Here is a 56,300-nt window from a genome sequence, read left to right as displayed (position 1 = left end):
CACGGGTACGGCGACAGTCCGCGCGGGCGGGGCCCGGTCCGGAACCGACGAGTCCTGCCCTGAACAGTCCGTACGTGACCCGCCGCAGGGCTGCCGTTTCCAGTTCGTCGCGCAGGTCGCCGCTGCGCAGCAGGGCGTCGGGCCCGAGCAGGGCCTCGACCACGGCGAGCGCACCGGCGGTGTCGCCGTGGTCCAGGCGTGCGCGGACGTCGGCGAGGCACTCCGGGTTGCGGTGCGCCTCGTCGATCGCGCGCAGGCAGGCGAGCGGGGTACCGGTCAGCGCGGCCAGCAGTTCCTCCCGGCGGATCTCGGCCGGGTCGTGGTCGAGCGGCACCAGCACCCCATCGACCAGGCCGATCCGGTGCCGGGCTCCCCGACACTCCACGATGCGCGGCTGTCCCGGCTGGTCCGGAGCCGTCGGCGCGGTCGCCGCCGGACGGTCGGGCACCAGTGCCGACGCCACCAGCGGATGCAGCCGATCGGCATCGATCAGCCCGGCGCGAAGCAGGTCCAGGTCGGGCAGCACCCACGTCGCCGCGTCGGGCAGCACCGGCCGCGTGGTATCCGAGCCCGTCGCCGACGAGGCGATCCGCGCCTCGGGCGGCCGGCCGTCCCCGCCTGGAATCACGTCGAGGACCAGCCGGTTCCGGGCACCCAGCCGCACGGCGACGCGGCCGCTGGTCCGCCCCTCGGCGCGGAGCAGGAGCGCCGCCTCGGCCGCCCACCGGTCCACCGCGCAACCACGCCCCCGCAGCGCCGCCCCGAACGGATCAGGGTCCACCGCAGGACGCCCGTCGGCGGGCAGCCGATCCGCCCCCGACCGGGTCCGCAGTTCGTCGGCTCTGCGCGCGTCCCAGAGGTGGCGGTGCAGATCGAGGCGGAACCGGCGGTCGGGTCGGGGATGCGGGTGAGGACAGGATCGGTCCCCGGAGCGGGATCCGTCCCACAGCGCCAGGCTGATCCGCTGACCGGCATCCGCCCACGCTGGTGCGGTCCGGGCCACGAGGTGCACGGTGCGGTCGCCGTCGTGTTCCGCCGGATCGTACCGGGCCAGCGGGACGGTCAGGCCAGGACGCAGCAGCCCGTCGGGAGCGATCCGCGGCAGGTGCCAGCGCAGCAGGTCGGGAGCCAGATGGCGCAGGTCGGCCCGGACCCGGGCCGCGAGTTCCCGGCCATGGGTGCGGGCAACGGAACGCAGACCGAAGTCGACATCGACGCTGGCGGCGGCACACGCCCCGGCCCAGTCCCCGACGTGCCGACGAGCAGTCGCAGATTCGATCATGTGAGGCGGCACGGCGAACTCGCGCACGCGCAGCCAGAAGGAAAGGCGAGAATCCGCATTCACGGCCCGGGAGTGCATCAGCACTCACCTTGCGCGAACGGGACCCCCAATCTACCGAGAGAGGTCATCATCGCGGGGAGCATACACGGTAGCGCCGCCTGAGCGAGGGACACTTTTGTCGGTCGTCATGGACGCACTCGGGCGACCAGGGTTCCTGCACATCAGCGGTCCGAACCATCCCGGTCGGCACGTTCACCGACGTAACCGCCGGGCGGACGAGGTCAGGCGCCCGCAGCGGATGACGGCGAGCCACCGTTGCCGTGGCTATCAGGCGCGGCGTGGCTTCCCCTCGCCGCCGACGACCCACCCTCTCCTCGCTGCCACAGCAACCGTCGAGCCTCTCTGGTGTCCAGCAGTCGCAGGCCCCGTTCCGCCCAGAAGCTGAAGGACTCGTCGTCGCTCAGCAGCTCCGTGGCCAGCACGTCGAACGCCCGGGGTGAACGCGCGTCGCCGATCAGTTCCAACAGCCAACACCGCACGCCGTGGTCGGTCTCGCGGCCGAACGCGTCGATGAGCTCGTCGACGTGTTGGCCCGCCACGTCCCGCACCAGCGCGAACCCGTCCTCCGCCGCCTGCGGATCACGGCTTCTCATCAGGTGCATGGCGCGGCCGAGGTTCCCGCTCGCCATCCGTATCTTTCGGGCACGCTCGCGCTCGTAGTCACCGCCCACCTGGACATCTAACCGCACGGCGGGCTGGAGCCGTCCACATCGTTCATGGTCCGTGATCCGCTCGCGGTGGCGTACGCGACCAGGACCCCGAGGCCGGGCGGAGTCGGCCCGGCCTCGGGGTGCCGTCGGGGGTGACGCTACGGACGGTCGGCGTCGTCGCAGGGCGCGCCGACCGCCAGACGCACCTCGGCCTGTCGCCCACCTGAACGGACGAGCAGCGGAACGCAGGCCGCCCGCGCGACCCAGGTCCCGCCGGCGAAGGTCAGCCACTGACCCTTGCCGGCGGCAGGCGCGCAGGCGCTCACGTGCACGGTCGCGGCGGGCGCAGCCGAGGGACCCCAAGCGATGCGGGCCCGGTCCTCCCAGCCAGGTGCGACCAGGAGGTCCACTTCTGCGCCTGCCCGCACCACCAATCCCCACTTGGCGAACCACCGCGCAGCGGGGTCTGCCTCCCCCGATTCCGCCACCTGGAGCACTCTCCCGGTCGGCACCGCCGCATCCCCCAGGACGATCCGGTACCCGTCGGGTGGCTGAGGCGAGACGGCGATGGAATCCGCACACGTCACCTGACCCGAGTCTCTGGACGTCGCGGGCGGCGCACCGGCGCCGGTGCTGGCCGAGGTGGCAGACGCCGATGCGGGCCACGGACCGTCACGCTGACCCACGTCCCGGGCAGGCGTGCATGCCGTTGCGGACAGGACCACCGCGACGATGACGGACGCCTGAGGAAGCCAACCATTGCGCCGCATGACTCCATCCTGTCAGCCGGCGCGGGGGCGATGGGCACAGGGATCTCGAACCCTCTTGGCGCGTGACTCGACTGCCGAAATCCTTTGCAGCTCCCCGCTGCTGGCCGGTAGCTTGCGCGCCGATGAGCAACGCAGACACGGTTACTGGGGTCTTGGACCGGATCACTGCCCACTACGTCTTTCCCGAACGAGCCGCCGAGATGGCAACGGTCGTGCGGCGGCATCTCGACGACGGTCGGTACGACGAGCTCTCAGGTCCGCAGTTGTGCACCACGCTCACCGACGATCTTCAATCGGTTTGCCCCGACCGTCACCTGCGTCTGATCTGGCACGAGCGGGCCCGGCCCGCCTGGGATCGGGCTGACGACGACGCCGGTGAGGTGGCGGCGCGGCGGGAGCGGTACCGACTCAATGCCGAGGGCATCCACAGGGTCGAGCGGCTCGCGGGTAACGTCGGGCTGATCGAGATGCGCGGCGTGGGCGATCCGGCCTGGACCGCGTCGGCGTACGCGGCGGCGATGCAGCTCGTCGCGCACACGCACGCGCTGATCTTGGATATGCGCCGCAACAGTGGCGGGACGCCGGATTCGGTGGCCCTGTTCTGCAGTTACTTCCTGTCTGACAAGCCGGTGCACCTCAACGACATCTACGACGGCACGACCCGGCGCACTCGCCAGTTCTGGACGCTGCCGCACCTTCCCGCTCCGCGTTACCTCGACCGGCCAGTCCTTGTGCTGACCAGTGCGCAGACGTTCTCCGCTGGTGAGGAGATCTGCTACAACCTGCAGGCGCAGGGTCGGGCGACGCTGATCGGCGAGACCACTCGCGGCGGGGCGCACCCGTCGGACACCTACCAGGTGAGTCCGCATGTCGACGTTCGCGTGCCGTGCGCCCGCTCGATAAATCCCGTGACCGGCACGAATTGGGAAGGCACTGGCGTGAAGCCGGACCAGTCGTGCGATGCGGAACACGCGTGGGACATCGCGTACCGGGAGGCGCTGCGTCACGTGCTAGCCGCCACGGCTGACGCCGACAGCGAGCACCAGGTGGCGGTACGGGTCGAAGCTGAGTGTGCACTGGCCGAGCTGCAGCTTCCCTGAGCTTCCCGCTTGATTCTCTGGCGGCTGTCCCAAGCCAAGGCGCTTGAGCAACTTCGTCAAGTCGGCGCCGAGGCAGGCGCTGCGCCGTACGCTGCCTGGGGTGAGACGGGCACTATACCTCGTCGCGCTGGCGACGACCCTGACCGTGGCGCTGACCGCATGCCGGGTCGGGTCCACGGCGCCGGCCGGTGAGCCGGCCCGCTCCGCCGCGGCGGCGACGGCGTCCCCGTCGCGGGCCGGGCCGGCCGAGGTCACGTTGGCCTTCGCGGGCGACGTGCACTTCGCCGGCCGTACGGCGGCCCTGCTGGACGATCCGGCGACCGCGTTCGGGTCGATCTCGTCGGCGCTGTCCGCCGCGGACCTGACGATGGTGAACCTGGAGACCGCGGTCACCACGCGCGGCACCCCGGAGCCGAAGCAGTTCCTCTTCCGGGCTCCGGCGAGTGCGTACGACGCGGTGAAGGCGGCCGGGGTCGACGTCGTGTCGATCGCGAACAACCACACGCTGGACTACGGACGGGTCGGACTGACCGACACCGTGGACGCGGCGAGGGCCGCCGGGATGCCGACCGTCGGGGCGGGCGCCGACGCGGCGGCGGCGTACGCGCCATGGACGACCCGGATCAGCGGCACGCGGATCGCCTTCCTCGCCTTCAGCCAGGTCGACGAACTGTGGTCGCAGTGGCGGGCCACCGACAGCCGTGCCGGTATCGCGATGACGAGGGACCTGACCCGGGCGGTCGCCGCGGTACGCGCCGCGCGCCAGCAGGCCGACGTGGTCGTCGTGTACGTCCACTGGGGCACGGAGGGGGACAGTTGCCCACCCGCCGACGCGCGCGAGTTCGCAGATGAGATGGCCCGGGCGGGCGCCTCCCTCGTCGTCGGCACCCACGCGCACCTGCTGCTCGGTGACGGCTGGATCGACCGGACCTTCGTCCAGTACGGGCTGGGCAACTTCCTGTGGTGGCGCGACGACGCGTACAGCAACGACACGGGGATCCTGCGGGTCACCCTGCGCGGCGCGGAGATCGTGAAGACGGAGCTGGTGCCGGCGCTGATCTCCCGCCGCACCGGCCAGCCCCAGCTCGCGCGCGGCGACGACGCGGCACGCATCCTCCAGGAGTACGCGGACCTGCGCGGCTGTACCGAACTCGCCGCGACCCCCACCAGATAGCGCGCCGGCAGGGCGGCACCAGCTCCTACTAGTCATGTATGTCGATGTCTGGTAGAAAACTTTCAAGGTCGGCCTTTCCCATCGCAAGGATCCCCACGCGAACGGAGAGAGCCATGTCGTCCACCCGCTCCCCCCTGCGCCGCCGCCTGCTCACCCTGCTGGTCGCTGTCGCGGCCACGATCGGGGCCGCGCTCGGGCTGGCCAGTCCGGCCTTCGCCATCAGCCACTCCAGCGCCACGTCGCAGCTGAGCGCCGCCGGCATCTCCTGGACCTCCAGCGGCAACTGCAGCGACCGCTACGTCTCGACCTGCACCTCGTTCGACGGCGTCCGGCAGGCCACCATCGACGGGATCATCACCTTCAAACGCGCCAGCGGCTGCGCCATCACGATCACCGCCGGCACCGAGGTCGGGCACACCAGCGGCACCTACAGCCACTGGAACAGCTACAAGTTGGACATCGCGCTGAGCACCTGCATCCAGAACTACATCTCGGCGCACTACACCTACGTCGGCTACATCTCCGGCTTCGGCTACCAGTACAGGGCGCCCTCCGGCAACCTCTACACCAAGGAGGGCAGCCACTGGGACATCCTCTTCTACACGTGCGGCTGCTGAGGCAGGACGCGGGCGCGGGCGCCGCCGCCGTCCCGGCGGCGGCGCCCACCCCTGCCACCGAGGCGACCCGCGGTCGTGAGCCACCAGCGTCCGACCGACCTCGGTCGACGGCCGGTGCGACGGGCTGCCGGCGCCACGGGTGCCGGCGCACCCAGATCGCCTGGTGGATGGCCCTCACCAGGGACACGCGCGAGCGTCGAGCAGCACGCAGGGCAGAATGGTCGGGTGACTGCCCCCACTCGCCCGCCGTCGGCCGTGTTGGACGCGGTGCTCGAACGGTTGACCTACGTCAACGAGGAGACCGGCTACACCGTCGCCCGGGTGTCCACCGGCCGCAGCAGCGACCTGCTCACCGTGGTCGGGGCGCTGCTGGGGGCCCAGCCCGGCGAGAGCCTGCGGCTGTCCGGCCGCTGGTCGTCGCACCCGCAGTACGGCCGGCAGTTCGAGGTCCACTCCTACACCACGGTCCTGCCGGCCACGATCCAGGGCATCCAGCGCTACCTCGGCTCCGGACTGGTCAAGGGCATCGGCCCGGTCTTCGCCGAGCGGATCGTCGCGCACTTCGGCCTCGACACCCTCCAGGTCATCGAGACCGAACCGGGCCGGCTGGTCGAGGTGCCCGGCCTGGGACCGAAACGCACCGCCAAGATAACCGCGGCGTGGGAGGAGCAGAAGGCGATCAAGGAGGTGATGGTCTTCCTCCAGGGCGTCGGCGTGTCCACCTCGCTGGCCGTACGGATCTTCAAGCAGTACGGCGACGCCGCCATCACCGTGGTGAAGAACGAGCCGTACCGGCTGGCGGCCGACGTGTGGGGTATCGGGTTCAAGACCGCCGACACCATCGCCCAGGCCGTGGGAATCCCGCACGACAGCCCCCAGCGGGTCAAGGCCGGCCTCCAGTACACCCTCTCCGAGGCCACCGACAACGGGCACTGCTACCTGCCCGACGATCAACTGGCCGTCGAGGCCACCAAGATCCTCAACGTGCCCGCCGACCTCGTCACCACCTGCCTCGACGAACTCGTCGGCGAGGAGGGGGTGGTCCGCGAGACCCTGCCCGGGCCGGACGGCGAGCCGACGGCGGCGGTGTACCTGGTGCCGTTGCACCGCGCCGAGCAGTCCCTGGCCGGGTCACTGCTGCGGCTGCTGCACCACCGCGCCGACCGGCTGCCCCACTTCACCGGCGTCGACTGGGGCAAAGCGCTGGCCTGGTTGAAGGCCCGCACCGGCACCGCCCTCGCCCCGGAGCAGGAACAGGCGGTCCGGCTCGCCCTCACCGCCAAGGTCGCCGTGCTGACCGGTGGACCCGGCTGCGGCAAGAGCTTCACCGTCCGCTCGGTCGTCGAACTCGCCACCGCGAAGAAGGCGAAGGTCACCCTCGTCGCGCCGACCGGCCGCGCCGCGAAGCGGCTGTCGGAGCTGACCGGCCATCCCGCCGCCACCGTGCACCGGCTGCTGCAGCTACGCCCCGGCGGAGACGCCTCCTACGACCGGGACAACCCCCTCGACGTCGACCTCCTCGTCGTCGACGAGGCGTCCATGCTCGACCTCGTCCTCGCCAACAAGCTCGTCAAGGCCGTCCCGCCCGGCGCGCACCTACTCCTCGTCGGCGACGTCGACCAACTCCCCTCCGTCGGCGCCGGCGAGGTCCTGCGGGACCTGCTCGCCGCCCCGGCCATCCCCCGGGTCCGGCTGACCCAGATCTTCCGGCAGGCCGCGGAGTCCGGGGTCGTCACCAACGCCCACCGCATCAACGCCGGCAAGCCACCCCTGCTCCAGGGGCTCGACGACTTCTTCCTGTTCGCCTGCGACGACACCGAGGCCACCGCCGCCCTGACCGTCGACGTCGCCTGCACCCGCGTCCCCGCCCGCTTCGGCCTCGACCCGCGCCGCGACGTGCAGGTCCTCACCCCCATGCACCGCGGCCCCGCCGGCGCCGCAGCCCTGAACGCGCTGCTCCAGCAACGCCTCACCCCCGCCCGCGACGGGCAACCCGAGCGCCGCGTGGGCGGGCGGGTGTTCCGCGTCGGCGACAAGGTCACCCAGATCCGCAACAACTACGACAAGGGCCAGGCCGGCGTCTTCAACGGCACCGTCGGCATCGTCACCGCCCTGACCACCGAGGAGCAGACCCTCACCGTACGCACCGACGAGGACGAGAGCATCGACTACGACTTCGACGAACTCGACGAACTGGCCCACGCGTACGCCATGACCATCCACCGCTCGCAGGGCTCCGAGTATCCCGCCGTCGTCATCCCCCTGACCACCAGCGCCTGGATGATGCTGCAACGCAACCTGCTCTACACCGCCGTCACCCGCGCCAAGCAGCTCGTCGTCCTCGTCGGCTCCCGCCGCGCCCTCGCCGCCGCCGTCCGCACCGTCGGCGCCGGGCGCCGCCACACCGCCCTCGACCACCGGCTCGCCTGACCTGCTCGATCCTCGCCGAGGACGTTCCGTGCGACGTCAGTCCGGCAGGACGTACGCGAGGCGGGCGAGCGCCGACTTGATCTCGGGCACCGTTCGCCCTCGGTCGTGGCGCTGGTACCGGTACACCTCGGGGGCGAGCGGCGCGAGCAGGACGTCGGCGAGGGCGTCTTCCTGCCAGCCGGCGTCGCGGATCAGGGACATAACGAACGTCCGCCAGAAGCCGTAGGCCCCGGTGGCGAAGCGGGTGGCACCCAGTTCGGCGCCGAGGGCCAGCGGCAGGTGTCGTTCGAGCAGATCGATCATGGAGTCGTAGAACGCCTCGAGGCGGCGGCGAGGCGACGCGCCCGGCCCGAGCGGCGGCGGGCCGGAGAGGATCTGCTGCTGCAACCGCTGCTCGTGCACGTCGAGGAGGGCGACAGCCACGGACGTGACGTCCGGGTAGCGGCGGTAGAGCGTCGCGCGGCCGACGCCGGCGGCGGTGGCCAGGTCCGTCATGGAGATCTGCGGGCCGCGCTCGGCGAACAGGCGTTCCGCGGCCACGAGGATGCGTCGCCGGTTGGCCGCGGCGTCGGCCCGTTCCGCGGGGGCCGGGGCCAGAAGGTGATCCGCCATACCGACAGCCTAACCGGACATCCCGTCCGGTTGCGACGGCCCCCGCACGCGCCGAGCCGGCTAAGTGGACACGGCGTCCGCTTAGCTGCTAGCGTCGAGACAACCGGACATCGTGTCCGTTTCCTCCGACGAGTAGGGACGAAGAGTCATGGGCCACCTGCTGCACCTGGACGCCAGCGCCCGTCGGGCATCACACTCCCGCACGTTGAGCAGGGCGTTCGCCGACGAGTGGCGGGCCGCCCACCCGACGGGGACCTACACCTACCGCGATCTCGCCGCCGACCCCGTGCCCGTCATCGGCGAGGGGTGGACCGAGATCTGCGACTACGCGCTGCGACACGCCATCATCGAACCCGGCCGCCTCGCCGAGGGGGTGCGGACCCCGGCCCAGCGGGAGGCATGGGCGGTGGTGGAGCCGTTGCTCACCGAGCTGGTCTCCGCCGACGTGCTGCTCATCGGCGCTCCCATGTACAACTTCTCGATCCCCGCGAGCCTCAAGCTGTGGATCGACCAGGTGACGTTCCCGCGCGCCACGCTGAACCTCAAGGTCGTCGTCACCGGCGCGCGAGGCGGCTCCTACGCCCCCGGCACCCCGCGCGAGCCCGTCGACCACCAGGAGCGTTACCTGCGGGACTTCTTCCTCGGCCACTTCCAGGTCGACGACGTCACCGTCATCAACGCCGAGTTCGTCAACTCCACCGTGGACCCGACGCTGGAGCGGTGGCGCGATTCCTACCACCGGTCGTACGCCGATGCCCGGCAGGCGGCGGTCGACGTGGCCCGCGCCGTCGCCGCCGAGGCCCTGGCGCCCGCGGGACCGCTGGCATGAGCTGGCTCGTCCTGGCGCTCGCCGGCCTGGTCGAGATCGCCTGGTCGCAGACCATCAAGCCGACGCAGAACTTCACCAGGCCGGCGCCGACCCTGCTCTGCGTCGCGCTCGGAGCCGCCGCCGTCTACCTGCTCTCCCGGGCGATGCAGGACCTGCCGGTCGGCACGGCCTACGCCGTGTTCACCGGCATCGGCGCGATCGGCGCGATCTCGCTGGGCATCGTCGTGCACAAGGATCCGGTCGGTGTCGGCCGCTTCACCGCCCTGGCCCTGATCATCGGCGGCATCGTGCTGGCCCGGGTCACCGACCCGGACTGAGCGCGCGGCGAGCAGGTTACTGCCCTCCTCCAACAGCCGAAAGGGGTCGCCGGGGTGCGGTGGGCGTGCCACGTGGGGCTGCCGGCGTAGCGGTTGTCGAACCGTCCGAAGGTGGCGCGGAGGGCGTCGACGGGCTCGGTGCCGGCGATCAGCCCGCGCGGGACCGTGGTGAACGACGACGTCGCGGGGACGCCTCCCGTCAGGAGGCGTCCCCGCGACACGTCGACGCCCCGGTGCGACCGGACAGAGCCGACGTCAGCACACGTCGAGGCGGAACAACTCGGCGGCGTTGCGCCAGGCGACCCGCTCGGCCAGCTCCGCGTCGAGGTCGGCGGCGAGCACCGCCCCGAAGGCCGCCGCGGGGTCGATGAGCGTGGCGTCGGTGCCGAAGAGCAGCCGCCGCGGGTCGACCGCCGCCGCCACGGCGGCGAACCGGCCCGCCTCGGTGTGCGAGAAGCACGGCTCCAGCCAGAGCCGGTCGACCGAGTTGGCCGCCTCGACGGCGTGCCGCCAGCCGTTCGCGCCCATGTGCCCGGCGATGGCGCGCAGCCCGGGGATGTCCGCGACGGCCTGGGCCAGGTCGAGCGGCGACGCGTCCCAGGTGTGCACGAGGGCGGGCAGGTCGTGCGCGGCGACGAGTTCCAGCGCCGCGCGGGCCTGCGGGGAGTCCGCCGGGGAGCCGGTGTAGTCGGTGTGGATCTTCACGCCGACGAACCGGCCGGTGGGGAGCAGTTCGCGCAGGTCCCGTTCGGCGTCGTCGAGGCGGCGCGGGTTGATCGTCAGGTAGCCGAGCAGGCGGTCGTTGGTCTCCAGCACCCGGGCCATCGCCCGGTTTCCGGCGGTGACGTCGTAGATGACCGCCTCGGTGGCGGAGACGACGGCGAGGTCGATGCCGTAGCGGTCCATCACCGCGAGGTTGGTGGCGACCGCCCCGACGTCCATGCTGAAGAACCAGGGTCCCCAGTGGGCGTGCACGTCGATGATCATTCCTGGCCCTCCAGGATCCGGCGGGCGTTGCCGCCCGCCACGGCGGCCACCTCGGCCGGCCCGAGGCCGCCGCGGGCCAGCCGCAGTCGCGGCACGACCGGCTCGTAGAACGGGGTGCGGGAGCCGTAGAGCAGCCGCCCGACGCCGACGTGGGCGACGACGGTCTCCAGCGCGTCGGGCGAGTTGAGCAGCCGGGTGGAGGTATGGAAGCCAGGCTCGTCGCGGGCCGCCACCACGAAGTCGCCCAGGTGGTAGAAGTGCGTGTCCAGGAAGACCACGGTCGCGCCGCGCAGCGGCCGCCAGAACCGGCGGACGTCCCCGCCGGTCAGGATGACCAGGCCGGCCTCGGCGGCCCGACGGGCGACGTGCCGCACGGACGGGAAGTCCGGCTCGACGCGCTGCTCGTCGGGGAAGAGCCGCACCGCCCGGAAGCCGCGCTCGGCGAGCCGGACGACCTCCCGCTCCGCGCCGAGCGGGTCGCGCAGGTCGAGCGCGCCGACCGGCAGCACGGTGGGGCCGGCCAGGGCGGCGGCCTCGTCGTTGCCGCTGGGCATGTCGAACAGCGCCGCCCGCAGGCTGGCCACGGCCGCCCGCGCGATGCCGTTCGCGCCGAGGGTGGCCGCGACGTCGCGGGGGTCGCCGGTGGGGCCCGGCCGGTCGGCGTACCGGCCGACGAGGACGTCGACGTCGAAGGTGACCGGGGGCAGGTCGGCCGCGACGAACGGGTTGCCGCTCACCGCTGCCTCGCCACCGCGAGCACGCGGTCCCGGTCGCCGTCCGGTAGCGCCGGAGCGTACGGGTCGACCGCGTGGGAGGCGGGGATCCGCCCCTCGTCGGCGGCGATCTGGAGCATGCGGTGCACGTACCCCTCCATCGGGTCGGTGAAGGTGACCTCGGCGAGCCGGTCGAGCCGGGCGGAGGCGGCGACGAAGTCGTCGTGCTTCCCGTCGGCGTACGCCCGCAGCACGGCGGCGGTGACCGGCACGGCGGCGGCGGCGAGGCCGACCAGGGCGGCCTGCGCGCCCCACATCAGCGACGGCCCGAACATCCGGTCCTCGCCGGTGACCGCCAGCCGGTCGGCCCGGTGCGCGGCGGCCAGGGCGGCCTGGCAGGCGATCGCGTCGTGCAGCCGGGCCACCTTCACCCCGGCGACGCCGGGGTGTTCCAGCAGGGCGGCCAGCCGCGACGCGGAGTACGGCCGGGTGTAGAGGTCGAAGGCGAGCATCGGCAGGCCGGCGGCGCGCCAGACGGCGTCGTGGTGGGCGACCGCGTCGCCGTCGACGGGGAAGACCAGGACGCCGGCGGCGCCGAGGTCGGCGGCCCGGGCGGCCTGCGCGGCGACCTCGTCGGTGTGCTCCCCCGGCCGCCCGCCGACGCCGACGACCACCGGCACCCCGGTGTCGACGGCGTGGCGCACGACCAGGTCGCGGGTAGCCGGGTCGAGGTGGGGGCCGCGGCCGGTGTGGGCGCACACGGCGAGGGCGTCCGCGCCGTCGACGACCAGGCCGCGCAGGTAGCGGTCGAGCACCGCGGCGTCGACCGCCCGGTCGGCGTCCATCGGCGTGGCGGTGGCGGCGACGAGTCGCCAGCGCAGCCGGTCGCGCAGCGCGGCGGCGGCCGGCGCGATCACGGGGTCACCGCCGCCCGGACCGCCCGGGCGATCTCGTCGACGTGCGCGTCGGTGTACCGCTCGTTCCAGTCGATCACCAGCAGGGTCTCCGCGATGAGCCGCTCGGCGACCGGGAACGCGCCGGGCCCGTAGGCCGGCAGCCGGTCGGCCGGCGGCACGGTCAGCGGGAAGCGGGAGGTGCCGTAGACGGGGGCCTCGGTCAGCGCCGGGGCGCAGTGCAGCGGCTGCTGGAGGTAGCCGGCGCGGGCGGGGATCCCGGCGGCGGCCAGTTTCCCGGCCACCTCGTGGTTGGTCAGCGGCGGGTCGAGCACGATGGGGAACAGCCACCAGGCGTGCGCGTCGAGGTCCGCCGGCAGGCGTACGCCGGGCAGGTCGGCCAGCGCGGCGGCCAGTCGGCGGGCGGTGCGCCGCCGGTCGGCCAGCACGCCGGGCAGCTTCGCCAGTTGGGCGCGGGCGACGGCGCCGGCCAGCTCGGTCATCCGGTAGTTCAGGCCGAGGCTCACGTGCCGGCGGGCCTCGTCGCGGGGCCAGCCCTTGTCGGCGAAGAGCCGCATCCGGCGGGCCAGCACAGCGTCGTCGGTCACGGTCAGGCCGCCGTCGCCGCAGGTGATGTGCTTCCACTGTTGGAGGCTGAAGCAGCCGATCGCGCCGGCGGTGCCGGCGAGGGTGCCGTCCGGGTAGCGGGTGAGCCACGCCTGGGCGCAGTCCTCGATCAGCGGCACGCCGGCGGCGTCGGCGACCTCGCGGAGGTCGGCGGCCGCGCCGAACAGGTGCACCCCGAGGATCGCCCGGGTGCGCGGCCCGATCGCGGCGGCGACCGCTGCCGGGTCGAGGTTTCCGGTGTACGGATCGACGTCGGCGAACACGGGCACGGCGTTCTGGGCGAGAATGGGCGCGACCGTGCCGAAGTCGCTGATCGGAGACGTGATGATCTCGTCGCCCGGGTCCGGCGCGACGGCGGCGACGGCCAGGTGCAGCGCAGCGGTCCCGGAACTGGCGGCCACGGCGTGCGACACTCCGTGGAGGTCGGCCATCTCGCGCTCCAGGGCGCGGACCTCCGTGCCCCAGACCGAGCTGAGCATGCCCGACTGGAGCACCCGGCTGACGGCGGCCTGCTCCTCCGCACCGATCGTCCGGCCGCCGGCGTCGGCCATGCTGGGGAACGACACGCACCCTCCCAGGGCTACAGTAATACCGGGCCTGACCGTAATCTTGTGCTGCGAACAACGCAACCCTGACAGGAGGCAGCGGTGACCATTGAGATCGGGGTCGTCGGTCCGCACGACCTGGTCGACGACGTGGCCGCCACCTGCGAGGAGCAGCCCGGCGTCACCGCCAGACGGCTGCACTACGACCACGAGTCGCAGGCACCGGCGATCGTCGAGGCGCACGCCGGCCAGGTCGAGGCGTGGCTGTTCACCGGCGTCGTGCCGTACACCCTCGCCCGGGAGGCGAACCTGCTGCACCGGCCGGCGGTCTTCGTCGACTACACGGGCGCGACCCTGCTCCAGGCCGCCGTGCGGCTGCTGCGCGACGGCCGCGACGTCACCCGCATGTCGATCGACACCGTCACCGGCGCCGACGTCGCCGGCACCTTCGGCGAGGCCGACCTGCCGGTGGACCGGGTCCGGTCGCTGCCCTACCGCAGCGGCCTGAGCTCCGACGACGTGGTCGCCTTCCACCGCCGGCAGCGCAAGGCCGGCGCGGACGTCGCCGTCACCTGCATCAGCTCGGTCTACGAGGTGCTGCGCCACGAGATGCCGGCGTTCCGCCTCGCCCCGTCGAACCACTCGGTGCGCGCCGCGCTGCGCCAACTCCTGCTGCACGTCGGCAGCCAGGCCCAGGAGGACGCCCAGATCGCGCTCGGGCTGGCCAACCTTTCCGACGGCGACGACGGGCTGCTCAAGGAGGTGGCCGGGCTCGGCGGCACCGTCGCGCGCTTCGCCCCCGACACGTATCTCATCGTCACCACCCGCGGGCCGCTGCACGACGCCACCGGCGGCTTCACGGCGCTGCCGATGCTGCGCCGCCTGGCCGACCGGCACGAGACCGTGCAGATCGGGTTCGGGCTGGGCCGCAGCGCGGCCGAGGCGGAGAACCTGGCACGCCGCGCGCTGAGCCGGGCCCGGCGGGTCGGCCCCACCACGGCCGTGCTGTCGCTGCGCGGCGAGACCGACATCGTGCTGGAGTCCACCACGCCGGCCCCACCGCCGGCGGAGGTGAACCTGGCGGTCATCGCCCAACGGGTCGGCCTGTCCGTGCCCACCCTGCTGCGGCTGCGCGAGGTGCGCACGACGGTCGGCGACGAGCCGCTGACCAGCCGGGAGGTCGCCGATCAACTGCGGGTGCAGCAGCGCACCGCGCGGCGCATGCTGCACCGCCTGGAGCTGGCCGGCCTGGCCGAGCGGACCGGCAACCTCGCCTCCGGCACCAGCGGCCGGCCGCTGACCCTCTACCGCCTGACCCTCTGACGGCCCGCCCGCCCCTGCCCGGGGCGGGCGGCCGCGAGGCCGGCTGCGGAGACGGTCCCCCGCCGCCGGCCTCGCTACCGCGTGGTCAGGACAGCCAGGTGTCGAGGTGCTCGGCGACGAAGTCGTCGTCGCGCAGGTGCGGGTACGCCCGGTGCACCCGGTCCAGCTCGACCATCTGCCCCGGCGACAGCTCCTCAGCCGGGTCCAGGCACCAGCGGCCGGCCAGCAGGCCCTGCCGGCGCAGCACCTCGTGGATGCCGGGGATGCAGCCGTGGTAGCCGTTGGCGGAGTCGAAGATGGCCGCGTTGGCGTCGGTCAGGTGGCCGTCGAGGGTGAGCAGCCGGCGCAGCGCGGCGTCGTCGCCGGAGCGGGCCCGGCGGGCCTCGTCGAGCAGGGTCACCGCGGTGTTCGCCCAGACCGCCCACTGGCCGAGCAGCCCGCCGACGAACTCGACCTCGACGGCCCGACCGTCGACGACGACCCGGTGCGGCGCCACGAGGTCGGCGAGGATGTGGTCGTCGTTGCCGGTGTAGAGCGCCAGGTCGTCGTTGCGGCCGGCCGCGACCACGCCGTGCAGCACGTCCAGCGTGCGGTAGCGGTCGAAGGGCGCCACCTTGATCCCGACCACCGACTCGAGGGCGGCCAGCCGGGCCCAGAAGCCCCGGGACAGCTCCCGCCCGCCGACGGCCGGCTGCAGGTAGAAGCCGATCACCGGCAGCACCTCGCCGACCGCGCGCGCCCGCGCGACGAGGGCGTCCTCGTCCAGCGGCGCGTACGGCGACAGCAGCACCATGTCGTAGCCGAGCGAGGCGGCCAGTTCCGCCTCCGCGACCGCCTGGGCGGTGTCGCCGCAGGCACCGGCGACCAGGATGGCGTCCGAGCCGGCCGCGGTCTCGGCGGCCAGCTCCAGCACGGGGGCGAGTAGCCCGACCTTCGGGTCGTGGATGGCGAACTGGGTGGTGTGCACGCCGACGGCGATGCCCCCCGCGCCGGAGGCCAGGTAGTAGCGGGTCAGCGCCCGCTGCCGGCGCTCGTCGAGCTTGCGGTCGGCGTCCAGGGCCAGCGGGTGCGCGGGGATGACGCAGCCGCGCTGGAACCGGGCCAGGGCCGAGGTCTGTCGGGTGCTCGATGCGGTCAACACGGTCTCTCCTAGAACTTGCCGTCGCGGGTCTGGAACCCGGTCGGCTTGCCGAGCAGGGGCTGGCCGTCGGCGACCCAGTCCGCCGTCAGGTCGATCAGCTCGGCAACCGGCACGTCGGGGTAGCCGAAGAGCCGGTGGCAGAGCTGGGCGTTGGACAGCAGCGCGGTCGGCGCCTCGGTGCCGGTGAAGACCGGCTCACGGCCCAGTCGGGCGGCGAGCGCGGTGGCGACCTGACGGACCGAGACCAGCTCCGGCCCGGTCAGGTTCAACACGAACGGCGGTGTCCGCGTGTGGAGCAGGGCGCGCAGCGTGACCTCGTTGGCGTAGCCCTGCCAGACGATGTTGGCGTGCCCCATGGTGAGGTCCACGGGCTCGCCGGCGTGCACCGTGCGCGCGATGTCGACGAGGACGCCGTAGCGCATCTCGACGGCGTAGTTGAGCCGGATCAGGGCCAGCGGGGTGTCGTCGCGCAGCGCGAAGTGGGTGAGGATGCGCTCGCGGCCCAGGCAGGACATGGCGTACTCGCCGACCGGCTGGACCGGGACCTCCTCGACGCAGCCGCCGGAGGTCACCGGGACCAGCGGGTAGACGTTGCCGGTGCTCAGCGCCACCAGGCGGGATCCGGCGAAGCGCTGCGCGACCCGCCCGGGCAGGTAGGTGTTGGTGGCCCAGGTGGCGTGTTCCCGGCCGGAGGTGCCGAACTTCGCACCGACCAGGAAGACCACGTTGGCCGCGTCGGGCAGCGCGGCCAGCGCCGCGTCGTCGGTGACGTCCGCCTCGACCACCACCGCGCCCTCGTCGCGCAGGGCGTCGGCCAGCCCCGCCTCCGAGAAGCGGGACACCGCGATGACCTTGGCGCCGGTGCCCGCCGCCGCCACGCCCCGCAGCGCCAGCCGGACGAGGCTCGGCCCCAACTTGCCGCCCGCCCCGAGGATCAGGATGTCCCCGTCGAGCTTGCGCAGATCGTCCACCAGGACGTCCCGCGGGCGGGAGAGCCGCTCCTCCAGGTCCGCCACCGTACGCATGCCACCACACCCCTTCCGAAGTAACGGTCATGACCGTAACCTCCGGCTGGAGGGGCGTCAAGGCACCCGACGCGTGGATCGGGTCGGCGATTGTCAGGCCACGGCGCGCGCCGAGGTGAGAACGTCCAGGACGGCGCGGGTCTGCGCCCACGGCACCGGGCTCGGGGCGCCCCGGACCATGCCGACGAACGCGTCGATGGTGGCCCGGTAGCCCAACTCGTCGGCCCCGCCGCGCAGCACCACCCGGCGCTCCCCCGCGGCGGTGTGCACGGTGACCTCGTACGCCTCGCCCTCGCTGACCCCGAGCACCTCCACCGTGCCGGGCACCCCGTCGTCCCACTGCACGGCCAGCAGCCCCGTGTCCTCCGAGCGCAGGCCCCGGTGCCGGCGCACCGTGCCGGCGGCCCCCACCAGCCGCACCGCCGGCCCGAGCAGCGCGACCAGCAGCTCCACCCCGTGCAGGCCCATCATGACCAGGGTGCCCCCGCCGACCGCCGGGTCGTCCTGCCACGGGTTGTAGCCGGTGGCCCAGAGCCCGACGTCGTGCCGGACCGTGGCGCGCACCGACAGCACCTCGTCGCGCGGCACGTCGAACGCGACGAACTCCGGCGCGAAGCGCAGCACCGAGGAGGAGAGCACCAGCTCCGGGGCCCGCGCCACGACCCGTTCCAACCGGTCGAGCTGCCCGACGGTCGCGGCGGCCGGCTTGTTGACGAAGCACGGCAGCTTGCGCTCCAGCACCTGCGCCAACGCCTCCGGCACGTCGGAGGTGGGGACGGTGAGGACCACGCCGTCCGGGTCGGTCGCCAGCAGCGCCGCCAGGTCCGGCGCGACCGCCGCGTCCGGCTGCTCGGCCCGGAACCGCGCCAACCGCTGCGGGTCGGGCTCCCACACCACGAGCTCCGCGTCGTCACGCAGGGTGCGGGCGTCGGTGTAGGGGTGACTGGTGGCCAGTCCGGCGAGGGCGATGCGCATGAGCGCAGAGGCTACTCATCCGGGCTGCCACCGCGCCAGGGCAGGTCAGGCGCGCTCAGCCCGTGCGATCGAGGTGCTCCGGTCGCACCTCGTGGCGCAACTGCTCCCCGCGTAGGAACCGGTCGATCTCGGCGACGACGATGTCGGCGGCCCGCCGCCGCGACCCGACCGTCCCGGCCGCCTCGTGCGGGGTCAGCAGCACGTTCGGCAGCCGCCGGAACGGATGGTCCACCGGCAGCGGCTCGGCGTCGAACACGTCCAGTGCGGCGTCGATCCGCCCGGAGCGCAGCACGGCCAGCAGCGCGGCCTCGTCGACCAGCGCCGAGCGGGCGGTGTTGACCAGCAGCGCGCCGTCGGGCATCAGGGCCAGCTCGCGCGCGCCGATCATCCCGACGGTCTCCGGCAGCACCGGCGCGTGCAGGGACACCACGAGGCTGCGGGCGAGCAGGTCGTCGAGCGTGACCCGCTCGACCCCGAGCGTCGCGGCGTCGCCGTCGGACAGGTACGGGTCGGCCACCAGCACCCGCGCCCCGAGCGCCCGCACCAGGCCGAGGTACGCCCGACCGGTGCGGGACGCCCCGACGACCCCGACCGCCGCCCCGCGCAGCTCCCGCCGGGGCGGCGCCGCCTTCGCGGTCGCCCAGTCGACCCCGGTCCGCAGCGCGTGGTCGAAGCGGTGCAGCTGGTGCAGCAGGGCGAGGGTCAGCGCGAGCGCCTGCTCCCCCACCGCGTACGCCATCGCCTCGCCGGCCTGGGTGACACGGACGCCCCGGGCGAAGCTGGCGGGGGTGACGAACGGTTTGACGCTGGCTCCGGTGTGCGCGAGCAGCCGCAGCCGGGGCGCGGCGGCGAGCACCGCCGCCGACAGCGGCGCGGTGCCCCAGCCGGTGACCACCACGTCGGCGTCGGTGAGCAGCCGGGCGAGCGTGGCCTCGGCGCCGACGTCGGCGCCATCGGCCGGCAGCCGCACCTCCCCCAGCCGGCCCAGCGCCGCCCAGGCGTCGGCGTCGAAGAACAGCTCGCGGACCTCCGGCGAGGTCGCCACCGCGATGACGCTCATCCCTTGATGCCCGTCGTGGCGACGCCCTCCTGGAAGTAGCGCTGTCCGATCAGGTACGCCATGAAGATCGGCACGAACGCCACGACCGAACCGGCGAGGAGCATGTTCAACGCCACGTTCTCCTGCTGGAGCGAGGCGATGCCGGTGGTGAGGGTACGCATGTCGAGGCTCTGCCCGACGATGAGCGGCCACAGGAAGTCGTTCCAGTGCCACAGGAAGACGAAGACGCCGAGCGTGGCGAGGATCGGCTTGATCAGCGGCAGCACGATCGAGACGTACACCCGCCACTCGGAGCAGCCGTCGAGGCGGGCCGCCTCGAACAGCGAGTCGGGCAGCGAGGCGATGAACTGTCGCATCAGGAACACCGCCTGGGCGTTGGCCAGGGTCGGCACGATCATGCCCCAGTACGTGTCCACGCCGTTCAGCTCGGAGATGATGATGAACGTCGGGATCATCGTGACGTGGTACGGCACCATCAGCATCGCCAGGAACGACCAGAACATGGTCTCCTTGCCGGGGAACCGCTTCTTGGCGAAGGCGTAGCCGGCCATCGAGGCGAACAGCAGCACGCCGACCACCGACACCACCGAGTAGATGACGGTGTTCCACATCCAACGCAGCACGCTCTTGGCGCCGACCACCTGGTCGTACGCCTCGGTGGAGAACGGCCACGGCAGCAGGCTGTCCGGGAAGGTGACCGGCCCGGTCGGCTTGAACGACAGCACGACCATCGCGTAGAAGGGGAAGAGCGTGACCGCCGCGCCGATCAGCAGCAGCGTGGTGCGGCCGACCACCCAGCCCCTGCCGGGCCGGCCGGGCCGGTACGGCCGGGCGCGCGTGGGCGACGCCGGCGGGGTGGGGACGGCGGTGGCTGCGGGCGTGATCGTGTCCGTCATTCTTCCCTCCCGAGGGTCAGCCGCTGGATCAGCGCCACGATGATCGTCAGCACGAACAGCGCGACCCCGACGGCGCTGGCGTAGCCCAGGTCGAAGTACTTGAAGCCCTGGTCGTAGAGCAGGTAGACCAGGCTGTAGCTGGACCGCACGGGGCCGCCGCCGGTCATCACGTAGATCAGGTCGAAGACCTGGAACGAGACGGTGGTCTCGATGATCGCGACGAAGAAGAGAGCGGGCCGCAGCTGGGGCAGCGTCACGTACCGGAAGCGCTGCCACGCCGACGCGCCGTCGGTCAGCGCCGCCTCCTCCAGCTCCGCCGGGATGTCCTGCATCCGGGCGAGCAGGATCAGCATGCCGTAGCCGAAGCGGGACCAGACCGAGACCAGCACCAGCGCGGGGACCACCAGCACGCTGTCGGCGAGCCAGGAGCCGGCCGGCAGGCCGATCGCGCCCATGGCCCGCGACCACGGCCCGTCCTCGGCGAAGACCCAGGCGAAGACCACGCCGGCGAGGACCAGGCTGGTCACCACCGGCAGGAAGAAGATGGACCGGAAGAGCTTCGCGCCGCGGAAGGCGCGGCGGGTCAGCAGCGCCATGCCGAGGGAGGCCAGCATCGACAGCGGTACGGACAGCGCGGTGAACAGGACCGTGACGCGCAGCGCCGTCCAGAACGTGGGATCCTCGACGAGCCGGCGGAAGTTCTCCAGCCCGGTGAAGCTGGTCTCGCCACCGATGGTGTAGTCGGTGAAGCCGAGGACCACCCCGGCGATCGCCGGCCCGAACCGGAAGACGACGAAGAGCAGCAGGAACGGCAGGACGAACAGCAGCGCCGTGCCGGCCTCGCGGGCGGAGGGGCGGCGCACGCGTATGCGCGGGCGGCGGGTCCCCGGTAGTGCAACCATCTGACAACCTTTCTCGGCGGCTCGCGGTGGGCCGGGTGCGCCCACCGCGAGCCGCGCCGGCACTATCCGAGCAGCGGAGTGGCGGCCTTCGCCGCGTCCTCGAGCGCCTGGTCCACGGACTTCTTGCCGAGCAGGGCGGCCTGGATCTCCGGGGAGAGGACGCCCTGAACGTCGCGGGCCTTCTCGTGCAGCGGGCCGACCGTGCTGGTGGCCACGTGCTTCTCCTGCTCCCCGAGGACGGGGTCGCTGGCATACAGCGGACCGCTGGACTTCCTGGGGGAGAAGAGGCTGGCACCGATGTCGTACTTCTTGGTGTTCTCGGCGTTGGTGGCGAAGGCCAGCCACTTGCCGGCCGCCTCCTTGTCCTTGGAGGTCTTCAGCATCGACAGCGAGCCGACGGTGCCGTAGCCGATCTGCTTGGTCTCGGTGAGGTGGGGGATGACCTGGATGTTCTCCTTGCCCCAGAACTTCTCGATCTCGGCGACCGGCGTGTACCAGCTGCAGGCGACCTTGTTCTGCGCGACGCGGGTCTGCTCGATCGGCGGAACGGCGGTGATCATGGACTTGTCGACGTAGCCGCCGTCGACGAGCTGCTTGAGGAAGTTCAGCGCCTTCCTCCCGGCGTCGCTGTTGAAGGCGACCGACTTGCCGTCCGGGCTGAACACGTCGCCCCCGGCCTGCCAGAGCAGCGGGTAGAAGGTCTGGTTCAGGGTCTGCTTGGCGTCGCCGGCGTACGAGATGATGTCGTAGCCCTTGGCCTTGAACTTCGGAGCCAGGGTGAGCAGGTCGTTCCAGCTCGTCGGATAGTTCGTCTCGCCGACGGCCGCGAAGACCTTCTTGTTGCAGATCGGGGTGGAGGCGCTGGTGAGGATCGGGGCGCCCATCATCTTGCCGTCGATGGTCACCGACTGCACCACGTTCGCGTGCAGGTCGCTCTTGGTCGCCTCGTCGAGGTACTTGTCGACGGGCTCGATGTTGCGGGCGTACTTGGGCAGCTGGTCGGGGATCAGGTAGACGACGTCCGGCCCCTTGTTGCCCGCGATCGCGGTGGCGAGCGCCTGGTCGCGGTTGGCCCAGGGGAAGATCTCGACCTTGACGTTGATGTCGGGGTTGGTCGCCTGGAACGCCTTGATGGTCTCGTCCCAGTGCGCGCGGTGCTTCGCCTCGTCGAAGATCGCCGGATATGTCCACATTGTCACGGTCGCCTTGCCGGAGTCACCGGAGCCGGAACCGCCACAGCCCGTAGCCGCGAGCGCGGCGACGGTCGCCACCGCCACGGCCGACAGGCTCTTCCGAACACGCATCTCGCATCCTTCCGGGGGAGTCAGGTTCGCAGTACATTAACTTACGGTCCGGGCCGATACTAGAGCCCGTATGTACCGAGGTCACATCGTTACTGTTCGTGCGAATACCTGGACAGATCGATCCAGAACCGTAATAGCGAAGGACTCCGATGACCGTCACCCTCGCCGTCGTCGGCGCCGGCAACCGCGGCAGCACGTACGCCGGATACGCACTGCGCCACCCCGAGCGGGCCCGCGTCGTCGCGGTCGCCGACCCGCGTCCCGCCCACCGCACCGCGCTCGCCGACGTCCACGGCGTCGCGGCGTCCGCGTCGTTCGAATCATGGCAGGACCTCGCCGCGCAACCCCGACTGGCCGACGCCGTCGTCCTCGCCACCCCGGACCGGGAGCACGCCGAACCGGCCGTCCGCCTCGCCGACCTCGGCTACCACATCCTGCTCGAGAAGCCGATCGCACCCAGCGAGGCCGAGTGCCAGGCCGTCGCCGCGGCGGCCGAGCGGACCGGCGTGCTGCTCGCCGTCTGCCACGTGCTGCGCTACACCCGCTACACCGACGCGGTCAAGCGGTACGTCGACAGCGGAGCGCTGGGCCGGATCGTCGGCGTGGAGCACCTGGAGCCGGTCGGCTGGTGGCACTTCGCGCACTCCTACGTCCGCGGCAACTGGCGCCGCGCCGAAGACTCCTCCAGCAGCCTGCTCGCCAAGTGCTGCCACGACCTGGACTGGCTGCGCTACGTCGTCGACGACACCCCGACGCGGGTCAGCAGCGTCGGCGCGCTGCACCACTTCCACCCCGGCAACCGGCCGCGCGGCGCCGCCGACCGCTGCCTCGACTGCCGGGTCGAGTCGACCTGCCCGTACTCGGCCGCCCGCTTCTACCGCGCCTGCCTCGCCGACCCCGACCGGCACCAGTGGCCGCTGTCCGTGGTGACCCGCGACCTGACCGAGGCGGGAGTGGACGCCGCGCTGCGCGACGGACCGTACGGCCGGTGCGTCTACGGCGGCGGGAACGACGTCGCCGACCACCAGAGCGTCACCGTCTCGTTCGCCGGCGGCGCCACCGCCACCCTCACCATGAGCGCCTTCACCCCCGGCGGGCACCGGCGCACCCGGATCATGGGCAGCCACGGCTACCTGGAGGGCGACGGCGAACAGGTCGCCGTCACCGACTTCGTCACCGGCGAGACCGTCACCACCGACACCCGCGGCGGCGGGGCGGACGCCGGCTCCGGCCACGGCGGCGGCGACATGGCGCTGATGGCGGCCTTCGTGGAGGCGGTGGCCACCGGCGACCGGTCCCGGATGCGCTCGGGGCCGCGGGAGTCCCTGGACAGCCACCGGATGGCGTTCGCCGCCGAGCGCAGCCGGCTCGCCGGCGGCGTCCCGGTGCCGCTCGCCTCGTCCTGACCGGGGAGGCACCCGCCGTCGGGGGTGACAGAGCCGCTACGAAGTCGTCCGGACGCCGTCGACGGTGCGGGGAAGGCCGAGCGGGTTCGCCTCGCGCAGTTCGGGTGGGAGCAGCGGGTCCGGGGTGCCCTGGTAGCAGACCGGGCGTAGCCACCGCTCGATCGCGCTGGCGCCCACCGACGTCGAGCCGCTGGTGGCGGCGGGGTAGGGGCCGCCATGATGCATGGCAGGGGCGACCGTCACCCCGGTCGGCCAGCCGTCCACGACGACCCGCCCCGCGATCTCACTCAGCCGGGCGACCAGTTCCGCCGCCGCGTCGTCCCGTTCGTCGGCGGCGAGGTGCACGGCCGCGGTGAGGTTGCCCGGCAGGGCTCCGAGCACGGCGTCCCGCTCGGTGGGCGAGCCGTAGCGAACCAGCACGGTGACCGGCCCGAAGCATTCCTCCAGCAATTCCCGGTACGGCCCGCCCTCGGCCAGCCGTGACGCCGCGACGGTCAGCACGCCCGGCCGGACGGCCAGCGGAGCCGCGTCATCGCCGGCCTCCTCCGCCTTGAGCGGTTCCGTCACCCCGGGAAGTGCGGCGCGGGAGCGTACTCCGGCGAGGAACGCGGCCCGCATGCGCGAGTCGAGCAGCGGCCCGGACGGCACCGTCGCCGTGACGACCGCCTGGATGACGGCGTCGCCCGCTGGCCCGTCGGGAACCAGCACGAGACCCGGCTTGACGCAGAACTGGCCCAAACCCTGGGTGTACGAGGCAGCCAGCCCCGCTCCGATCTCGGCCGCTCTGGTCTCGGCCGCCCGCGCGGTCACCACGACCGGGTTGACGCTGCCCAGCTCGCCATGGAACGGCACCGGCCGTGACCGGGAAGACGCGATGTCGAACAACGCCCGGCCGCCGCGCACCGAGCCGGTGAACCCGACGGCCGCGGTCAGTGGATGGCGCACGAGTTCCGGCCCCGCGTCGAAGCCGTGGACCAGGCGGACGACGTCCGCCGGCAGCCCGACCTCGGCCGCCGCCGAGCGGAGGATCCGGGCACACAGGACGGAGGTGGCCGGATGGTCCGGGTGTGCCTTGACCACGACCGGGCATCCCGCGGCCAGGGCACTCGCGGTGTCGCCGCCCGGCACGCTGAACGCCAGCGGGAAGTTGCTCGCGGCGAAGACCGCGACCACGCCCAGCGGCACCTTGAAACGCCGCAGGTCCGGGCGGGGCGCGGGTTCCGCCGACGGGTCGGCATGGTCGATGATCACATCCAGGTAGGCGCCGGCTTCGACGACGTCCGCGAACGCGCGCAGCTGATAGCACGTGCGGGCGAGTTCGCCGGTGAGGCGTACCCGGCCGAGCGCGGACTCCGCGTCGGCGGTCGCGACGATGTCCGCACCGTCCTTCTCCAGGAGTGCGGCGGCCGCACGGAGCAGGTCGACCCGCACGGCGCGGTCCCGCAGCGCCGCGCCGGCCACGGCAGCAGCCCGCACCGCCTCGTCCACGTCCTGCGCCGTCGACTCGGTCGCGACGCTGCCGCGCGGCTCTCCGGTATGCGGGTCGATGCTCAGCACGTCAGTCACTGTCTCGTCCTTTCTCGTGCGGGTTTTCGGTCGCCTCGACAGGCGCTGGGGCATCGGCCAGGCAGGCCAGCTCACCCAGGGGCACCGGCACGGCGAGGCTGCGGGTGGCCAGGCTGCGCAGGTCCGCCGGCGAGGTCTCGCGCCTGCTCAGACAGGCCGCGATGCCGGCGGTGGCGAAGCCGCACACCCGCCCCTGGCACCAGCCCATCCCCGGCCGTGCGAGCATCTTCAGCGTGCGGGCGTCGGCTGCGCCGAGTTCGTCGTGCGCCCGGCGCAGGTCACCGTACGCGACCTCCTCGCAGCGGCAGACCACGGTGGTCTCCGACAGCCACCGTGGCCACGCCCGGGGTATCGGATAGGTGCGGTGCATGGCGGCGGCGAACCGGCGCCCCCGCCGGACGGCGCGGCGCAGCCGGTTCAGCGCGGCCGGATCGGCCGGACGGCCCAGTGCGGCGGCGAGGGCGAGCCCACTGAGCCGTCCCTCGTGGACGGCCAGGGCCGCACCGCCCACGCCGGTCGCCTCGCCGGCCACGTACAACCCCTCGACGCTGCTGCGCTGGCAGTCGTCGACGGTCACCACGAGAGAACCGTCGACGTCCTTGACCGTCTCCGCGCCCACCATGAGTGGCAGTTCCAGCGAAGGGGTGAAGCCCCAGCCGAGTGCCACGACGTCGGCGGCCACCACCTCGTCCGGCCCGGCCGGGCGGCCGTCGCGGTCCACCCTGCCGATCCGAACCGCCTCGACCCGGTCGGTGCCGAGGATCTCCCGGATCGCCGTCCTCGTCCGGTACGGGATGCGGTGCCGGGCCAGGAGCGCCGCGTACCGCAGCGCCTCGACTCCCTTGCCGGGCGCGGAGAGCGGGCCGGCCGGGTCGCGCAGCCAACCGAGCGTCGCGTTGGCCTCGACGACGGCCGCGACGGTCACCCCGGCCCGCGCGAGGCCGGTGGCCACGGGAAGGAGGAACGGGCCGGTGCCAGCGACGACGGCCCGCCGTCCCACCGCCGTCCGGTGCCCCTTGAGCAGGGCCTGCACTCCCCCTGCGGTCATCACGCCGGGCAGGTCCCAGCCGGGCAGCGGCAGCTGCCGGTCGTATCCTCCGGGGCACAGGATCAGTGCCCGCGCGACCAGGCTGCGGTCCACCACCCCGGTCGTGGCCGTGGTGGCCGTCATCCGGACGGTGAACGCCCCGGCGTCGCCGGTGATCAGCCAGACCTGATGGCCGGAAAGGTAGCGGATCCGGCCAGTGCCGCGGAGGGTGTACACGCGGTCCCGCAGCCGGGTGAAGACCGGCCAGCCATGATGTCCGACGGGATCGTCGGGGCGCGGACGGTTCTCGTCGTAGTGGCGCCAGTACTGGCCGCCGGGCTGTCCGGCGGCGTCGATCAGGGCGACCGCGAGCCCGGCCTCGGCAGCTGCGACGGCGGCAGCCAGGCCGGCCGGGCCCGCGCCGACCACGGCGACGTCATGCGGCACGGGTGTCCCTCCGGTCGCCCGCGCCGTCGGGGGACGCACCGGTCCGGCCGTCGTCGCCGAGGCGCATGCCCTCGGCGGCGGTCACCAGGCAGGCGCGCTGGTCGGGCACGCCGTCGACGGTGATGAGGCAGTCGAAGCAGACGCCGATGCCGCAGAACAGTCCCCGGGGCCGACCGCCCTTACGGGTGGTGCGCCAGTCGGTGATTCCGGCGGCGAGCAGCGCGGCGGCGACGCTCTGGCCGGGCTGCGCCGCGACGGCGGCACCGCGGAAGGTCATCTGGTGAGTCATCGGGGCGCCTCCTCGGTGTCCGCGAACCGGTCGGGGGCGAACGGCGCGAGGTCCAGATCCGGCCGCTCCCCCACGAGCGCCTGGGCGATCAGCCGGCCGGTGCCGGCGGACAGGCCGATCCCGGCGCCTTCGTGACCGCAGGCGTGCCAGAGGCCGGGCGCGCGGGGGTCGGGACCGATGACGGGCAGGTGATCCGGGCAGTAGGGGCGGAAGCCGAGGTAGGTCCGCATGGCGCGGACCTGCCGAAGCATCGGGAACAGGGCGATCGCCTTGGCCGCGAGCGTGCCGATCGCGGTGGCCGACACGGTCCGGTCGAAGCCGACGCGCTCGCGTGACGCGCCGATGAGGATGGTGCCGCTGGCGGTCCCCTCGACGACGGGCGAGGTCTGCAGGGCGGCGTCCGAGCTGCCCACGTCGCCGACATACTCGGAGGCGTACACCTTGTGCCGGATCGTCCGGTCAGGCATCGGCTGGGTGACCAGGACGAAGCCTCGCCGGGGCAGCACGGGGACGCGTACCCCGGCGAGGGCGGCGACGCCGCCGGCCCACGTGCCGGCGGCGTTGAGCACCGCCCCGGCGGGGATGTCACCCCCGGTGGTCCGCACGCCCGCCACCCCGGCGCCCTGGCGCAGGAATCCCGTCACGTCGGTTCCTGTCCGCACCTGCGCCCCGCGCTGACGGGCCAGCCGCAACAGGTGCGCCGCGACCAGCATCGGTTGAACCTGGGCGTCCTGCGGGTAGAAGGCGCCCCCGGCGAGTTCCGGGGAGAGATGTGGTTCGTAGTCGCGCAACTCGGCCCGCGTGACGTCACGGACCTCGACGCCGCACCGGCGCTGGCGGACGGCGAACTCGCGCAGCGCCGCGGCGCTCTGCTCCGACGCCGCGACGACCAGGCCGCCCTTGGCCTCGAACTCCCACAGGTCGGCGTGTTCCGCGAGGTCCTCGCGCCAGAGCCGCTGGGAGTACAACGCCAGGTCGAGTTCGGGGCCGGCCTCCTTGTCGGACACCAGCACGTTGCCCTCTCCGGCGCTGGAGGTGCCACCAGCGATCGCGCCGCGATCGACGACGACCACCCGCATCCCCGCCAGTGATGCGAAGTACGCGCTGGCTGCGCCCACGACGCCGGCCCCGACGACCACAAGGTCCGCACTCATGCCGCCGCCTCGCGGCGCTCGGCGCCGCCATGGGGTGTACGGGCGCTGTGCTGGTGATTCGCTCGCTCACGTTCGCTCATGGCGCGTCCTTGGCACCGCTCGCCCACAGACCCCGTACGTGCCCGATGTGCCGCTGCATGAGCAGTTCGGCCCCGACCGGGTCGCGGGCTTCGACGAAGTCCAGGAGCTCGTGGTGCTCGGCGGCCGAGCGGCCCAGCCTGCCGCTCCGCAGCAGCGGGGTCAGGCCGAGCAGCCGGGTCTGCGAGCGCAGGTCGGCGACGACGTCGACCAGGAACCGGTTGCGGCTGTAGCCGAGCAGGGTCAGGTGGAAGACATGGTCGGCCTCGATGTAGCCGACCAGGTCGCCCCGCTCCGCCGCGTCGACGATGGCCTGCGCGAGCGCCCGCAGCTCGGGGAGGTCTTCCTTCGGGATCACCGTCACGGCGTCCCGCACGGTCGGCGGCTCGATGAGCAGCCGCACGGCGGCCAGGTTGTCGAGATCCTCCTCGGAGATCTCGGTGATCCGGAAGCCCTTGTTCGGATGGGGGATGACCAGGCCGGCCTTCACCAGGTCGAGCATGGCCTCCCGTACCGGGGTGGGCGAGACGCCGAGCTGCGCGCCGAGCGCGGGAGCCGAGTAGACCACGCCGGGCTTCAGCTCGCCGGAGATGATCGCGGCGCGCAGGGCGTCCCTGGTCCGGTCGCGGAGGTTCTCCCTGCGGCCGACGCCGGGCAGGTCCGGGACGGGGGCCGGGCTCACAGCAGGAACCCCGCGGGGAACGGGTCGGTGGGGTCGAGGTGGAACTGCGAGGTCGCGGTGATCCACGCCCGGCCGGTGATCGACGGCCGCACGGCGGGCAGCGATCCGACCGTGGTCTGGTCGAGCAGCCGCCCGGTGAACCGGGTGCCGATGAACGACTCGTTGACGAACTCGTCACCGATGCCCAGTTCGCCGCGGGCGTGCAGCTGGGCCATCCGGGCGCTCGTGCCCGTGCCGCAGGGGGAACGGTCGAACCAGCCGGGATGGATGGCCATGGCGTGTCGGGACAATGTGGCGGTCGAGCCGGGGGCCGTCAGATAGACGTGGTGGCAGCCGTTGATGTCGTCGCGCTCGGGGTGGATCGGCCGGTCCTGCTCGTTCACCGCCTGCATGACCGCCATTCCGGCGGTCAGCAGGTCGCCGGCGCGGGACCGGTCGAACGGCAGCCCCAGGTCCGCCAGATCGACGATCGCGTAGAAGTTTCCGCCGAAGGCCATGTCGTACCTGACCTCACCGAAACCGGGCACCGCCGCCGTACGGTCCAGCGCGTAGGAGAACGACGGGACGTTCTGGAGGGTGACCGATTCCGCCGCGCCGTCACGCACCGCCACGGAGGCGACGACCAGCCCGGCGGGGGTGTCGAGCCGGACCGTGGTCACCGGCTCGACGACGGGCACCATCCCGGTCTCGACGAGCACGGTCGCGACTCCGATCGTGCCGTGGCCGCACATCGGCAGCAGCCCGGTGACCTCGATGAAGAGCACGCCGTAGTCGGCGTCGGGACGGGTCGGCGGCTGGAGGATCGCGCCGCTCATCGCGGAGTGGCCGCGTGGCTCGTACATCAGCAGCGTACGGATGTCGTCGCTGTGCTCCATGAACCACAGCCTGCGTTCGGCCATCGTCGCGCCGGGGATCGTGCCGACGCCGCCGACGACGACGCGGGTGGGCATGCCCTCGGTGTGCGAGTCGACGGCGTGGAACGTGCGGCGGGACCTCACTTGTAGCCCTTGGCCAGGACGGCTTCGGTGTCGGCGGTGATCCGGGCCGCGACCTCGGCCGGGAGCGGCAGCCGGGGCGGACGGCAGATCCCGCCCTTGCGGCCGGAGAGATCCATCGACAACTTGATCGACTGGACGAACTCGGTCTTGGAGTCCCAACGCAGCAACGGGTGCAGGTCGCGGTAGATCGGCAGCGCCTTGGCGATGTCGGCGGGGTCGCCCGAGGTGGCCAGCCGGTAGAGCTCGACGGTGCTTTCCGGGATCGCGTTCGGATAGCCGGCGATCCAGCCGACGGCGCCGGCGACGCCCAGCTCGAGCAGCACGTCGTCGGCGCCGACCAGGACGTCCAGGCCGGGTGCCAGCTCAGCGATCTCGTACGCCCGGCGGACGTCGCCGGTGAACTCCTTCACGCCGACGATCAGGCCCTCGTGGAACAGCTCGGCGAGCAGTGCGGGAGCCAGGTCGACCTTGGTGTCGATCGGGTTGTTGTAGGCGACGACCGGCAGCCCGACCCGGGCGACCTCGCGGTAGTGCGCGACGACGGCCCCGCGGTCGGCGCGGTACGCGTTCGGCGGCAGCAGCAGGACGGAGCTGGCCCCGGCCTCGGCGGCCTGCTCGGCCCAGCGGCGGGCCTCGATCGCGCCGTAGGCGGCGACGCCGGGCATCACGCCGAATCCCGTGGGGGAGGCCTGGACGGCCACCTCGACGACGCGCGCCCGCTCCTCCGGGGTCAGCGTCTGGTACTCGCCGAGCGAGCCGTTGGGCGTCACCCCGTCGCAGCCGCCGGCGGCGAGGAACCGGACGTGCTCGGCGAAGGCGTCGTAGTCGACGGAGAGGTCGTCATGGAAGGGCAGTGCCGTCGCGACGTGAACGCCGCGCCACGGCTTGGCGGGGGTGGTCATGGTCGGGTCTCCTCGGGTCGTAGCGCGAAGCGGGCTGGTGCGATGTCAACAGGTCTGGGCTGCCATCCACTTCTCCAGGCCGCTGGCGTCCAGCGGCAGCGCGCGGGACAGCACCTCCGCGCCGTCCGGCGTGACCAGGAGGTCGTCCTCGATGCGCACACCGATTCCGCGCAACTCCGGAGGCACGGTCAGGTCGTGCGCGTGGAAGTACAGGCCGGGCTCGACCGTCAGCACCATGCCGGGTGCCATGACCGCGCCCTGGTATGCCTCCGGTGCGGCCCGGCCGCAGTCGTGCACGTCCAGCCCCAGGTGATGGCCGATGCCGCACACCAGATAGCGCCGGTGATGCTGACCGCTGTCAGAGAGCGCCTCGTCCACGGAAACCGGCAACAGTCCCCAGTCCGCCAGTCCCCGCGCGATCACCTCCATCGCCGCATGGTGGAAGTCGGTGAACCGGCGGCCGGGGCCGACCGCCGCCATCCCGGCCCGGTGGGCCTGTTCCACCAGGTCGTGGACCTGCCGCTGGACGGGAGAGAACCGCCCGGAGGCGGGGAACGTGCGGGTGACGTCGGCGGTGTAACAACTCTTGACCTCGACGCCCATGTCGAGCAGGAGCAACTCGTCCGGCAGCACCGGGCCGTCGCAGCGCACCCAGTGCAGCGTGGGCGCGTGCCGGCCGCTGCCGACGATCGTGGCGTAGCCGGGGCCGTTGCCGTACGCCCGGGCGTACCGGTCGAAGGTGCCCTGCAGCCACCGCTCCCCTGGCCCGGCGATCGCGGTGGGGATCTCGCGGACGACCGCGGCGAAACCCTCGACGGTACGGTCCACGGCCTCGCGAAGCTGCCCGATCTCCCACTCGTCCTTGTACATGCGCAGTTCGGCGAGGGTCCGGTCCAACTCCTCGTCCCGGGTCACGTCCTCCGTGAGCTCCGCGAGCGGCCGGACCTCGACACCCAGCGCCCGCGCCCAGTCGGCCAGTCCCGGAGTGGCCCCGACCCACAGCTCGCCGTGACGGGCGTCGCTGTAGAAGCCGGAGTCGCCGGGACCGGCGGGTGGCGGCAGGTAGAGCGTGGCGTCGCCGTCGCGCAGCACCACCACTGCGTTCTCGACAGCGCAGCCGGTCACCCAGGCGAAGGCGCTGTCCGGGCGGAAGTCGTAGGTCGTGTCGTTGCTGCGCACGGGCGCCTCCCCCGCGGCCAGCACGAGGGTCCGCCCGGGGAGCGCCTCCGCCAGCCGGGCCCGGTGGGCGGCGGCGGCTTCGGCGGCGCCGGGGACGACCGACGGAGTACGGTCCGGCTCGCCCCATCCCGTGTTCATGTACTTCGTGAATGCCGCGATCTCCGACAGCTTCGGTGGCTTGCCGTCACGCATCGGCGACTCCTCCTCCAAGATTCCTGATCAGCTCGGTCAGCCGGGCGAAGACCCGTTCGTCGCCGATGCCGTCGTGTTCGTACTCGTTGGTGACCCAGGTCTGCACGTTGCCGACCCGCGACGCGGTGTCCAGTTGCAGGCCGGCATCCACGTACATGTCGTCGTAGTAGACGGCGGCGGCCACCGGGATCTCGTTGGCGGCCAGCCGGTCGAGGTCGTAGAGCTGCGGCCACTCCTCCCTGGCGGCCAGAAGCTCGACGGCGCCGCGGAACGGGCGCAGCTCGGCGATCTCCTCGAACATCCAGGGAAAGATCATTTCGCCGGTGAACAGCAGCGGCCTGGCGTCCTCCGTGAACTGCGGGTGTCGCGCCCGTTCGGCCTGCGCCGCCCAGCCGGTGGCGGCGGCACCGTGTCCGTAGATGCTCTCCTGCAGGGCCGCGAACAGCGGGTTGTCGCTGAAGGAGGTCCGGGCCAGCACCTGGTGCAGGAACGTCGCCGACAGCTCGTCTCCCGAGAGCGCCTCGTCGAGCAGCCAGTGCAGGCGCTCGTGTCCGGGCTTCATGCCGAGGTCGACGCCGAGCGACTGCAGCCGCCGCACGGTGAGCACGTCGCCGTCGGGCAGCCGCACATCGCCCTCGGACAGGCGGTCGGCGATCCGGCCGACCTGCGCCACCTGGTGCGGATAACGCCGGTAGAACTGCCTGTTCTTCGCCTCGACGCGAGGATAGGTGCGCCGGTAGACCTCGGCCGCCGACGGGTCGAGACCGGGCAGGCCACCGGTGACGTGGCAGGCGCTCAACCCTTCCGGGGCCCTCGAGAGGTACGTCATCGTGAGGAAGCCGCCGTACGACTGCCCGAGGGTGGACCAACGCCGGCCGCCGAAGACGTTCTTCCGCAGGTGCTCGTGGTCGGCGACGATCGAGTCGGCTCGGAAACACGCGAGAAAGCCAGCAGCCTCCTCGGCCGTCGCGAACCCGCTCATCCGGCGACCGTCGACGCGGCTGCTACGGCCGGTGCCACGCTGGTCGACCACGACGACACGGTGGTCGCGCAGCGCCTGGCCCAGCCAGCCGGACCGGTCAACCGGGCGCGGGCCCTTCCCGCCGGGTCCGCCTTGCAGGTAGACCAGGCACGGCAGGTCCTCACCGGCTCGCACCGGATCGACGATCTCACGCGCGAAGATCTGGATGGTGCCGCGCGTCGAGTCGGACCAGTCCAGCGGCACGTCGACCACGTGCTCGCGGACGCGCATGCCAGGGATCGTGTAGCTCGCGGTAATGGTCATCGAGCCCGGTTCTCCTGCCGGATCCGCTCGACACCTCGGTCGGGACGCCATCAGCCTTCTCCAGTAGTGTGTGACATTGCACTGATCGTAAACGCACCCGAGGGAGCCGCGAAAGGGGGTGTCGAGCCGGTCGACGTCCGGCCCCGCCGATCCGTCGGCTACTCGGAGGCCGTCACCCTGTTGGGCAGGCAGGTCCCGGCCGCGCGCCGTACGGGTCGTCCGCACCCGCCCGCCTGCCCGTTGGATCGACGTGGACGGTCGCCCCGGATGCCGCGCCCGGCCGTTTGTCGCGCCGACGCCGGGGTAGACGGCGCTACCCGTCGGAGAGGGAGGCCGGAAGGTGGACAACAGCGAGTTCATCGACTCGGTGGCGAAACGCCTGCGCACGTCACCCGAGCAGGCCACCGCCATCACGCGCGCCACGCTGACGACCCTGGCGGAGCGGATCGACGGGGGTGAGGCGCGGGACCTCTCCGCCCGGCTCCCCGACGAGCTGCGGGCCTACGCGTTCGCGCCCAGGGACAAGGCCCAGCGCTTCGGGGTCGACGCGTTCGTCCAGCAGGTCAGCGGGCGTGCCGAGGTCGACGGGACGACGGCGAAGGCCGGCATGCGGGCGGTGTTCGACACCCTCCGCGAGGCCATCCCGCCCGGCGACTACGACGACGTCGTCACCCATCTCCCCGCCGAGTTCTGGGAACTCACCGACTCGGCGGGGCGATACGACGGCGGGCGCAAGGGCTGACATAGCTCCAGCCCTCTCGTGGAGCCTTGAACTGAGGTCCGACACAGAACCCGGGCTGAGGTCACCGACCAAGGCCCGGGCCACCTCTGCGGTTCACCGCGCACCACGGAGCAGCCGCTCACCGGCAGATCCGCGCACTGTCGTGCGGCAGCACCAGCAGTCTTGGCCCTTACGCGCCGTTACCTGGCTCTCGGCGAGGCCGGCCCGTGGTGGGCCGGCTCTGGCCGTCCCGGTGGAGCCCATCTCGTCCGTCACAGCCACCCGGCCGGCTCTCAGATCACGCCCTGCGCTCTCGGGAACCGCCCGGCCCGAAGCAACTGGCCCGGCAACTGCCGACCCAGCACGTCGGTGATCCAGGCGGAGACCGACAGCAGGGCGTCGAGGTCGACGCCGGTGTCCACACCCTCGCGTTCGAGCAGGTAGACGAGATCCTCCGTGGCGATGTTGCCGGTCGCGTCGGGCGCGAACGGGCAGCCACCGATGCCCGCGACGGAGCTGTCGAGCACCGACACTCCCGCTTCCAGACCGGCGTACGCGTTGGCGTATCCGGTGTTTCGGGTGTTGTGCAGGTGCAGCCCCAGCGGAATGCCGAAACCGGCCGCGCCGCCCAGCAGGTGGGTCACCTGCCTGGGCACCCCCACACCGATCGTGTCGGCGAAGACGAGTTCGTCGACCCCGGTGGCGGCGACGCGCTCGGCGATGGACAGCACTCGGCCGGGATCGACCTCTCCCTCGAAGGGGCAGCCGAAGGAAGCCGCCAGGGTGACGCTGGCCCGCCGGCCGTCGGCGTGCGCCGCGGTGACGATGGCGCCGGCCTCGGCGAGCGACTGCTCGACGCTGCGCCCCTGGTTCCGCTGGTTGAAGGTCTCCGTGACACAGAAGGCGACCCGCGCCTCCACCAGCGGAGTCGCCGCGAGTCGGGCGTAGCCGCGCTCGTTGAGCACGAGGCCGGCGAATGTGACACCGGACGCGGACTCGACCCCGGCGCAGACCTCCTCCGCCGCACTCATCCGGGGTACGCGGGCCGGATTGACGAAGCTGGTCACCTCCACGGCGGTCAGTCCGGTGCCGGCCAGCCGGTTGACGAACTCCGCACGCTGCCGCGGGCTGAGATGCTCTGGTTCGTTCTGCAGGCCGTCGCGGGGGCCGACTTCGCAGATTCTGACCGTCATGTCCGTCCTCGTGTCCGCCGGCCAATCAAAAGATGTATGCAAGATAGGCCGCCGAGTTCCGCCGGACAAGCCCAGATTGCCTGACAACCCGCTAGAGGATCACGGCGCGTTGTGCGAGATTGTATGCAGTAACCATCGTGATCTCTTTACGGGACCGTGTCCCCGTGGTTTCATTCACGTACCGACCCACCCGACCGCAGGAACTCGCCGGCCCCCGCCGGCCAGCGGGAGTGGTCACCCAACGACCCGCCCTCACCTAGGCCATCGATACGGACAGGGGAGAAATAACGTGCTTTACGGCGACATCCTGCGGCGCAACGCGACCCGGTATCCGCACCACACCGCTCTGCTCATGGTCGACGACTCGGGATCGCGGACGTACGCCGAACTGCACGAGCGCGCGATGCGCCTGGCCAACGCCCTGACGGGCATCGCCTCGCACGGTGACCGGGTCGGGATCCTGTCCGAGAACAGCCTTGAGTACGTCGAGGCCTACTACGGCGTGCCGTCGGCGGGCATGGCCCTGACCATGCTCAACTACCGCCTGCACCCGAAGGAATGGGTGTGGATCCTCAACAACGCCGGCGCGAAGGTGCTCCTCGTCGCCCAGCCCTTCCTCGCGGCGATCGCCGACCACCGCGCCGAACTCGCCACGGTCGAGCACATCGTCGTCATCGGCGAGCCGGTGCCGGGCTTCCGCAGCTACGAGGACCTGCTCGGCGCCGCGTCGGCGAGCACCCCGGACGTCCCGGTCAGCGAGGACGACGTGGCCTGGCTGCTGTACACCAGCGGCACGACGGGGTTCCCGAAGGGCGCCCAGCTGACCCACCGCAACCTGAACGTCGCGCTGGTCCAGTCGGCGCTCGCGTACGAGCCCACGCCCCGGACCACGTTCCTCAACGCCATGCCGCTGTGCCACGTGGCCGGCTACCTCGTGCCCGTACACCAGTTCCACGGCGGCTCGGTGCTGATGATGTCCGGCTGGGACCCGGAGCGCTGGATGCGGATCGTGCAGGACCACCGGGTCACCAGCGGCGGGTTCGCCCCCACCATGATGTCGATGCTGCTGGCCCACCCGAAGATCGACGACTACGACCTCAGCAGCCTGGAGTGGATGGGGTACGGCGCGTCCAAGATCCCGCCGGAGGTGCTCCGGCAGACCATCGAACGGTTCGGGCCCGTGGTCTACGCCGGCATGGGCATGACCGAACTCGGCGGGAACATGCTGACCCTCGACAAGCAGGCGCACATCCGCGCCGCCAACGGCGAGGAGCACCTGCTCGACGCCATCGGCAAGCCGATGTCGCTGGTGGACGTGCGGGTGGTGCGCCCCGACGGCGAGGACTGCGACCTCGGCGAGATCGGCGAGATCGTGGTGCGCGGCGACCAGGTCACTACCGGCTACTGGGGCGACCCGAAGGCGACCGAGGCGGCCTTCGACGGTGGCTGGTTCCACACCGGTGACCTCGCCCGCAGGGACGAGGAGGGCTTCCTCTACATCGTCGACCGGCTGAAGGACATGATCATCTCCGGCGGCGAGAACGTGTACTCCAGCGAGGTCGAGAACGCCCTCTACGAGCACCCCGCCGTGGCGGAGGCCGCGGTGATCGGCCTGCCCGACCCGGTGTGGGGAGAGAAGGTGGCTGCCGTGGTGGTGCCGAAGGACGGGCACGAGATCACGGCCGAGGACGTCGTGGCCCAGTCCAGGAGCCGGCTGGCGTCCTACAAGCAGCCGCGCGCGGTCTACTTCGTCGACGCGCTGCCGAAGACCGTCAGCGGGAAGATCCGCAAGAACGAACTCCGCGACCGGTTCGTCGCCGGAGAGTGACCGTCGCCGCGGAAGCGGCCGACGCCGGACCAACGCCGACCGGAAGGGCAGCCGAGCCATGGACGAGCACGTCGCATCCACCGCCGTCACCACCGTCGCCACCGGGTTGAGGTTCCCCGAGGGCCCGGTCGCCCTGCCCGGCGGCGACGTCCTGGTCGTCGAGATCCACCGTGGCACCCTGACCCGGGTCACCCCGGACGGCACGACGTCCGTCGTCGCCGAACTGGGCGGCGGGCCCAACGGCGCCGCCGTCGGTCCGGACGGCCGGGTGTACGTCGCCAACAACGGCGGCCTGCACGCCTTCGAGGTGGGCGGGTTCGTGTTCGCCGGAGGCATTCCCGCCGACTACAACTCGGGCAGCATCCAGGCCGTCGACCTGGCCACGGGCGAGGTGCGGACGCTCTACACCGAGGCCGACGGCGTGGCGCTGCGCGGACCCAACGACCTCGTCTTCGACGCCGAGGGCGGTTTCTACTTCACCGACCACGGCAAGAGCGACGGGGTCACCGGCGACCGTGGGCGGCTGTTCTACGCCACGCCGGACGGCCGGTCGATCCGGATGCTCGCCGGCGGCATGGAGGGGCCGAACGGCATCGGCCTCTCCCCCGACGGCACGCGGCTCTACGTCAGCGAGACCTACACCGCGCGGGTCTGGTGGTGGGACGTGACGGCCCCGGGTGAGATCCGGGGCGGGAGGTCCCTGGGCGGCTCCGGCGGCGGCAACTTCCTCCACACCGCGCCGACGTACACCAACTTCGACTCGCTGGGCGTGGAGGCCGGCGGCAACGTCTGCGTGGCGTCGATGGTCACGCCGGGCATCTCGGTGATCGACCCGGACGGCGGTCTGGTGGACTTCGTGCCGATCGACGTCGGCGACCCGGGGATCACCAACATCACCTGGGGCGGCCCCGACCTGCGGACGGCCTACGTCACCGCCTCCAGCACCGGCCGCCTGCTGGCGGTCGACTGGCCGCGGCCCGGGCTGCGACCCCACTTCGCCTCCGCCGCCCCGCGGTGACGAGGACCGCCGTCGCACCGACCGGCTGGCGCGGGATGGTCATGCTGGAGGAGTGATTCGCTTCGTCCTGAACGTGTTGTGGCTCGTCTTCGGCGGTGGGATCGTGCTGGCGATCGGCTACGGCATCGCCGCGCTGGTCTGCTTCGTCCTGGTCATCACCATCCCGTTCGGTGTCGCGTCGCTGCGTCTCGCCGCCTATTCGCTGTGGCCCTTCGGCCGCACCGTGGTGCCCAAGCCGGGTGCGGGCGTCGCCTCCGGACTGGCGAACGTCCTGTGGGTGGTGCTGGCGGGATGGTGGCTGGCCCTGTCCCACATCGTCGCCGGCGTCGCGCTCTGCGTCACGGTCATCGGCATTCCGTTCGGCATCGCCAACTTCAAGCTCGTGCCGGCGGCGTTCTGGCCCCTCGGGCGGGAGGTCGTCGACGCCCCGTGACCGCGGGTTTCAGCCGACGTACGGGCGCTCGCGCCTGAGTTCCTCCCGGGCGATGGAGCGGCGGTGGACGGCGTCGGGACCGTCGACGATGCGCAGCACCCGCGCCCACGCGTAGAAGTAGGCGAGCGGGGTGTCGTCGCTGACCCCGGCGCCGCCGAACACCTCGATCGCCCGGTCGATGACGGCGGTCGCCATCGCCGGCGCGGCGACCTTGATCGCGGCGATCTCCGTGCGGGCGCCCTTGGCGCCGTACCGGTCGATCAGCCACGCCGTCTTGTAGACCAGCAGCCGCGCCTGGTCGATGTCGATCCGCGACTGCGCGATCAGCTCGCGTACCACGCCCTGGTCGGCGAGGTGCCGGCCGAACGCGACCCGCGACTTGGCGCGCTCCACCATCAGTCCCAGCGCCCGCTCGGCCATCCCGATCGCCCGCATCGCGTGGTGGATCCGACCCGGTCCGAGCCGGGCCTGGGCGATCGCGAACCCGTCACCCTCGCGGCCCAACAGGTTCGCCGCGGGCACGCGTACGTCCCGGAACACCAGCTCCGAGTGGCCGTGCTGGTCCTGGTACCCGAAGATCGGCAGGTGCCGCACGATCTCCAGCCCGGGGGTGTCCCGCGGCACCAGGATCATCGACTGCTGCCGGTGCGCCTCGGCGTCCGGGTCGGTCTTGCCCATCACGATGAACACCTGGCACCGCTCGTCGGCGACCCCGGTGATCCACCACTTGCGCCCGTTGACGACGTACTCGTCGCCGTCCCGGACGATCGCCGTGGTGATGTTGGTGGCGTCGGAGGACGCCACGTCCGGCTCGGTCATCGCGTACGCCGAGCGGATCGTCCCGGCCAGCAGCGGCTCCAGCCACCGCGTCTTCTGCTCCCCGGTGGCGAACCGGTGCAGCGTCTCCATGTTCCCCGTGTCGGGGGCCTGGCAGTTGATCGCCTCCGGCGCGATCACCGGCGACCAGCCGGAGACCTCCGCGACAGCCGCGTACTCCAGGTTGGTCAGCCCCGACAGCTCGGGCAGGAACAGGTTCCACAGGCCGCGCCTCCGCGCGGAGGCCTTCAGGTCCTCCATCACCGGCGGGTACGCGTGCGCCCCGTGCGCGGCCAGGTGGGCGGCCCAGCTCCGCTCGGCGGGCAGGACCTCCTCCCGCATGAAGTCCCACATCCGTCCGACGGTCTCCTCCGCCTTCGGCGAGAGCGCGAAATCCACCTGGGTCAGCCTTTCTGGTCGAGTGTGGTCAGGCCCGCTTCGGCGATCCGCCGAACCTCGTCGTCGAGGTCGCCGAACGTCTGTCCGGCCATCGCCCCGGACGCCACCCGGGCGGCGACACCCTGGGCGATGATCGCGAACTTGAAGTGGGCGAACGCCTCGTAGAACGCGAGGTCGTCCAGGCCCGCCCCGGTCCGCCGGGCGTAGCGCTCGGCGAGGTGGGCGCGGCGGGGAAAATCGTCGTGGCGGGTCACCGCCGGGGTCAGCAGCGGCGCGGGTTCGCCGGGCTCGCGCCAGTAGAACAGCAGCATCCCCAGATCCGTCATCGGATCGCCCAGCGTCGACAGCTCCCAGTCGAGCACCGCCCGCACCCGCGCCGGGTCCCGGCGGTCCAGCAGGCAGTTGTCCAGCCGGAAGTCGCCGTGCACGATCGCCGACCGCCCGGCGGCGGGCAGCGCGTCGGTGAGCCGTGCCCCCAGCTCGTCGAGCGCCCACACCTCGTGGGTCTTCGACGCGTCCCACTGGCCGCGCCAGCGCCGCAACTGCCGCGCCACGAACCCGGTCGGCCGGCCGTAGTCGCCCAGGCCGACCGATTCCGGCTCCACCAGGTGGAGGTCGGCCAGAACGTCGACCAGCGCGTCGGCCAGCGCGACCTTCGCGCCCGGGCCCCGGGCGTAGGCCGCGGGAAGCTCGTCGCGGACCACGTGGCCGTCGACCTTCTCCATCACGTAGCACGGCACGCCGAGCAGGTCCCCGGTCCGGTCAACGAGGATCACCCGGGGCACCGGCACCGGCGTCCCCGCGAGGGCCTGCTGCACCCGCGCCTCACGGCCCATGTCGTGGGCGCTCGGCAGCAGCTCACCCGTCGGCGGGCGGCGCAGCACCACCGCACCCGCGGCGCTGACCAGCTCGAACGTCAGGTTCGACTTGCCACCCGCGATCAGCGTGACGTCCAGCTCCCGCCACCGGTCGTCCTCCAGAGCCGCGGCCAGCGCCCGTCCCACCCGTTCCGGGCGCACCAGCTCCCGCAGGTCCGGCTCAGCCGACGACGCGTTCACCCACCGCTCCTCTCCGTTCGTGTCCGGCGGGCCGGGTTCGGCCCGGGCCCGCCCGGGCTCATGCCTGCCGGACGACCCCGGCGTCGACGAGCGCGTCGACGGCCGCCCGGTCCAGGCCCGCCTCGCCGAGCACCTCACGGGTGTGTTCGCCGCACCGGGGCGCCGGCCCCGGCCATGCCCCGGGGGTCTGCGAGAACCGGGGTGCCGGGGCGGGATGCGTCAGGCCGTCGTGCTCGACGAAGACGGACCTGGCGGCCATGTGCTCGTGGCCGGGCGCCTCCGCGGGGCTGAGGACCTCCGCGACGCAGGCGTCGGAGCCCGCGAAGGTCTCCATCCACCGCGGCCGGGTCCGCTCGGCGAAGCGCCGGGCGAAGGTCGCGCGGACCCGTGGCCACGCGGCCTTGTCGTCCTGGGGTACGCCGGCCAGTTCCTCGGCGAGACCGAGGCCATCCAGCAACTGGGCGTAGAACTGCGGCTCGATGGCGCCCACCGAGATCCACCGGTCGTCCGCGGTGCGGTAGACGCCGTAGTAGGGCGCCGCCCCGTCGAAGAGGTTGCCGCCGCGCGGCTCGGTCCACTCGCCGTGGGCCCGCATCGAGTGCAGCATCGCCGTGAACAGGGCGGTGCCGTCCACGATCGCCGCGTCCACGACCTGGCCCTGCCCCGTCCGCCGGGCGTGCAGCAGGGCGGCGACGACACCGAAGGCCATCAGCATGCCTCCGCCGCCGAAGTCGCCCAGCATGTTGAGCGGGGCGGTCGGGGCGCCGTCCGCGCCCACGATCGGCTCGAGCGCCCCGGTCACCGCGATGTAGTTGATGTCGTGGCCCGCCCGCCGGGCGTACGGCCCCTGCTGTCCCCATCCGGTCATCCGGCCGTACACCAGCCTGGGGTTGCGCTCGAGCGCGCGGTCCGGGCCGATCCCGAGGCGCTCGGCCACGCCGGGACGGAAGCCCTCCAGGAGGACGTCGGCGTTCGCGACGAGGTTCAGCACGACGTCCGCGGCGGCAGGATGTTTCAGGTCCACCGCCAGCGACCGCCGACCCCGGTCGAGCACCTGGTGGCTGGACCCGTGCGGCGCGGCGACGCCGACGTGGCCGGCCCGGTCCACCCGCACCACGTCGGCGCCCATGTCGGCCAGCATCATGCCGGCGAACGGGCCCGGGCCGATGCCGCCGAGCTCGATCACCCTGATCCCGGCCAACGGTCCCCGGCCGCGGCTGCTCACCGGCCCGCCCAGACCGGCGGCCGCTTCTCGGCGAAGGCGGTGGGACCCTCGACCGCGTCGCGGCTGGCGAAGACGACGTCGGTGGCCTCGTCGTTGACCGCCCACACCTCCCGCCGCGACCAGTCCGGGTCCCAGTCCGATCCGGCGGCGGCGACGGCGTGCATCACCCGCTTGGTGTGCTGCACCGACAGCGGCGCGTTGGCGGCGATCCGCTCGGCCAGCGCCATCGCCTCCTCCAGCGCCGCGCCGGGCCGGGCGACCACGTTGACCAGGCCCCACTCGGCCGCCTGGCGCACGTCGACGGGGTCGCCGGTGAGCGCCATCTGCAACGCGCGCTTGAACGGGATCTGCCGTTGGAGCCGCACCACCCCGCCCGCGGCGGCGATGAGCCCCCGCCTGACCTCGGGCAGGCCCATCCTGGCGTCCTCGGCGGCGACCACCAGGTCGCAGGCCAGCGCGATCTCGGTGCCGCCACCCATGGCGAACCCGTTGACGGCCGCGACCAACGGCTTGTCGATCCAGTGTCGGACGAGGCCCGCGAAGCCCCACTCGGGGTGCTCCGGCGCGGCGACCGAGCGGCCGGCCGCCAGCTCCTTGAGGTCGGCGCCGGCGCAGAAGGCCCGCCCGTTGCCGGTCACCACCACGACGCGCACCTCGGGGTCGGTGGCCGCCCGTTCCAGCGCCTCCCCGACGGCGGTCGACAGCGCGGCGTTGACGGCGTTGAGGGCCTGCGGCCGGTTGAGTCGGATCACGGCGACGTGGCCGGACCGCTCGTACAGTGCGGCCGGTGCGGTGCCGTCGGGCATCGGGTCGCTCGTGGTCGTCATCGGGACTCCAGCACGTCGCGGGCGATGATGTGCTTCATGATCTCGGTGGTGCCGCCGTAGATGGTGGTGACGCGGGTGTCGGCGTAGGCCCGCGCGATGGGGTACTCCCGCATGTAGCCGTAGCCGCCGAACAACTGGACGCAGCGGTCGACGGTGCGCTTGTGCATCTCCGTCGACCACCACTTCGCCTTGGCGGCGTCCACCGCGCCCAGCTCGCCGCGGTCGAACCGCCGCACGGCGTCGTCCACGTACGCCTGCGTCACCTCCAGCTCGGTCAGCATCTCGGCGACGGCGAAGCGGGTGTTCTGGAACGACGCGATCGGCGTGCCGAACGCCTGCCGCTGCTGGACGTGGTCGAGGGTCCAGCCGAGGGCCGCCCGGGCTCCGGCGCAGGCGGCCACGGCGATGCCCAGTCGTTCGAGCGGCAGGTGGCTCATCAGGTAGGGCAGCCCCCGCCCGACCTCGCCGAGCACGTTGCCGGCCGGGACGACGACGTCGTCGAAGAACAGCTCGGCGGTGTCCTGGGAACTGAGGCCGATCTTGTCGAGCTTGCGGCCGCGGGTGAACCCGGGCATCCCCCGTTCGACGACCAGCAGGCTGAACGCCCGGCTCCGGGCCCCGGGATCGGGGTCGGTCCTGGCGACGACGATCACGAGGTCGCTGTGGATGCCGTTGGTGATGAACGTCTTGGCGCCGTTGAGCACCCAGTTGTCGCCGTCGCGCCGCGCCGTCGTCCGGATGCCCTGCAGATCCGAGCCGGTGCCCGGTTCGGTCATGGCGATGGCACCGATCTTCCCGCCCGCGCAGAGGTCGGGGACCCACCGCTCGGCCTGCTCCGGGGTGGCCAGGTCGAAGACGTACGGCAGCACGATGTCCGCGTGGCAGGAGAAGCCCGAGCCGAGGGATGTGGCGTTGACCCGGGCGAACTCCTCGATCATCGCGCAGCGGAAACCGAAGTCGGAGAGGGCCCCACCGCCGCCGTGCTCCTCGGGCGCGTTGATGCCCAGCAGCCCCTGCCGGCCGGCTTCGCGCCACGGTTCACGCGGGATGATGCCGGCCTCGTCCCAGGCCTCGACGTGCGCCGTGACGTGCCGGTCGAGGAACTGGGCGACGCTCGCGCGGAACGCCTCGTGGTCGTCGGTGAAGAACGGGCGCCGGGCCCACAGATCCTTGCCCATGGTCTGCCTCCCCCGGCTCAGAGTCGCTCGATGACGGTGGCGTTGGCCATGCCGCCGCCCTCGCACATGGTCTGCAGCCCGTAACGGCCGCCGGTGGCCTCGAGGTGGTTCAGCAGGGTGCCCGCCAGGCGGGTGCCGGAGGCGCCGAGCGGGTGGCCCAGCGCGATCGCGCCGCCGCGCGGGTTGAGCTTGTCGAGGTCACCGCCCAACTCGGCGAGCCAGGCCAGCGGCACCGGCGCGAAGGCTTCGTTCACCTCGTAGGCGTCGATGTCGTCGATACCCAGCCCGGCCCGGTCGAGCACCCGACGCGTGGCCGGGATCGGCGCGGTGAGCATGAGCATCGGGTCGTCGCCGGCGACCGCGAACGCGTGGAAGCGGGCCCGCGCCCGCAGGCCGAGCCTCTCGGCGACGTCCTCGCCCATGATCAGCGCCGCCGAGGCGCCGTCGGTCAGGGGCGAGGAGTTCCCCGCCGTGATCCGCCAGTCCAGGTGCGGGAACCGCTCGCGCATGTCGGGGGCGCCGAAGGACGGCCGCAGCCCGGCCAGCCCCTCGGCGCTCGTCGTCGGGCGGATCGTCTCGTCCGCGGCGAACCAGCGGTCGCCGTCGTCGTCGAGGCGTACCGGCACGATCTCGTGGTCGAAGCCGCCCGCGGCGGCGGTCTCGGCCGCGAGGCGGTGGGACCGGGCGGCGTACTCGTCGAGCCGCTCCCGCGAGAGCCCCCACTTCTCGGAGATGAGTTCGGCCGAGACGCCCTGGTTGACCAACCCCTGCGGGTAGCGCCGGGCGATCGAGGGCCCCTGCGCGTCCTGGCCCATCGCGGCGACGCCCATCGGAACGCGGCTCATCGACTCCACGCCGCCGGCGACGACGACGTCGTAGGCGCCGGCCATCACTCCCTGGGCGGCGAAGTGCAGCGCCTGCTGGCTGGAGCCGCACTGCCGGTCGATCGTCGTGGCCGGCACCGACTCCGGCCAGCCCGCGGCGAGCACGGCGTTACGGCCGACGTTGAGCGCCTGCTGGCCGGCCTGCCCGACGCAGCCGGTGATGACGTCCTCGACCCGTCCCGGGTCCAGGTCGTTGCGCTCCACCAGCGCGCAAAGCACGGTGGCGAACAGGTCGACCGGGTGCACCCCGGACAGCGCTCCCCCGGGCTTGCCCTTGCCGGAGGGCGTCCGGACGATGTCGACGATGACCGCGTTACGCATGGTTGCTTCCTTCTGTCGGGGGCTGCTGGTCAGCGCGGGGCCATCCGGATGGCGCCGTCGAGGCGGATGGTCTCGCCGTTCACCATCGGGTTGGCCACGATCGCCGCGACCAGCTGGGCGTACTCCGCGGGGCGGCCGAGCCGGCCGGGGTGCGGGACCTGCGCGCCCAGCGAGTCGCGGACCTCCTGCGGCAGCTGGCCGAGCAGCGGGGTCTCGAAGAGGCCCGGCGCGACGGTCACGACGCGGATCTTCAGTGCCGCGAGGTCGCGGGCGATCGGCAGCGTCATGCCGACCACGCCACCCTTCGAGGCCGAGTACGCGGCCTGCCCGACCTGACCGTCGAACGCGGCGACCGACGCCGTGTTGACGATGACCCCGCGCTCCTCGCCGGTGAGCTCGTTCTCCGCCATCGCCGCCGCGGCGAGGCGCAGCACGTTGAAGGTGCCGAGCAGGTTGACGCGGACCACCCGCTCGAAGTCGGCGAGCGGGAAGGGGCCGTTCTTGCCCACGGTCTTGACCGCGTTGCCGATCCCCGCGCAGTTGACCAGCACGGCCAGGGCGCCCTCGTCGTTGGCGAGCGAGACGGCCGAGCGCACCGCCTCCTCGTCGGTCACGTCGGCGCCGACGAACCGGACGGCGTCCCCCAGCCCGTCGAGCCGGCTGCGGTCGGCGGTGGGCAGGTCCAGTGCCACCACCCGGGCACCGGCCGCGACCAGCGTCTCCACCGTCGCCAGGCCGAGCCCGGAGGCACCTCCGGTCACCAACGCCTGCTTGCCCCGGACATCCATGCCTGACCTCCCACACCTAGCGGCACTTAGTGAGCGATCGCTAAAGTAGCCCCTGGACGGTGCGGAAGCCAAGCCCCCTCCCGCCGCCCGGACCCGCCGGACAGCCGCACCGGACGGGTACTGAGCGAACGTTTGCTAGGCGCTCACGGGACGCTCTACGCTTCCCCGGCGACCCGGTGCCGAGGCCGGACGGAGACGAGGACGACGTTGACCGACGACGCATTCGACTGGCGGAGCTACCCCCCGCTCGAGCTGTCGCCGCTCCTGTCGGTCGCGCTGGCCGAGATCGTCGAACACGGCTACGACGGGACGTCGGTCCGCAAGATCGCCGTCCGCGCCGGCGTCACCGTGCCGGCGCTCTACTACCACTTCGAGAACAAGCAGGCCATGCTGCGGGAGCTGCTCGACCACGCGATGCGGATCGTGCTGGCGCACGCCCGGGCGGCCCTCGAGGAGGCCGGCGAGGACTGCGTGGCCCGGCTGAGTGCCCTGGTGGAGGCGATCGTCCTCTACATGGCCCAACACCGCGACCTGGCGTTCCTCGACTCCGAGCGCCGGAGTCTCACCCCCGAGAACCGGGCGCACTACGTGGCCCGACGCGACGAGCTCGAGGGCGAGCTGCGCGACACGATCCTCGGCGGGGTGGAGCAGGGCGTCTTCCGCACCCCGTATCCCGACGAGTGCAGTCGGGCGATCCTGTCCATGTGCCAGGGCGTCGCCGGCTGGTACCGGCCGGGCGGCCCGGTCGACGCGCCGACCATGGCCCGCAGGTACGCCGACCTCGCGCTGGCAACCGTGCAACACCAGGCACAGGAAGGGGCCACCCGATGACCGGTCCGCTCGACGCGTTCCGACTCGACGGCCGGGTCGTGGTGATCACCGGCGCGAGCTCCGGGCTGGGGGTGGGCTTCGCCCGGGCCGTCGCGAACGTCGGCGGCACCCTGGTCCTCGCCGCCCGACGCGAGGACCGGCTGCACGACGTGGCGGGCGAACTCCGCGCACGGGGCGCGACGGTGCTCGCCCGGGCGACCGACGTGACGGTGCCCGAGGAGTGCCAGGCACTGGTGGACGCGGCGGTGGCCGAACACGGCCGCGTCGACGTGCTCGTCAACAACGCCGGCCTGGGTGGTTCCGTACCGGCCTCGCGGGAGACCCCCGACGCGTTCCGCCAGGTGATCGACGTGAACCTCAACGGCTCGTTCTGGATGGCCCAGGCCTGCGCCCGGGTGATGCCGGCCGGTTCCTCCATCGTCAACGTGGCGAGCGTGCACGGTGTGGTGGCCTCGCGGTTCCCGCAGGCGTCCTACGCCGCGAGCAAGGCGGGCGTCATCGGCCTGACCCGGGACCTCGCGCAGCAGTGGTCCCGCCGCAAGGGCATCCGGGTCAACGCCCTGTGCCCCGGCTACTTCGCCAGCGAGATGACGGCGAACGGCGAGGACAAGCTGCGCGACATGGTCGCCCAGCACAGCCTGCTGGGCCGCTTCGGCGAGCAGCACGAGGTCGACAGCGCGCTGCTGTTCCTGGCCAGCCCGGCGTCGTCGTACGTCACCGGCACGACCCTCCTCGTCGACGGCGGTCTCGCCGCGATCTGAGCGCCGGCCGTCAGTCGGTGAAGGTCGGGGCGCGGCGCTGGGCGAAGGCGGCGACGCCCTCGCGGAAGTCGGCCGTACCCATCAGCGTGGTCTGCCCCTCGGCCTCCCGGCGCAGCGCCGCGTCCAGGTCCGGGAGCGTCGCGGCGTTGACGGCCTGCTTGGTCAGCGCGGTGGCGGCCCTCGGCCCCTGGGCGATCCTGGTCGCCAGCTCCCGCACCCGGGCCTCGAACGTCGAGGCGTCGCACGCCTCGGCGATCAGGCCGACCTCGGCCGCCTCACCCGCGCTGATCCGCTCGCCGAGCAGGGCCGCCCGCATGGCGCGGGCGCGACCCATCGACGCCGCGGCCGTCACCGACGCCCCGCCGTCGGGCATGAGACCGACGGACAGGAACGGCAGCACGAAGTAGGACCGGGACGAGGCGACGACCAGGTCGCACGCCAGGGCCAGCGACGCACCCACCCCGAGCGCGCCGCCGTCCACGGCGGCCAGGACCGGGGTCGGCAGCGTGGTCAGCCGGCGCACCACGTGGTTGGCCGCCGCCATCATCTCCTCCCGGAGGCCCACCGGGGTCGCCGGATCGGCGGCGGCGAGATCCGCCCCGGCGCAGAAGGCCCGCCCCCGCCCGGCGAGCACCACACAGCGGACCGCCCGGTCGACGGCGAGCCGGTCGAGGACCACGCCCAGGCCGCGCATCGCGGGAAGGTCCAGCGCGTTGAGCCGCTCCGGCCGGTCCAGACCGACCCGGACGACGCCACCTTGCCGCTCGACGACGATACCCACGCGGCCGGCCCTACTCGGCGGCGTCGGCGAGGTGGCGCAGGGCGCGCTTGACGAGCTTGCCCGTCGGCGTCCTCGGCAGCCGGTCGACGAACTCGACGCTGCGCGGCAGCTTGTAGCGGGCGATCCGCTCGCCGAGGAACGCGACCAGTTCGTCGGCGAGCGCCGCGTCCGCCCGCGCGCCGGGGGCCGGCTGCACGTACGCCCGCACCGACTCCCCCAGGTCCGGGTCGGGGACGCCGATCACCGCGACGTCGAGCACCCGGGGGTGCAGGATCAGCGCGTTCTCGATCTCCTGCGGGTAGATGTTGACCCCGCCGGAGATGATCGTGAACCCCTTGCGGTCGGTGAGGTACAGGAAACCGTCCTCGTCCACCCTGCCGATGTCGCCGGTCGTGGTCCACGTCGGATGCCGCGGATGCACGGCCTGCCTGGTTCTGTCCGGGTCCTTGTGGTAGCGGAAGGGCAGCTCGTTCCGCTCGAAGTAGACGGTGCCGACCTCGCCCACCGGCAGCTCCGCACCGTCGTCGCCGCAGACGTGCAGGACGCCGACGACCGCCCGGCCGACCGAGCCCGGCCTGCGGCACCACTCCTCGCTGGTGATGTACGTGACGCCGTTCAGCTCGGTCGCCGAGTAGTACTCGACGAGGATCGGCCCCCACCAGTCGAGCATCGCCCGCTTGACCTCGACCGGGCACGGGGCCGCGGCGTGCACGGCGCACCGCAGGCTGGACACGTCGTACCTGTGACGGACCGACTCGGGAAGCTTCAGCATCCGGACGAACATCGTCGGCACCCACTGGCTGTGGGTCACCCGGTAACGCTCGATCATCGACAGCGCGGCCTCGGCGTCGAACCGCCGCATCATCACCACCGTGCCACCGAGGGCCTGGATCACCGCGGCGAACCGCAACGGCGCCGCGTGGTAGATCGGCGCCGGGGACAGGTAGACGGTGTCGGTGCCGAAGCCGTACATCGGTCCGTACAGCGCGGCGTCGGCATTGGCCTCGTCGACCTGGTGGTCTGGCAGCGGCGGCTTGATCCCCTTCGGGAAGCCGGTCGTGCCCGAGGAGTAGAGCATGTCGGTGCCGCGTGGCTGGCTGGGCAGCGCCTCGGCCGACGCCTGCTCCAGCGCCTCCTCGTACGACGAGTAGCCCTCCGCCGGGCCGCCGTAGACCAGCCGGAGGGTGACCTGCGGCGTCTCGGCGACCAGGCGTTCGGCCGCCTCCCGCAGCCCGGCGGAGACGACGATCGCCTTGGCGTCGCAGTCGTCGACGATGTAGGCGATCTCGGCAGGGGTGAGGTGACTGTTCACCGCCGTGATGTAGAGCCCCGTGCGCAGGGCCGCCCAGTAGACCTCGAACGCGCGCGGCGTGTTGTCGGTCAGCAGCGCCAGGTGGTCACCGCGGCGCAGTCCGGCGTCGTGCAGCACGCGCGCGAGGCGGCGTGACCGCTCCTCCATCTGTCGGTAGGTGAGCGTCTCGCCGGTCTCGCCCACGATCACGGCGGGCTTCTCGGGGAACTGGTCGACATGGGTACCGGGATACATCCGCCGCTCCTCAGCGATCCTGTCGCAGCTTCGGTGCCGTGCGGCCCACGGCACGATGACAACGTGACAAGCCCCCGCTAGGTGGCCGCGCAGCCCCCGTCGCCGCCGGTCGCGTCGGCGACGACCACGCCCGAGGAGAGCAGCGCGGACACCTCCTCGGCGCTCAGGCCGGCGCCCCGCAGCACGTCCGTCGAGTTCGCGCCGGCGGGGACGGCGGGACTGGGCTTGGCCGGCGGGGTGCGGCTGAACCGGGGCGTGGGGGCGGGCTGCACGGAGCCGCCGACGTCGACGTACAGCTCGCGCGCCCGGTTGTGCTCGTGCGCCGTCGCCTCCTCGACGGTCAGCACGGGCGAGACGCACGCGTCGGCGTCGGCGAAGACCTCGCACCACTCGTCCCGGGCCCGGGCCAGGAACACCTCGGTCAGCACCTGCCGCATCCCCGGCCACCGCGCGCGGTCGAACCGGTCGCCGACCAGGGCCGGATGGCCGGTCAGTCCGAGCCTGCCCAGCAGCCGCGAGTAGAAGGTCTCCTCGATGGCGGCGACCGCGACGAAGCGACCGTCCGCGCACCGGTAGGTGTCGCCAAACGGGGCGTTGACCCCCGTGTCCCGCTCCAACCGGTCGGCGTCCCTGGCCGCCGCGGCGCCGATCGCGAGGGCCATCCGGGCCGCGACCGAGTCCACGACGGAGGCCTCCACGACCTGGCCCTCGCCGGAGCTGCGGGCTTCGAGCAGCGCGCTCACCACGCCGAGGGCGAGGAACGTCGCCGCCGCCCCGATGTCCCCGTGCTGCCCGGCGGGCGGCGCCGCCGGCTCCCCGGCCCTCGACACGGGCGCGAGCCCGCCGGCCAGCCCGACGTAGTTCGCCTCGTGCCCGGCCCGGTCCGACCACGGCCCGCCATGCCCCCACCCGGTGATCCGGCCGTAGACGAGCCGCGGGTTGCGCTCGCGACAGGCGTCCGGGCCGACGCCGATCCGTTCGGCGACGCCCGGGCGGAAGCCCTCGATCGCGGCGTCCGCACCGTCCACGAGCCGCAGCGCGGCGGCCACCCCCTCGGGTCGGGACAGGTCGATCGCGACCGACTCCCGGCCGCGGTTGACGACGCCGAACCGCAGGTGCGCGTCGGAGAACACGGCCGCCGCCCCGGGCCGCGCTATCTGGACCACCCGCGCGCCGAGGTCGGCCAGCAGCATGCCGCAGAACGGGGCCGGTCCCACGCCGCCGAGCTCGACCACGGTGAGCCCCCGCAGGGGACCGGACCGACGGGTCACGTCGTGGCTCTCGCGGCGACCAGCGCGGTGAACGGCGCGGGGTCGAGGTACTCCTCGATGCGGACGATCTTCCCGGCCCGGCAGAACACCCGCAACGCGGCGGGGATGCGCGTCGTCGCCCCGTCACCGGTGATCTCGGCGACGTGCTGCTGCCAGAAGCCGTCGGGCAGCAGGGTGCGCCGCACGTCGACGTACCGCAGCGGGCCGAGCTTGGCGTGGATCCAGCCGAGGGTACGCAGGCTCTGCTCCCTGGTCTGGTCCACCTCGTCGTAGTTGTGCCACACCTCGACGTCATCGGCGTACAGGTCGGTCACCGCGGCCAGGTCGCCCCTGCCGACGGCGGCGAAGAAGCGCTCGGCGATGTCGTCGTACCCACCGGCGGTGGACGCGGTCGGGACAGCAGTCACGGGTCTCTCCAATGGTCGGGGTCAGCGGCGACGGATCCCGCCGGCGCGGGCGGCGGGCGTCATCCGGCCGGCTGGACGACGACGCCGTCGGCTGCCAGCCGGGCCCACTCCGCACCGTCGACGCCAGCCAGGCCGGTCAGGACGTCGCGGGTGTGGCCGCCCAGCACCGGGCCGGCCACCGGGGTCGCCGGACGGGTGCGGGAGAACTTGGGCACGACGCCGGCGGCGGGGATCCGCACGCCGAATCGGTTGGCCAGCCGGACCACCATGTCGCGGGCGGCGTACTGCGGGTCGTTCAGCATGTCGCCGGCGGTGTAGATGCGGCCGGCCGGCACCCCGTTGTCCTCCATGACCTTCAGCAGCACCTCGGCGGTCATGGTGCGCGTCCAGTCGCTGATGATGGCGTCGATCTCGGCCATGTTCCCGCCGCGGGCGCCGTGTTCGGCGAACCGCGGGTCCGCGCTCAGCGTCTCGTCGCCCATCGCGACGCAGAGCCGGCGGAACACGGTGTCGGCGTTGGCCGCGATCAGCACCTCGGCGCCGTCGGAGGTCGGGTAGACGTTGGACGGCGCGACGCCGGGCAGCACCGAGCCGGTCCGGCCACGGGTGACGCCCGCGACCTCGTGGTCGGCCATGGTCGACTCCATCAGCGCGGCGACGGCCTCGTAGATCGCGACGTCCACCTCCTGGCCCCTGCCGCTGGCCGCCCGCTCGTGTACGGCGGCGAGGGTGCCGATGACGGCGAAGAGGGCGGCGAGGGAGTCGCCGAGGCTGATGCCGGTACGCGTGGGCGGGAGCCCCGGGTTCCCGGTCGTGTGCCGGATGCCGCCCATCGCCTCGCCGATGCTGCCGAAGCCGGCGTCGCCGGCGCGCGGACCCGTCTGCCCGAAGCCGCTGACGTGCACCATGATGAGCCGGGGGTTGATCGCGGACAGCGCGGCGTAGTCCAGCCCCCAGTCGACGAGCGTGCCGGGCCGGAAATTCTCCAGCACGATGTCGACCTCGGCAACCAGCCTGCGGACCAGGTCCCGCCCGTCGGGCCGGCGCAGGTCGATCGCGACGGACTTCTTGTTCCGGGCGATCGCGGGCCACCAGAGGCTCTCGCCGTTCTCGGTGATCCCCCAGCGGCGCATCGGGTCGCCGGTGCCGGGCGCCTCGATCTTGAGCACCTCGGCCCCGTAGTCGCCGAGGAGCTGGCCGGCGAACGGGCCGGCGATGAAACTGCCCAACTCAAGGACGCGGAGGCCGTGCAACGGCCCTGTGGAACCACCCATGGCCGAGGATTGTACACAATTCTTGGCTCTCGTGCGCTAGTTTGCGCCGCACGGATCGGAGATCGCATACAACCGGCGTGCGCGCCGCTACACTTCACCCGATCAGTCCACCGAGCGCGAAAAGGCGACGTGACGAGTGACGACGCACAAGGGGAACAGCCAGGCGGCCTACGCCCACATCCGGCAGGCCATCGTCGAGGGGCGCTACCGACCCGGCCAGCGCCTCGTCGAGCAGCGGATCGCCGAGGAGTTCGCGCTCTCCCGCACGCCGGTGCGCGAGGCCCTGCGCCGCCTCGAGGCCGAGGGACTCGTACACAGCGAGCCGAACCGGGGAGCCGTGGTGCGCGGGCTGTCGATCGAGGACGTGGCCGACCTGTACGGCCTGCGCGCCCGCCTCGAGGCGTACGCCGCCGAACTGGCGGCCGAGCGGATCACGGACGAGGAGGTCGGCCTCCTCGACGCCGGGATCGCCGCCTTCGAGGCCGCCCTGCACACCGAGCACGCGGACGCGATCGAGCTGACCCGGGCCGTCAACGCGGCGAACCACCAGATCCACGGCACCATCCTGGCCGCGGCCAGGCACGAGCGGCTGAGCCGGCTGCTGGAGCGCACCGTCGACGTGCCGCTGGTCTTCCAGGCCTTCCGCCAGTTCGACCGCGCCCAGACCGAGCGGTCGCACCTGTTCCACCGGTTGATGCGGGACGCGATCGTCGCCGGCGACGGGCAACGGGCGTCGGCGCTCATGTACGAGCACGTGCTCCAGGGCCGCGACGTGCTGGTCGCCCACATCCAGGCCAACGACACCGAGGTGGGCGAGCTGTTCGCGATGGCGACGGCCGTCGAGGACGCCGACTGACCCCGTACCACCGGCGAACGGCCCGTCCTGAGCGCTCCGCCCGTCCCCACCCGCGACAACCGCCCGCGAATTGCATACAATCCTCGTGCGGGTTTCCCGCAGCTCAGGTCCGGGAGGAAGCACGTGCCCAGCTTGACCGCACCGACGACCGACGAGGCGACCCGGCTCGGGGAGCGGCTGCGCGCCGTGCTCGCCGAGCGCACCGGCGACCCGGGCGTGCGGGTCGACAACCTCCGCCGCCTGCCGGCCGGCGCGTCCCGGCACACCTGGTCCTTCGACCTGCGCGGTGACCGTACGCCCCCGCAGGGCCTCATCCTGCGGATGGACGCTCCCGGCGGGTTCGAGGCCGACGCGATGGGCCGCGAGACCGCGCTGATGGCCGCGGCGGGCGAGGCCGGTGTCCCGTCACCCGCCATCCTGGCGTCGAGCACCGATGCCGACGACCTCGGCGCGGCGTACGTCGTGATGGCCCGGATCGAGGGCGAGTCCATCCCCCGCAAGATCCTGCGCGACGAGGAGTACGCGGCCGCCCGCCCACTGCTGGCCGCGCAGTGTGGCCGGATCCTGGCCCGGATCCACCGAATCTCCCCCGCCGCGGTGCCCGGGCTGGAGGCCCGCGACGAACTCGACACCTGGCGCAGAGCGCTCGCGGACTACGGTCACCCGCACCCGGCGTTCGAGCTCGCGATCCGCTGGCTCGACACGCACCGGCCGGCGTCCGTGCCGCCGCGGGTCGTGCACGGCGACTTCCGCAACGGCAACTTCATCGTGGGGCCGGAGGGGATCCGCGCCGTCCTGGACTGGGAGCTGGCCCATCTCGGCGATCCGCTGGAGGACCTCGGCTGGCTGTGCGTCAGGGCGTGGCGGTTCGGTCAGGAACCCGTGGTCGGCGGCTTCGGCCCGGTCGACGACCTGGTGGCGGCGTACGAGGCGGAGAGCGGGACGACGGTCGACCGCGAGGCCCTGCACTGGTGGCAGGTGATGGGCACCCTGAAGTGGGGCGTCATCTGCATCCACCAGACCGAGCGGCACCGCTCCGGGGCGACCCGCTCGGTGGAGCTGGCCACGATCGGCCGCCGGGTGAGCGAGAACGAGTGGGAGCTGCTGCAACTGCTCCCCTGACAGCCGACGAGGCGCCCGGCCGGAGGGACGCCCGGCCGGTCGGTGGGACGGGAACGGCCCCGCGCGCCGCCGGGACCGCGCCCGCCGCAGCGGCGCCCGCCGGGGCGACGCAGCCGTCCGGCGACGCGAGGACCGGCCGGGCGCCACGCGTCCCGGCCGGTCCTCGCGCGGGCGGTCAGCGCAGCCCGAACTCCCAGTTCCCACCCCTGCGGTACTCGCCGAGGATGCGCCGGCCGACGCTCTGGATGTGCACCTCGTCGGCGCCGTCGTAGAGGCGGGCGAACCGCGCGGCGCGGTACATGTGGCTCAGCGGGGTGTCGTCGGTGACGCCGGCCGCGCCGAAGACCTGCACCGCCCGGTCGACGACGTTGTGCAGCATGCGGGCCCCGAAGACCTTGATCGCCCCGATCTCGACCCGGGCCTGGTCGCCCCGGTCGATCTGCTCGGCCGCCTGCAGGGTGAGCAGCCGGCTGGCCTGGATCTCGGTGTACGAGTCGAAGACGTGCTGCTGCATCAGTTGCTTGTCGGCCAGCGGTCCCCCGAAGGCGGTCCGCTCGTTGAGCCGTCGGCACATCAGGTCGAAGGCCCGCTGGGCCTGGCCGAGCCAGCGCATCGCGTGGAAGATCCGGCCGGGGCCGAGCCGCTCCTGGGCGATGAGGAAGCCCTTGCCGCGCTCGCCCAGCAGGTTCTGCTCCGGCACCCGCACGTTGTCGTAGTCGACCTCGTAGTGGCCGCTGTCGATGCCGAGCACGGGGGTGTCCCGGACTATCCGGTAGCCGGGGGTGTCGGTCGGGACGATGATCATGCTGAACGACGCGTGCGGCGCGGCGTCCGTCTCGGTCCGGCACATCACGGTGGTGTACGCCGCCTTCGCCGCGCCGGTGGTGAACCACTTGCGTCCGTTGATCACCCACTCCCCGTTCTCCAGGGTGGCCGTGGTCCGCAGCCGGGTGGGGTCGGACCCGGCCACGTCCGGCTCGGTCATCGCGAAGCTCGGCGAGATCTCCCCCGCGACCAGCGGCTCGAGGTACGCCTCCCGCCAGTGCGGGCTCGCGTGCCGGTTCAGCATGATCGAGTCCTGGAGGGTCCACGTGCCCAACGCGAGCTGCCCGAACTCGCTGCGCCCCTGCACCTCGTTGACGTAGACGTAGTCGAGGAACGGCAGCCCTCCCCCGCCCAGCTCCGCCGGGTGGCCCAGCGCCCACAGCCCCTCGGCCTTTGCCTGTGCCTGGAGCTGCGCGACGAGCCGCGCGGCCTCGGGCCCGCCGGCGTGCAGGACGCTCTCGTGGGGCTCGACCCGCTCCACCATGAACCGGTGGACCCTG

At 72.7% G+C, this 56,300-nt stretch carries 53 protein-coding genes (2 of these 53 cut by a window edge); 16 read left to right on the top strand and 37 right to left on the bottom strand.

Annotated elements, in window-relative coordinates; translation table 11 throughout:
* Together AB0G14_RS13030 and AB0G14_RS13025 are read right to left on the bottom strand one after the other, a co-directional pair.
* Positions 1–1,360, bottom strand: the 5' portion of a protein-coding gene (locus AB0G14_RS13030) for a hypothetical protein (RefSeq protein WP_357696781.1). Its footprint begins 38 nt before the window's first position; 1,360 of the gene's 1,398 nt are visible here — the first part of the coding sequence; the start codon lies at positions 1,358–1,360; the stop codon falls past the left edge of the window.
* Between the two features lie 203 nt (positions 1,361–1,563).
* Complete coding sequence (locus AB0G14_RS13025; protein WP_357696779.1) at positions 1,564–2,013, bottom strand: hypothetical protein; 450 nt, start codon at positions 2,011–2,013, stop codon at positions 1,564–1,566.
* An 871-nt stretch (positions 2,014–2,884) separates the two neighbouring features.
* On the opposite strand from AB0G14_RS13025, the gene AB0G14_RS13020 reads away from it, so the two are divergent.
* The 4 genes from AB0G14_RS13020 (at position 2,885) to AB0G14_RS13005 (ending at position 8,083) form a co-directional block, all read left to right on the top strand.
* Positions 2,885–3,862, top strand: coding sequence for a S41 family peptidase (locus tag AB0G14_RS13020; protein WP_357696777.1), 978 nt, complete (start codon positions 2,885–2,887; stop codon positions 3,860–3,862).
* A gap of 100 nt (positions 3,863–3,962) precedes the next feature.
* Positions 3,963–5,036 (top strand): CapA family protein, encoded by a 1,074-nt coding sequence (locus AB0G14_RS13015; protein ID WP_357696775.1) that lies wholly within the window; start codon positions 3,963–3,965, stop codon positions 5,034–5,036.
* 113 nt (positions 5,037–5,149) lie between these two features.
* The gene (locus tag AB0G14_RS13010; RefSeq protein WP_357696773.1) at positions 5,150–5,653 is read left to right on the top strand and encodes a hypothetical protein; all 504 of its coding nucleotides are present in this window, start codon (positions 5,150–5,152) and stop codon (positions 5,651–5,653) included.
* 225 nt (positions 5,654–5,878) lie between these two features.
* Positions 5,879–8,083 carry an ATP-dependent RecD-like DNA helicase gene (locus AB0G14_RS13005; RefSeq protein WP_357696771.1) on the top strand — a complete coding sequence of 735 codons (2,205 nt, stop codon included), beginning with the start codon at positions 5,879–5,881 and terminating at the stop codon, positions 8,081–8,083.
* A gap of 36 nt (positions 8,084–8,119) precedes the next feature.
* Here AB0G14_RS13005 and AB0G14_RS13000 read toward each other — a convergent pair whose 3' ends face one another.
* Positions 8,120–8,695, bottom strand: coding sequence for a helix-turn-helix domain-containing protein (locus AB0G14_RS13000; protein WP_357696769.1), 576 nt, complete (start codon positions 8,693–8,695; stop codon positions 8,120–8,122).
* Between the two features lie 148 nt (positions 8,696–8,843).
* Between AB0G14_RS13000 and AB0G14_RS12995 the strand changes: the two genes are divergently transcribed.
* Together AB0G14_RS12995 and AB0G14_RS12990 are read left to right on the top strand one after the other, a co-directional pair.
* Complete coding sequence (locus tag AB0G14_RS12995; RefSeq protein WP_357696767.1) at positions 8,844–9,524, top strand: NAD(P)H-dependent oxidoreductase; 681 nt, start codon at positions 8,844–8,846, stop codon at positions 9,522–9,524.
* Positions 9,521–9,841 (top strand): multidrug efflux SMR transporter, encoded by a 321-nt coding sequence (locus tag AB0G14_RS12990; protein ID WP_357696765.1) that lies wholly within the window; start codon positions 9,521–9,523, stop codon positions 9,839–9,841. The genes AB0G14_RS12995 and AB0G14_RS12990 overlap by 4 nt, the downstream gene beginning before the upstream one ends.
* Positions 9,842–10,096: 255 nt before the next feature.
* On the opposite strand, the gene AB0G14_RS12985 is transcribed toward AB0G14_RS12990, so the two are convergent.
* From AB0G14_RS12985 to AB0G14_RS12970, 4 genes are read right to left on the bottom strand one after another with little or no spacing between them, the layout of a single operon-like run.
* Positions 10,097–10,828, bottom strand: a complete 732-nt coding sequence (locus AB0G14_RS12985) for an amidohydrolase family protein (protein ID WP_357696763.1) — start codon at positions 10,826–10,828, stop codon at positions 10,097–10,099.
* Positions 10,825–11,565 carry a hypothetical protein gene (locus tag AB0G14_RS12980; RefSeq protein WP_350711808.1) on the bottom strand — a complete coding sequence of 247 codons (741 nt, stop codon included), beginning with the start codon at positions 11,563–11,565 and terminating at the stop codon, positions 10,825–10,827. Before AB0G14_RS12980 ends, AB0G14_RS12985 begins: the two co-directional genes overlap by 4 nt.
* Positions 11,562–12,458: a dihydrodipicolinate synthase family protein gene (locus AB0G14_RS12975; protein WP_357696760.1), complete on the bottom strand. Its 897-nt coding sequence runs from the start codon at positions 12,456–12,458 to the stop codon at positions 11,562–11,564. Before AB0G14_RS12975 ends, AB0G14_RS12980 begins: the two co-directional genes overlap by 4 nt.
* A complete protein-coding gene (locus AB0G14_RS12970; RefSeq protein WP_357696758.1) occupies positions 12,455–13,627 on the bottom strand; it encodes a DegT/DnrJ/EryC1/StrS family aminotransferase in 1,173 nt (390 codons plus the stop codon). Before AB0G14_RS12970 ends, AB0G14_RS12975 begins: the two co-directional genes overlap by 4 nt.
* Positions 13,628–13,708: 81 nt before the next feature.
* Between AB0G14_RS12970 and AB0G14_RS12965 the strand changes: the two genes are divergently transcribed.
* Entirely contained in the window at positions 13,709–14,929 is a 1,221-nt protein-coding gene (locus AB0G14_RS12965) for a hypothetical protein (RefSeq protein ID WP_357696756.1), read from the top strand.
* A gap of 85 nt (positions 14,930–15,014) precedes the next feature.
* On the opposite strand, the gene AB0G14_RS12960 is transcribed toward AB0G14_RS12965, so the two are convergent.
* From AB0G14_RS12960 to AB0G14_RS12930, 7 genes are all read right to left on the bottom strand, one after another.
* Complete coding sequence (locus tag AB0G14_RS12960; protein ID WP_357696754.1) at positions 15,015–16,070, bottom strand: dihydrodipicolinate synthase family protein; 1,056 nt, start codon at positions 16,068–16,070, stop codon at positions 15,015–15,017.
* 8 nt (positions 16,071–16,078) lie between these two features.
* Positions 16,079–17,095, bottom strand: a complete 1,017-nt coding sequence (locus AB0G14_RS12955; RefSeq protein WP_357696752.1) for an NAD-dependent epimerase/dehydratase family protein — start codon at positions 17,093–17,095, stop codon at positions 16,079–16,081.
* Positions 17,096–17,188: 93 nt separating this feature from the next.
* Positions 17,189–18,070 carry a Gfo/Idh/MocA family oxidoreductase gene (locus AB0G14_RS12950; protein WP_357696750.1) on the bottom strand — a complete coding sequence of 294 codons (882 nt, stop codon included), beginning with the start codon at positions 18,068–18,070 and terminating at the stop codon, positions 17,189–17,191.
* 55 nt (positions 18,071–18,125) lie between these two features.
* Entirely contained in the window at positions 18,126–19,130 is a 1,005-nt protein-coding gene (locus tag AB0G14_RS12945; protein WP_357696748.1) for a hydroxyacid dehydrogenase, read from the bottom strand.
* The gene (locus AB0G14_RS12940) at positions 19,127–20,026 is read right to left on the bottom strand and encodes a carbohydrate ABC transporter permease (protein WP_357696746.1); all 900 of its coding nucleotides are present in this window, start codon (positions 20,024–20,026) and stop codon (positions 19,127–19,129) included. Before AB0G14_RS12940 ends, AB0G14_RS12945 begins: the two co-directional genes overlap by 4 nt.
* Positions 20,023–20,928: a sugar ABC transporter permease gene (locus AB0G14_RS12935; RefSeq protein WP_357696744.1), complete on the bottom strand. Its 906-nt coding sequence runs from the start codon at positions 20,926–20,928 to the stop codon at positions 20,023–20,025. The genes AB0G14_RS12940 and AB0G14_RS12935 overlap by 4 nt, the downstream gene beginning before the upstream one ends.
* A gap of 62 nt (positions 20,929–20,990) precedes the next feature.
* The gene (locus AB0G14_RS12930) at positions 20,991–22,232 is read right to left on the bottom strand and encodes a sugar ABC transporter substrate-binding protein (protein ID WP_357696741.1); all 1,242 of its coding nucleotides are present in this window, start codon (positions 22,230–22,232) and stop codon (positions 20,991–20,993) included.
* 149 nt (positions 22,233–22,381) lie between these two features.
* Between AB0G14_RS12930 and AB0G14_RS12925 the strand changes: the two genes are divergently transcribed.
* Positions 22,382–23,638, top strand: a complete 1,257-nt coding sequence (locus tag AB0G14_RS12925; protein WP_357696739.1) for a Gfo/Idh/MocA family oxidoreductase — start codon at positions 22,382–22,384, stop codon at positions 23,636–23,638.
* Between the two features lie 36 nt (positions 23,639–23,674).
* Here the strand turns inward: AB0G14_RS12925 and AB0G14_RS12920 are convergent, their stop codons facing one another.
* From AB0G14_RS12920 to AB0G14_RS12880, 9 genes are all read right to left on the bottom strand, one after another.
* Positions 23,675–25,204, bottom strand: a complete 1,530-nt coding sequence (locus AB0G14_RS12920) for an aldehyde dehydrogenase (NADP(+)) (RefSeq protein ID WP_357696737.1) — start codon at positions 25,202–25,204, stop codon at positions 23,675–23,677.
* Positions 25,197–26,678, bottom strand: a complete 1,482-nt coding sequence (locus AB0G14_RS12915; protein ID WP_357696735.1) for an NAD(P)/FAD-dependent oxidoreductase — start codon at positions 26,676–26,678, stop codon at positions 25,197–25,199. The genes AB0G14_RS12920 and AB0G14_RS12915 overlap by 8 nt, the downstream gene beginning before the upstream one ends.
* On the bottom strand, positions 26,668–26,967 hold the full coding sequence (locus tag AB0G14_RS12910) for a (2Fe-2S)-binding protein (RefSeq protein ID WP_357696733.1): 300 nt from the start codon (positions 26,965–26,967) through the stop codon (positions 26,668–26,670). The genes AB0G14_RS12915 and AB0G14_RS12910 overlap by 11 nt, the downstream gene beginning before the upstream one ends.
* On the bottom strand, positions 26,964–28,121 hold the full coding sequence (locus AB0G14_RS12905; protein WP_357696731.1) for an FAD-binding oxidoreductase: 1,158 nt from the start codon (positions 28,119–28,121) through the stop codon (positions 26,964–26,966). Before AB0G14_RS12905 ends, AB0G14_RS12910 begins: the two co-directional genes overlap by 4 nt.
* 76 nt (positions 28,122–28,197) lie before the next feature.
* A complete protein-coding gene (locus tag AB0G14_RS12900; protein WP_357696729.1) occupies positions 28,198–28,881 on the bottom strand; it encodes a GntR family transcriptional regulator in 684 nt (227 codons plus the stop codon).
* Complete coding sequence (locus AB0G14_RS12895; RefSeq protein WP_357696727.1) at positions 28,878–29,879, bottom strand: proline racemase family protein; 1,002 nt, start codon at positions 29,877–29,879, stop codon at positions 28,878–28,880. Before AB0G14_RS12895 ends, AB0G14_RS12900 begins: the two co-directional genes overlap by 4 nt.
* Positions 29,876–30,781 carry a dihydrodipicolinate synthase family protein gene (locus AB0G14_RS12890; RefSeq protein ID WP_357696725.1) on the bottom strand — a complete coding sequence of 302 codons (906 nt, stop codon included), beginning with the start codon at positions 30,779–30,781 and terminating at the stop codon, positions 29,876–29,878. The genes AB0G14_RS12895 and AB0G14_RS12890 overlap by 4 nt, the downstream gene beginning before the upstream one ends.
* Before the next feature lie 45 nt (positions 30,782–30,826).
* Positions 30,827–32,152: an aminopeptidase P family protein gene (locus AB0G14_RS12885; RefSeq protein ID WP_357696723.1), complete on the bottom strand. Its 1,326-nt coding sequence runs from the start codon at positions 32,150–32,152 to the stop codon at positions 30,827–30,829.
* The gene (locus tag AB0G14_RS12880) at positions 32,145–33,437 is read right to left on the bottom strand and encodes an alpha/beta fold hydrolase (protein WP_357696721.1); all 1,293 of its coding nucleotides are present in this window, start codon (positions 33,435–33,437) and stop codon (positions 32,145–32,147) included. Before AB0G14_RS12880 ends, AB0G14_RS12885 begins: the two co-directional genes overlap by 8 nt.
* A 340-nt stretch (positions 33,438–33,777) precedes the next feature.
* Here AB0G14_RS12880 and AB0G14_RS12875 point away from each other — a divergent pair, with 340 nt between their 5' ends.
* A complete protein-coding gene (locus tag AB0G14_RS12875; protein ID WP_357696719.1) occupies positions 33,778–34,179 on the top strand; it encodes a DUF2267 domain-containing protein in 402 nt (133 codons plus the stop codon).
* A 272-nt stretch (positions 34,180–34,451) separates the two neighbouring features.
* Here AB0G14_RS12875 and AB0G14_RS12870 read toward each other — a convergent pair whose 3' ends face one another.
* Complete coding sequence (locus AB0G14_RS12870; RefSeq protein ID WP_357696717.1) at positions 34,452–35,351, bottom strand: hydroxymethylglutaryl-CoA lyase; 900 nt, start codon at positions 35,349–35,351, stop codon at positions 34,452–34,454.
* A gap of 289 nt (positions 35,352–35,640) precedes the next feature.
* On the opposite strand from AB0G14_RS12870, the gene AB0G14_RS12865 reads away from it, so the two are divergent.
* From AB0G14_RS12865 to AB0G14_RS12855, 3 genes are read left to right on the top strand one after another with little or no spacing between them, the layout of a single operon-like run.
* Entirely contained in the window at positions 35,641–37,179 is a 1,539-nt protein-coding gene (locus AB0G14_RS12865; RefSeq protein ID WP_357696715.1) for a long-chain-fatty-acid--CoA ligase, read from the top strand.
* 58 nt (positions 37,180–37,237) lie between these two features.
* The gene (locus tag AB0G14_RS12860; protein ID WP_357696713.1) at positions 37,238–38,197 is read left to right on the top strand and encodes an SMP-30/gluconolactonase/LRE family protein; all 960 of its coding nucleotides are present in this window, start codon (positions 37,238–37,240) and stop codon (positions 38,195–38,197) included.
* A 52-nt stretch (positions 38,198–38,249) separates the two neighbouring features.
* Complete coding sequence (locus AB0G14_RS12855) at positions 38,250–38,630, top strand: YccF domain-containing protein (protein WP_357696711.1); 381 nt, start codon at positions 38,250–38,252, stop codon at positions 38,628–38,630.
* Between the two features lie 9 nt (positions 38,631–38,639).
* Here AB0G14_RS12855 and AB0G14_RS12850 read toward each other — a convergent pair whose 3' ends face one another.
* The 7 genes from AB0G14_RS12850 to AB0G14_RS12820 are packed head-to-tail and all read right to left on the bottom strand — an operon-like array spanning position 38,640 to position 46,126.
* Positions 38,640–39,800, bottom strand: a complete 1,161-nt coding sequence (locus tag AB0G14_RS12850) for an acyl-CoA dehydrogenase family protein (RefSeq protein WP_357696799.1) — start codon at positions 39,798–39,800, stop codon at positions 38,640–38,642.
* A gap of 50 nt (positions 39,801–39,850) precedes the next feature.
* Entirely contained in the window at positions 39,851–40,903 is a 1,053-nt protein-coding gene (locus AB0G14_RS12845) for a phosphotransferase family protein (RefSeq protein ID WP_357696709.1), read from the bottom strand.
* Positions 40,904–40,961: 58 nt separating this feature from the next.
* On the bottom strand, positions 40,962–42,128 hold the full coding sequence (locus AB0G14_RS12840) for a CaiB/BaiF CoA-transferase family protein (RefSeq protein ID WP_357696707.1): 1,167 nt from the start codon (positions 42,126–42,128) through the stop codon (positions 40,962–40,964).
* Positions 42,125–42,955 (bottom strand): crotonase/enoyl-CoA hydratase family protein, encoded by an 831-nt coding sequence (locus tag AB0G14_RS12835; protein WP_357696705.1) that lies wholly within the window; start codon positions 42,953–42,955, stop codon positions 42,125–42,127. Before AB0G14_RS12835 ends, AB0G14_RS12840 begins: the two co-directional genes overlap by 4 nt.
* Positions 42,952–44,133, bottom strand: a complete 1,182-nt coding sequence (locus tag AB0G14_RS12830) for an acyl-CoA dehydrogenase family protein (RefSeq protein WP_357696704.1) — start codon at positions 44,131–44,133, stop codon at positions 42,952–42,954. Before AB0G14_RS12830 ends, AB0G14_RS12835 begins: the two co-directional genes overlap by 4 nt.
* Before the next feature lie 17 nt (positions 44,134–44,150).
* A complete protein-coding gene (locus tag AB0G14_RS12825) occupies positions 44,151–45,338 on the bottom strand; it encodes a thiolase family protein (RefSeq protein ID WP_357696702.1) in 1,188 nt (395 codons plus the stop codon).
* A gap of 29 nt (positions 45,339–45,367) precedes the next feature.
* Complete coding sequence (locus AB0G14_RS12820) at positions 45,368–46,126, bottom strand: 3-hydroxyacyl-CoA dehydrogenase (RefSeq protein WP_357696700.1); 759 nt, start codon at positions 46,124–46,126, stop codon at positions 45,368–45,370.
* Positions 46,127–46,333: 207 nt separating this feature from the next.
* Here AB0G14_RS12820 and AB0G14_RS12815 point away from each other — a divergent pair, with 207 nt between their 5' ends.
* Together AB0G14_RS12815 and AB0G14_RS12810 are read left to right on the top strand one after the other, a co-directional pair.
* Positions 46,334–46,957 carry a TetR/AcrR family transcriptional regulator gene (locus AB0G14_RS12815; protein WP_357696698.1) on the top strand — a complete coding sequence of 208 codons (624 nt, stop codon included), beginning with the start codon at positions 46,334–46,336 and terminating at the stop codon, positions 46,955–46,957.
* Positions 46,954–47,718 (top strand): SDR family oxidoreductase, encoded by a 765-nt coding sequence (locus AB0G14_RS12810; protein WP_357696696.1) that lies wholly within the window; start codon positions 46,954–46,956, stop codon positions 47,716–47,718. The genes AB0G14_RS12815 and AB0G14_RS12810 overlap by 4 nt, the downstream gene beginning before the upstream one ends.
* 10 nt (positions 47,719–47,728) lie before the next feature.
* Here the strand turns inward: AB0G14_RS12810 and AB0G14_RS12805 are convergent, their stop codons facing one another.
* The 5 genes from AB0G14_RS12805 to AB0G14_RS12785 all read right to left on the bottom strand — a co-directional run bounded on the left by AB0G14_RS12805 (position 47,729) and on the right by AB0G14_RS12785 (position 52,997).
* Complete coding sequence (locus AB0G14_RS12805; protein WP_357696694.1) at positions 47,729–48,499, bottom strand: enoyl-CoA hydratase-related protein; 771 nt, start codon at positions 48,497–48,499, stop codon at positions 47,729–47,731.
* 10 nt (positions 48,500–48,509) lie between these two features.
* On the bottom strand, positions 48,510–50,045 hold the full coding sequence (locus AB0G14_RS12800) for an acyl-CoA synthetase (RefSeq protein WP_357696692.1): 1,536 nt from the start codon (positions 50,043–50,045) through the stop codon (positions 48,510–48,512).
* A 77-nt stretch (positions 50,046–50,122) separates the two neighbouring features.
* A complete protein-coding gene (locus tag AB0G14_RS12795) occupies positions 50,123–51,316 on the bottom strand; it encodes a CaiB/BaiF CoA-transferase family protein (RefSeq protein ID WP_357696690.1) in 1,194 nt (397 codons plus the stop codon).
* Entirely contained in the window at positions 51,313–51,723 is a 411-nt protein-coding gene (locus tag AB0G14_RS12790; RefSeq protein ID WP_357696688.1) for a nuclear transport factor 2 family protein, read from the bottom strand. The genes AB0G14_RS12795 and AB0G14_RS12790 overlap by 4 nt, the downstream gene beginning before the upstream one ends.
* Positions 51,724–51,782: 59 nt before the next feature.
* Positions 51,783–52,997, bottom strand: coding sequence for a CoA transferase (locus AB0G14_RS12785; protein ID WP_357696686.1), 1,215 nt, complete (start codon positions 52,995–52,997; stop codon positions 51,783–51,785).
* Positions 52,998–53,133: 136 nt separating this feature from the next.
* Between AB0G14_RS12785 and AB0G14_RS12780 the strand changes: the two genes are divergently transcribed.
* Positions 53,134–53,853, top strand: coding sequence for a GntR family transcriptional regulator (locus tag AB0G14_RS12780; protein ID WP_357696684.1), 720 nt, complete (start codon positions 53,134–53,136; stop codon positions 53,851–53,853).
* A 132-nt stretch (positions 53,854–53,985) separates the two neighbouring features.
* The gene (locus AB0G14_RS12775; protein WP_357696682.1) at positions 53,986–54,975 is read left to right on the top strand and encodes a phosphotransferase family protein; all 990 of its coding nucleotides are present in this window, start codon (positions 53,986–53,988) and stop codon (positions 54,973–54,975) included.
* Between the two features lie 175 nt (positions 54,976–55,150).
* Here AB0G14_RS12775 and AB0G14_RS12770 read toward each other — a convergent pair whose 3' ends face one another.
* Positions 55,151–56,300, bottom strand: the 3' portion of a protein-coding gene (locus tag AB0G14_RS12770) for an acyl-CoA dehydrogenase family protein (RefSeq protein WP_357460643.1). The gene runs 41 nt beyond the window's last position; only the last 1,150 of its 1,191 coding nucleotides appear in the window; its start codon lies beyond the right edge, outside the window; it ends in the stop codon at positions 55,151–55,153.

The sequence above is a fragment of the Micromonospora sp. NPDC023814 genome (genome assembly GCF_040639595.1).
GTDB lineage: Bacteria > Actinomycetota > Actinomycetes > Mycobacteriales > Micromonosporaceae > Micromonospora.
Note: the sequence above shows the minus strand (reverse complement) of the source record. Positions and strands in the feature narration are given on the sequence as shown.

What these genes read in the sequence shown, in the direction of transcription:
- AB0G14_RS13020 (WP_357696777.1), top strand. Translation starts at nt 2,885, where the DNA reads ATGAGCAACGCAGACACGGTTACTGGGGTCTTGGACCGGATCACTGCC.
- AB0G14_RS13010 (WP_357696773.1), top strand. Translation starts at nt 5,150, where the DNA reads ATGTCGTCCACCCGCTCCCCCCTGCGCCGCCGCCTGCTCACCCTGCTG.
- AB0G14_RS13000 (WP_357696769.1), bottom strand. Translation starts at nt 8,695, where the DNA reads ATGGCGGATCACCTTCTGGCCCCGGCCCCCGCGGAACGGGCCGACGCC.
- AB0G14_RS12995 (WP_357696767.1), top strand. Translation starts at nt 8,844, where the DNA reads ATGGGCCACCTGCTGCACCTGGACGCCAGCGCCCGTCGGGCATCACAC.
- AB0G14_RS12990 (WP_357696765.1), top strand. Translation starts at nt 9,521, where the DNA reads ATGAGCTGGCTCGTCCTGGCGCTCGCCGGCCTGGTCGAGATCGCCTGG.
- AB0G14_RS12985 (WP_357696763.1), bottom strand. Translation starts at nt 10,828, where the DNA reads ATGATCATCGACGTGCACGCCCACTGGGGACCCTGGTTCTTCAGCATG.
- AB0G14_RS12955 (WP_357696752.1), bottom strand. Translation starts at nt 17,095, where the DNA reads ATGCGTACGGTGGCGGACCTGGAGGAGCGGCTCTCCCGCCCGCGGGAC.
- AB0G14_RS12950 (WP_357696750.1), bottom strand. Translation starts at nt 18,070, where the DNA reads ATGCGCATCGCCCTCGCCGGACTGGCCACCAGTCACCCCTACACCGAC.
- AB0G14_RS12945 (WP_357696748.1), bottom strand. Translation starts at nt 19,130, where the DNA reads ATGAGCGTCATCGCGGTGGCGACCTCGCCGGAGGTCCGCGAGCTGTTC.
- AB0G14_RS12940 (WP_357696746.1), bottom strand. Translation starts at nt 20,026, where the DNA reads ATGACGGACACGATCACGCCCGCAGCCACCGCCGTCCCCACCCCGCCG.
- AB0G14_RS12935 (WP_357696744.1), bottom strand. Translation starts at nt 20,928, where the DNA reads ATGGTTGCACTACCGGGGACCCGCCGCCCGCGCATACGCGTGCGCCGC.
- AB0G14_RS12930 (WP_357696741.1), bottom strand. Translation starts at nt 22,232, where the DNA reads ATGCGTGTTCGGAAGAGCCTGTCGGCCGTGGCGGTGGCGACCGTCGCC.
- AB0G14_RS12925 (WP_357696739.1), top strand. Translation starts at nt 22,382, where the DNA reads ATGACCGTCACCCTCGCCGTCGTCGGCGCCGGCAACCGCGGCAGCACG.
- AB0G14_RS12910 (WP_357696733.1), bottom strand. Translation starts at nt 26,967, where the DNA reads ATGACTCACCAGATGACCTTCCGCGGTGCCGCCGTCGCGGCGCAGCCC.
- AB0G14_RS12905 (WP_357696731.1), bottom strand. Translation starts at nt 28,121, where the DNA reads ATGAGTGCGGACCTTGTGGTCGTCGGGGCCGGCGTCGTGGGCGCAGCC.
- AB0G14_RS12890 (WP_357696725.1), bottom strand. Translation starts at nt 30,781, where the DNA reads ATGACCACCCCCGCCAAGCCGTGGCGCGGCGTTCACGTCGCGACGGCA.
- AB0G14_RS12885 (WP_357696723.1), bottom strand. Translation starts at nt 32,152, where the DNA reads ATGCGTGACGGCAAGCCACCGAAGCTGTCGGAGATCGCGGCATTCACG.
- AB0G14_RS12880 (WP_357696721.1), bottom strand. Translation starts at nt 33,437, where the DNA reads ATGACCATTACCGCGAGCTACACGATCCCTGGCATGCGCGTCCGCGAG.
- AB0G14_RS12870 (WP_357696717.1), bottom strand. Translation starts at nt 35,351, where the DNA reads ATGACGGTCAGAATCTGCGAAGTCGGCCCCCGCGACGGCCTGCAGAAC.
- AB0G14_RS12860 (WP_357696713.1), top strand. Translation starts at nt 37,238, where the DNA reads ATGGACGAGCACGTCGCATCCACCGCCGTCACCACCGTCGCCACCGGG.
- AB0G14_RS12850 (WP_357696799.1), bottom strand. Translation starts at nt 39,800, where the DNA reads ATGTGGGACTTCATGCGGGAGGAGGTCCTGCCCGCCGAGCGGAGCTGG.
- AB0G14_RS12835 (WP_357696705.1), bottom strand. Translation starts at nt 42,955, where the DNA reads ATGACGACCACGAGCGACCCGATGCCCGACGGCACCGCACCGGCCGCA.
- AB0G14_RS12830 (WP_357696704.1), bottom strand. Translation starts at nt 44,133, where the DNA reads ATGGGCAAGGATCTGTGGGCCCGGCGCCCGTTCTTCACCGACGACCAC.
- AB0G14_RS12825 (WP_357696702.1), bottom strand. Translation starts at nt 45,338, where the DNA reads ATGCGTAACGCGGTCATCGTCGACATCGTCCGGACGCCCTCCGGCAAG.
- AB0G14_RS12820 (WP_357696700.1), bottom strand. Translation starts at nt 46,126, where the DNA reads ATGGATGTCCGGGGCAAGCAGGCGTTGGTGACCGGAGGTGCCTCCGGG.
- AB0G14_RS12810 (WP_357696696.1), top strand. Translation starts at nt 46,954, where the DNA reads ATGACCGGTCCGCTCGACGCGTTCCGACTCGACGGCCGGGTCGTGGTG.
- AB0G14_RS12800 (WP_357696692.1), bottom strand. Translation starts at nt 50,045, where the DNA reads ATGTATCCCGGTACCCATGTCGACCAGTTCCCCGAGAAGCCCGCCGTG.
- AB0G14_RS12785 (WP_357696686.1), bottom strand. Translation starts at nt 52,997, where the DNA reads ATGGGTGGTTCCACAGGGCCGTTGCACGGCCTCCGCGTCCTTGAGTTG.